This window comes from Acidovorax sp. KPB24-07 (genome assembly GCF_057543315.1).
Genome location: NZ_BAAJYS010000001.1, coordinates 1 through 56,630 on the forward strand (window position 1 = coordinate 1; position 56,630 = coordinate 56,630).

56 protein-coding genes and 1 pseudogene are annotated in these 56,630 nt (G+C 65.2%); 2 read left to right on the forward strand and 55 right to left on the reverse strand.

What is annotated here, in order from left to right:
• Positions 1–86: 86 nt before the first annotated feature.
• Positions 87–341: a hypothetical protein gene (locus tag AC27IQ_RS00005; protein ID WP_487087261.1), complete on the forward strand. Its 255-nt coding sequence runs from the start codon at positions 87–89 to the stop codon at positions 339–341.
• A 167-nt stretch (positions 342–508) separates the two neighbouring features.
• Here AC27IQ_RS00005 and AC27IQ_RS00010 read toward each other — a convergent pair whose 3' ends face one another.
• From AC27IQ_RS00010 to AC27IQ_RS00265, 52 genes and pseudogenes are all read right to left on the reverse strand, one after another.
• A complete protein-coding gene (locus AC27IQ_RS00010) occupies positions 509–811 on the reverse strand; it encodes a hypothetical protein (RefSeq protein WP_487087263.1) in 303 nt (100 codons plus the stop codon).
• Positions 812–1,439: 628 nt separating this feature from the next.
• Positions 1,440–2,768, reverse strand: coding sequence for a hypothetical protein (locus tag AC27IQ_RS00015; RefSeq protein ID WP_487087265.1), 1,329 nt, complete (start codon positions 2,766–2,768; stop codon positions 1,440–1,442).
• Entirely contained in the window at positions 2,725–4,779 is a 2,055-nt protein-coding gene (locus tag AC27IQ_RS00020; RefSeq protein WP_487087267.1) for a hypothetical protein, read from the reverse strand. The genes AC27IQ_RS00015 and AC27IQ_RS00020 overlap by 44 nt, the downstream gene beginning before the upstream one ends.
• A 473-nt stretch (positions 4,780–5,252) precedes the next feature.
• The gene (locus AC27IQ_RS00025; protein ID WP_487087268.1) at positions 5,253–6,002 is read right to left on the reverse strand and encodes a TIGR03747 family integrating conjugative element membrane protein; all 750 of its coding nucleotides are present in this window, start codon (positions 6,000–6,002) and stop codon (positions 5,253–5,255) included.
• Positions 5,999–8,170 (reverse strand): type IV conjugative transfer system coupling protein TraD, encoded by a 2,172-nt coding sequence (traD, locus tag AC27IQ_RS00030; protein WP_487087270.1) that lies wholly within the window; start codon positions 8,168–8,170, stop codon positions 5,999–6,001. The genes AC27IQ_RS00025 and traD overlap by 4 nt, the downstream gene beginning before the upstream one ends.
• Position 8,171: 1 nt before the next feature.
• Positions 8,172–8,750, reverse strand: coding sequence for an integrating conjugative element protein (locus tag AC27IQ_RS00035; protein ID WP_487087395.1), 579 nt, complete (start codon positions 8,748–8,750; stop codon positions 8,172–8,174).
• Positions 8,751–8,752: 2 nt separating this feature from the next.
• On the reverse strand, positions 8,753–9,355 hold the full coding sequence (locus AC27IQ_RS00040; protein ID WP_441004857.1) for a lysozyme family protein: 603 nt from the start codon (positions 9,353–9,355) through the stop codon (positions 8,753–8,755).
• Positions 9,340–10,098 (reverse strand): TIGR03759 family integrating conjugative element protein, encoded by a 759-nt coding sequence (locus tag AC27IQ_RS00045; RefSeq protein ID WP_228316112.1) that lies wholly within the window; start codon positions 10,096–10,098, stop codon positions 9,340–9,342. The genes AC27IQ_RS00040 and AC27IQ_RS00045 overlap by 16 nt, the downstream gene beginning before the upstream one ends.
• A 7-nt stretch (positions 10,099–10,105) precedes the next feature.
• Entirely contained in the window at positions 10,106–10,756 is a 651-nt protein-coding gene (locus AC27IQ_RS00050) for a hypothetical protein (protein ID WP_228316113.1), read from the reverse strand.
• Complete coding sequence (pilL2, locus tag AC27IQ_RS00055) at positions 10,753–11,349, reverse strand: PFGI-1 class ICE element type IV pilus protein PilL2 (protein ID WP_228316214.1); 597 nt, start codon at positions 11,347–11,349, stop codon at positions 10,753–10,755. The genes AC27IQ_RS00050 and pilL2 overlap by 4 nt, the downstream gene beginning before the upstream one ends.
• A gap of 132 nt (positions 11,350–11,481) precedes the next feature.
• Positions 11,482–12,219: a hypothetical protein gene (locus tag AC27IQ_RS00060; protein ID WP_487087272.1), complete on the reverse strand. Its 738-nt coding sequence runs from the start codon at positions 12,217–12,219 to the stop codon at positions 11,482–11,484.
• A complete protein-coding gene (locus AC27IQ_RS00065; protein WP_487087274.1) occupies positions 12,158–16,057 on the reverse strand; it encodes a hypothetical protein in 3,900 nt (1,299 codons plus the stop codon). The genes AC27IQ_RS00060 and AC27IQ_RS00065 overlap by 62 nt, the downstream gene beginning before the upstream one ends.
• Positions 16,058–16,100: 43 nt before the next feature.
• Positions 16,101–16,748 carry a DUF1629 domain-containing protein gene (locus tag AC27IQ_RS00070; RefSeq protein WP_487087276.1) on the reverse strand — a complete coding sequence of 216 codons (648 nt, stop codon included), beginning with the start codon at positions 16,746–16,748 and terminating at the stop codon, positions 16,101–16,103.
• Complete coding sequence (locus AC27IQ_RS00075) at positions 16,745–16,870, reverse strand: hypothetical protein (protein ID WP_487087278.1); 126 nt, start codon at positions 16,868–16,870, stop codon at positions 16,745–16,747. The genes AC27IQ_RS00070 and AC27IQ_RS00075 overlap by 4 nt, the downstream gene beginning before the upstream one ends.
• 260 nt (positions 16,871–17,130) lie before the next feature.
• Positions 17,131–17,454 (reverse strand): hypothetical protein, encoded by a 324-nt coding sequence (locus tag AC27IQ_RS00080; protein WP_228316117.1) that lies wholly within the window; start codon positions 17,452–17,454, stop codon positions 17,131–17,133.
• A 67-nt stretch (positions 17,455–17,521) separates the two neighbouring features.
• Positions 17,522–18,100, reverse strand: a complete 579-nt coding sequence (locus tag AC27IQ_RS00085) for a hypothetical protein (RefSeq protein WP_274342056.1) — start codon at positions 18,098–18,100, stop codon at positions 17,522–17,524.
• Between the two features lie 138 nt (positions 18,101–18,238).
• Positions 18,239–20,509 carry a helicase-related protein gene (locus AC27IQ_RS00090; RefSeq protein ID WP_228316119.1) on the reverse strand — a complete coding sequence of 757 codons (2,271 nt, stop codon included), beginning with the start codon at positions 20,507–20,509 and terminating at the stop codon, positions 18,239–18,241.
• Positions 20,510–20,610: 101 nt separating this feature from the next.
• The gene (locus AC27IQ_RS00095) at positions 20,611–20,919 is read right to left on the reverse strand and encodes a hypothetical protein (RefSeq protein WP_228316120.1); all 309 of its coding nucleotides are present in this window, start codon (positions 20,917–20,919) and stop codon (positions 20,611–20,613) included.
• 85 nt (positions 20,920–21,004) lie between these two features.
• Positions 21,005–21,331 (reverse strand): methyltransferase, encoded by a 327-nt coding sequence (locus tag AC27IQ_RS00100; RefSeq protein WP_228316121.1) that lies wholly within the window; start codon positions 21,329–21,331, stop codon positions 21,005–21,007.
• 54 nt (positions 21,332–21,385) lie between these two features.
• Positions 21,386–22,495: a DUF6094 domain-containing protein gene (locus AC27IQ_RS00105; RefSeq protein WP_441004858.1), complete on the reverse strand. Its 1,110-nt coding sequence runs from the start codon at positions 22,493–22,495 to the stop codon at positions 21,386–21,388.
• Between the two features lie 64 nt (positions 22,496–22,559).
• Entirely contained in the window at positions 22,560–23,213 is a 654-nt protein-coding gene (locus AC27IQ_RS00110) for a hypothetical protein (RefSeq protein WP_228316122.1), read from the reverse strand.
• Between the two features lie 76 nt (positions 23,214–23,289).
• Positions 23,290–23,550: a hypothetical protein gene (locus tag AC27IQ_RS00115; RefSeq protein ID WP_228316123.1), complete on the reverse strand. Its 261-nt coding sequence runs from the start codon at positions 23,548–23,550 to the stop codon at positions 23,290–23,292.
• Positions 23,551–23,564: 14 nt separating this feature from the next.
• Positions 23,565–23,972 (reverse strand): hypothetical protein, encoded by a 408-nt coding sequence (locus AC27IQ_RS00120; protein WP_228316124.1) that lies wholly within the window; start codon positions 23,970–23,972, stop codon positions 23,565–23,567.
• Positions 23,973–24,077: 105 nt separating this feature from the next.
• Positions 24,078–24,422, reverse strand: coding sequence for a hypothetical protein (locus AC27IQ_RS00125; RefSeq protein WP_228316125.1), 345 nt, complete (start codon positions 24,420–24,422; stop codon positions 24,078–24,080).
• 93 nt (positions 24,423–24,515) lie between these two features.
• The gene (locus AC27IQ_RS00130; protein ID WP_487087283.1) at positions 24,516–25,208 is read right to left on the reverse strand and encodes a DUF3275 family protein; all 693 of its coding nucleotides are present in this window, start codon (positions 25,206–25,208) and stop codon (positions 24,516–24,518) included.
• A gap of 97 nt (positions 25,209–25,305) precedes the next feature.
• Positions 25,306–26,133 (reverse strand): DUF932 domain-containing protein, encoded by an 828-nt coding sequence (locus AC27IQ_RS00135; protein ID WP_228316127.1) that lies wholly within the window; start codon positions 26,131–26,133, stop codon positions 25,306–25,308.
• Between the two features lie 156 nt (positions 26,134–26,289).
• Positions 26,290–27,198, reverse strand: a complete 909-nt coding sequence (locus AC27IQ_RS00140; protein ID WP_487087285.1) for a DUF3577 domain-containing protein — start codon at positions 27,196–27,198, stop codon at positions 26,290–26,292.
• A gap of 353 nt (positions 27,199–27,551) precedes the next feature.
• Positions 27,552–27,824: pseudogene (locus AC27IQ_RS00145) on the reverse strand (DUF3085 domain-containing protein); the annotation flags it as partial.
• Between the two features lie 74 nt (positions 27,825–27,898).
• The gene (locus tag AC27IQ_RS00150) at positions 27,899–28,675 is read right to left on the reverse strand and encodes a GTPase (RefSeq protein WP_228316130.1); all 777 of its coding nucleotides are present in this window, start codon (positions 28,673–28,675) and stop codon (positions 27,899–27,901) included.
• 188 nt (positions 28,676–28,863) lie between these two features.
• On the reverse strand, positions 28,864–29,550 hold the full coding sequence (locus tag AC27IQ_RS00155) for a hypothetical protein (protein WP_487087287.1): 687 nt from the start codon (positions 29,548–29,550) through the stop codon (positions 28,864–28,866).
• A 190-nt stretch (positions 29,551–29,740) separates the two neighbouring features.
• Positions 29,741–30,133: a hypothetical protein gene (locus AC27IQ_RS00160; protein ID WP_487087289.1), complete on the reverse strand. Its 393-nt coding sequence runs from the start codon at positions 30,131–30,133 to the stop codon at positions 29,741–29,743.
• Positions 30,134–30,151: 18 nt separating this feature from the next.
• Positions 30,152–30,361, reverse strand: coding sequence for a hypothetical protein (locus AC27IQ_RS00165; protein WP_487087291.1), 210 nt, complete (start codon positions 30,359–30,361; stop codon positions 30,152–30,154).
• 345 nt (positions 30,362–30,706) lie between these two features.
• Complete coding sequence (locus tag AC27IQ_RS00170; protein WP_228316134.1) at positions 30,707–30,991, reverse strand: HigA family addiction module antitoxin; 285 nt, start codon at positions 30,989–30,991, stop codon at positions 30,707–30,709.
• Between the two features lie 13 nt (positions 30,992–31,004).
• Positions 31,005–31,283: a type II toxin-antitoxin system RelE/ParE family toxin gene (locus tag AC27IQ_RS00175; protein ID WP_487087293.1), complete on the reverse strand. Its 279-nt coding sequence runs from the start codon at positions 31,281–31,283 to the stop codon at positions 31,005–31,007.
• Positions 31,284–31,470: 187 nt separating this feature from the next.
• Complete coding sequence (locus tag AC27IQ_RS00180) at positions 31,471–33,036, reverse strand: ATP-binding protein (RefSeq protein WP_487087295.1); 1,566 nt, start codon at positions 33,034–33,036, stop codon at positions 31,471–31,473.
• A 297-nt stretch (positions 33,037–33,333) separates the two neighbouring features.
• The gene (locus AC27IQ_RS00185; protein ID WP_487087297.1) at positions 33,334–34,869 is read right to left on the reverse strand and encodes a DNA cytosine methyltransferase; all 1,536 of its coding nucleotides are present in this window, start codon (positions 34,867–34,869) and stop codon (positions 33,334–33,336) included.
• A gap of 496 nt (positions 34,870–35,365) precedes the next feature.
• Complete coding sequence (locus AC27IQ_RS00190; protein WP_487087299.1) at positions 35,366–37,408, reverse strand: DNA topoisomerase III; 2,043 nt, start codon at positions 37,406–37,408, stop codon at positions 35,366–35,368.
• A gap of 162 nt (positions 37,409–37,570) precedes the next feature.
• Positions 37,571–37,957 (reverse strand): single-stranded DNA-binding protein, encoded by a 387-nt coding sequence (locus tag AC27IQ_RS00195; protein ID WP_274340461.1) that lies wholly within the window; start codon positions 37,955–37,957, stop codon positions 37,571–37,573.
• Between the two features lie 132 nt (positions 37,958–38,089).
• Entirely contained in the window at positions 38,090–38,629 is a 540-nt protein-coding gene (locus tag AC27IQ_RS00200) for a DUF3158 family protein (protein ID WP_274340462.1), read from the reverse strand.
• Positions 38,626–39,480 (reverse strand): PFL_4669 family integrating conjugative element protein, encoded by an 855-nt coding sequence (locus tag AC27IQ_RS00205; RefSeq protein ID WP_487087301.1) that lies wholly within the window; start codon positions 39,478–39,480, stop codon positions 38,626–38,628. Before AC27IQ_RS00205 ends, AC27IQ_RS00200 begins: the two co-directional genes overlap by 4 nt.
• Before the next feature lie 352 nt (positions 39,481–39,832).
• Positions 39,833–41,071, reverse strand: a complete 1,239-nt coding sequence (locus AC27IQ_RS00210) for an STY4528 family pathogenicity island replication protein (RefSeq protein WP_487087303.1) — start codon at positions 41,069–41,071, stop codon at positions 39,833–39,835.
• A gap of 4 nt (positions 41,072–41,075) precedes the next feature.
• Positions 41,076–41,636: a DUF2857 domain-containing protein gene (locus AC27IQ_RS00215; protein ID WP_487087305.1), complete on the reverse strand. Its 561-nt coding sequence runs from the start codon at positions 41,634–41,636 to the stop codon at positions 41,076–41,078.
• A gap of 14 nt (positions 41,637–41,650) precedes the next feature.
• A complete protein-coding gene (locus AC27IQ_RS00220; RefSeq protein ID WP_487087397.1) occupies positions 41,651–43,312 on the reverse strand; it encodes a ParB family protein in 1,662 nt (553 codons plus the stop codon).
• Positions 43,313–43,534: 222 nt separating this feature from the next.
• Entirely contained in the window at positions 43,535–44,386 is an 852-nt protein-coding gene (locus AC27IQ_RS00225; RefSeq protein ID WP_228316143.1) for a ParA family protein, read from the reverse strand.
• Positions 44,387–44,432: 46 nt separating this feature from the next.
• Positions 44,433–44,645: an AlpA family transcriptional regulator gene (locus tag AC27IQ_RS00230; protein ID WP_487087307.1), complete on the reverse strand. Its 213-nt coding sequence runs from the start codon at positions 44,643–44,645 to the stop codon at positions 44,433–44,435.
• A gap of 58 nt (positions 44,646–44,703) precedes the next feature.
• Positions 44,704–45,447: a hypothetical protein gene (locus AC27IQ_RS00235; RefSeq protein WP_487087309.1), complete on the reverse strand. Its 744-nt coding sequence runs from the start codon at positions 45,445–45,447 to the stop codon at positions 44,704–44,706.
• A gap of 482 nt (positions 45,448–45,929) precedes the next feature.
• The gene (locus AC27IQ_RS00240) at positions 45,930–46,331 is read right to left on the reverse strand and encodes a DUF2628 domain-containing protein (protein ID WP_228316145.1); all 402 of its coding nucleotides are present in this window, start codon (positions 46,329–46,331) and stop codon (positions 45,930–45,932) included.
• A gap of 64 nt (positions 46,332–46,395) precedes the next feature.
• Positions 46,396–48,057, reverse strand: coding sequence for a tetratricopeptide repeat protein (locus tag AC27IQ_RS00245; RefSeq protein WP_487087311.1), 1,662 nt, complete (start codon positions 48,055–48,057; stop codon positions 46,396–46,398).
• Between the two features lie 245 nt (positions 48,058–48,302).
• Positions 48,303–48,680, reverse strand: coding sequence for a hypothetical protein (locus AC27IQ_RS00250; protein WP_487087313.1), 378 nt, complete (start codon positions 48,678–48,680; stop codon positions 48,303–48,305).
• 156 nt (positions 48,681–48,836) lie between these two features.
• Positions 48,837–51,899 (reverse strand): TonB-dependent receptor domain-containing protein, encoded by a 3,063-nt coding sequence (locus AC27IQ_RS00255; protein WP_487087315.1) that lies wholly within the window; start codon positions 51,897–51,899, stop codon positions 48,837–48,839.
• 105 nt (positions 51,900–52,004) lie between these two features.
• Positions 52,005–53,054 (reverse strand): FecR family protein, encoded by a 1,050-nt coding sequence (locus AC27IQ_RS00260; protein WP_487087317.1) that lies wholly within the window; start codon positions 53,052–53,054, stop codon positions 52,005–52,007.
• Complete coding sequence (locus AC27IQ_RS00265; protein ID WP_284408676.1) at positions 53,035–53,610, reverse strand: RNA polymerase sigma factor; 576 nt, start codon at positions 53,608–53,610, stop codon at positions 53,035–53,037. Before AC27IQ_RS00265 ends, AC27IQ_RS00260 begins: the two co-directional genes overlap by 20 nt.
• A gap of 187 nt (positions 53,611–53,797) precedes the next feature.
• Between AC27IQ_RS00265 and AC27IQ_RS00270 the strand changes: the two genes are divergently transcribed.
• Positions 53,798–54,460 carry a LuxR C-terminal-related transcriptional regulator gene (locus AC27IQ_RS00270; RefSeq protein ID WP_284408678.1) on the forward strand — a complete coding sequence of 221 codons (663 nt, stop codon included), beginning with the start codon at positions 53,798–53,800 and terminating at the stop codon, positions 54,458–54,460.
• A 146-nt stretch (positions 54,461–54,606) separates the two neighbouring features.
• Here the strand turns inward: AC27IQ_RS00270 and AC27IQ_RS00275 are convergent, their stop codons facing one another.
• The 3 genes from AC27IQ_RS00275 to AC27IQ_RS00285 all read right to left on the reverse strand — a co-directional run bounded on the left by AC27IQ_RS00275 (position 54,607) and on the right by AC27IQ_RS00285 (position 56,270).
• On the reverse strand, positions 54,607–55,191 hold the full coding sequence (locus AC27IQ_RS00275; RefSeq protein ID WP_487087319.1) for a hypothetical protein: 585 nt from the start codon (positions 55,189–55,191) through the stop codon (positions 54,607–54,609).
• Between the two features lie 108 nt (positions 55,192–55,299).
• The gene (locus AC27IQ_RS00280) at positions 55,300–55,728 is read right to left on the reverse strand and encodes a hypothetical protein (protein ID WP_487087321.1); all 429 of its coding nucleotides are present in this window, start codon (positions 55,726–55,728) and stop codon (positions 55,300–55,302) included.
• 191 nt (positions 55,729–55,919) lie between these two features.
• Positions 55,920–56,270, reverse strand: a complete 351-nt coding sequence (locus AC27IQ_RS00285; protein WP_228316154.1) for a hypothetical protein — start codon at positions 56,268–56,270, stop codon at positions 55,920–55,922.
• Positions 56,271–56,630 lie beyond the last annotated feature (360 nt).

Consider the following 56,630-nt stretch of genomic DNA (forward strand, 5'->3'; position numbering starts at 1 on the left):
CCGGGAATGCGCCGGCCAAGGCGCCAAGGTGCGCCTGCTGGCCGTGTTCACCGACGCCCATACCGCGGCCTGCCGCCCGATGCGCCGTGGGAGCGCTTTCCGCTGCCCTGCTGGTGGACGACACCGGCCGCTGCGTCGGCAAATTGACCCACCTCTTTCCCGCGGACCCGCCGAGGAACTGGACGTGGTCCCGGCCGCTGGCGCGACGGCGTGCGCACGAGATCCAGCTCCAGGTGCGCTCGCCCGCCGTGGGCGGCGACTACCGCATGCCCACTCTGAGGCTGGATGCAAAGACCCACCTGTACCGCCCAGTCTATGCACAGCCAGCAATGTCCCCGTAGCAGGACGAGACCCTTGGTCTCTAGGATGCCAAGACCCTAATCTGTGTGTGCCTGGAGGTGCTTGAGTGAATGACCAAGCTGGTTAGTGCAGGCATGCATCGCCTGCACTGAACTGATTCGTGCAGACTTTGCCCAATGCGATGGGTTCGTGCTCGAACGCGGATGAGTCAAGAAGAACAGTCCGGCATTACATCCGTTTCCAGCGGAAGGTAGTAATGCGCCTTCGGCATCCATTGCCCCTTTGCATCGCTCTCAGCGATCTTCAAGTGCATTCCTTCGCTGGACAGGCAATGGTCCACGCGCACACGAACATGGTGGCCCGGCAATTGAAGCACGACTTGGCGAGCACTGGTGCGTAAGACCACTGAGTTCTTTGGCAGCAGCAGGGCCACAAAGCCTTCTTCGGGTGCCTTCTGGAATGTCGCGTCGCGCTCATCCGCAGGCACCATGTCTTCGTCGTGGTATTGCAAGATGGAGGTCTCCTGGGCCGCAGCGCCTGCCCGAACGCAGCACTCGAGCTTTTTACCCATACTGGGAGCTAGCCGAAGATAGTGCCGCGGCTCGCCTTCGGGCTGGGGCTGGCCCATGACCAAGCGTGGGGCGTCTGGCCGGCGTGAGTCGAGAAGGCCCACGCGCGGCGACAGGGGCGATGCTGATGCGAGCACGCGGGGCGAGGTGCCCGCTTGTGCGCCGTCACCGCCGAATAACAGGCCCGCCAGCGCTAGAAACGCCGATGACACAGATTGATAGAAAAAACAGTGGATGGACATGCGGCCTGCCGCGCTGCTGCGGGTGCTGCTGCGCTCAGTAGCCATAGTCGGGCAAATGTGAGAGATCTACCTGAGTTCGTGGACCCTGTAGGGTCTCGCCGACGGTAGGTAATTGCACAGCCCCGCTGGCCGTGGCGCTGGTGCTTGCGGCGTCTCGGAAAGCCTGTCCTAAATTGTTTGTGCTCGTCATATCGATGGCGCGAGTTGGGTGCGGACGCATACACGATGCCATAGCTCGGCACCAGCAACAGTAGTGGTGCGCAAACGCTAGCTGAGCAGCCTTGATATGCCCAGCGCCGATTTGTTGGCTGGCATGCGATCTGCGATCTCATTCATCGCCGGGGCCGGACACCTCCGGCGCGCCTACCGCCCCTCGCAGAGCGCCTTGCCGCATGTCGATGACGAAGAAAATGACCGTGGTATCCACCCCGTTCCTGCGATAGGCGGCCCTGATTGCACCCGGCCTAGCACCATCTGCACATATCGCCGACTGGCCTAGATACTTGGTGCCAAGCGGCGGCCGCTTAGCCACCTCTTCGACTGCAGTACGCATTTCAGCGACGTCCTTGCGATTGCTGTAGATGACATGGAAGAGGATGTCGGCCCAAGAGTAGCCAAAAAGCTTGTGGAGATGTTCCTCAATTCGTTCGTCATTCGGCCGCGACGCTTTCAACGCCTCAAAAACGGTGATATCCACGCCTCGCCGACGGATCGCAAAGTCACGGCGGCCTGCGTTGCCCTTTTCCGTGTAGCCCCCAGGGGACTGCTCGTGTGCCTGCCAGCCCAAATTGCCCTCGAGCCGCGCCTCGACCAACTCAGCGACGATTCCGTTGAAGTCGTCTTCATCAAACTCCGTATGCCTATCGAGCTTGAGGAATGAAAGCGTTCGTTGAAATGCAGCAAGCGCGTCCTGAAAGGCCGTCGTCAGCAGCCTCTCCAACGCCCTGTGAGGACCCAGAAGTATCTCAGCCTGCTCCGAAGAGGGCAGTTCCATGAACTTACGCAGGGCCGCTTGCAACTGGACCGTCGCATCCTGCTTGGAAAGAACGAGAGGGGGCGCGCCGAAACCAGCCGAATGATCGATATGGCTTTCAGCCCCAACGAGCAGGGGTGCGTCGCCGTAGCGCTCCTTGCCTGACCGGATCAGCGCACGGGCGCGATCCGGCTCACCAAGCCTGGCGCTGACTACTGCCTCTAATACCGTGCTCTGGACGGTGCGTTCCATGGAGGCAAGTTCCTTGAGGCGATTCATGGCCTCCCTGGGGAGCCCGATGGCCAGCAACATCGCGGCGCAATTCGGTACATGGATAGCTCGGGACATGTCGTTGAGTGCGTGGACAGAGGGAATGGCCCGATCAGCCTCATCGATTGCGAGACGAGCCATCTTAGCGTCCTCACCAGCCACGATACGAAACAAATTCTCCCCGAGGAGCTTGATCACACGTGCGGCAAGCAGATTGATTGCATACGCAGGCAGCGGCTGCTGCTGATACAAACTGCGAAAAATTACAGCTGCTTTGAAGGCTTCGGGCGGTTCCTTCTTAAGGCATGCCAGTGCGTGAAAGAATCTCAGCGTTCTTTGCGCTTCGGCTTGATGCTCCGAGGGTATCCCCTCAGGAACTTTTGTCGATTCGATCGCATCGAATTCTTCGCTCATGTAGTGAATCTGTAGTTGCTGATTCAGGGTCTGCACCGCCAGCGCGGGAAGATCTCTTCTGAGATGCTTTTTTTTCTGTCTCATGCAGATACGCCCTAGCAAGCTCAGGAAGTCCAGCATCCAAAAGTGCCTGTCCCCGCTCCGACGATTGAGTGACGAATGCGGCACTACTGGCTTCGTTGGGCGTCAAAACCTTCAATCGGGCAACAAGGCGGTCGCGGTACATCGCCGGCACACGAGGCAACAACGATGCCGGCACCAGGGGTTCCTCGACAAGCAGAAGGGCATTGATGATGCACTCTTGCTGTGAGGACACCCCTAGATGGTTCACCGCGTTGCTCAGATCCACTTCCAGGCGCGGTCCCGGTTTGCCTCGAATTTGACCGTCCAGATGGAATGTGAACGCGTCGATCCGCCCTTTGTCCGGGCGATTACTCGATCCCAACTGGATCGCTGAAGCCAAGGCCTCGACGAGTTCGTCCGGCACGCTCTCAGGGTAGCCCACAATCGCTCGACTCAGCATCCGGACATGCTCGCGCATTGACAGGCCCAATCCAACAACATCATTTGAACCTCGTTTCAACTCGGCTTGCACGTCGAGTGGATAGAAGATGCTGGGCTTGAGATGGTCATGATCCATTGCCAGCCGGGCCAAAACTGCAGCCGCCGTCGCATCCAGCGATCGCGTATCAGAGCGCTGCTTCGAGCGAAATGCCTGTTGGTACGTCGAAGCCACAGTCTGCGCTTCTGCTGCAGGCAACGACTCCCCGATCATGGCCGCCGCCTTCAGCATCGCGGAAAAGTCAAGCGAGCTTGCCTTGGTGTTGGTCATCTCCACAAGCGACCGACGAATCTGCCGCTTCATCTCGGCAGGCAATCCATCCAGGTGGGCGAGGCCGATAGGCAGTAAAGGCACGTCATCATGTCCTCCACCATCATGGGCTTGCATCACGATCAGCAATCGCGCTGATTCGATCGGTAAAGCCTCCTCCTGAACAAGATGATGTCGGAGCACCTCCAGGCAGTCCGCCAGCAAGGAGGCTTGCACTAAGTCGGTAGCCTCATTGCGATAGTCGCGGTCAAGCGGGAGTTTCGTACGCCATGTGGCGACCAAGTAGCAGACCAAGCTAGCAGCAGGTGGGCAGAAAATCAGATCAGCCAGCACCTGTGGAGCTTGCAAGCAACAGTCAATCAGGACGTCGCAAAAGTCAGGATGATCTAGCGCAATCGCGACAAGTTCACGCGCTATCTTGGATGGCACTGGTCCAGCTTCTATATGCGCCAGTTCAAGCGTTAGCACTCGCATGAGCGCGCAGAGCGAATGCGCCTCGTAGAGATCAGTTCCGTAGTGGGATGGCTTGCGACCCAGGACACGCCCCAGCAGATCTGGCCTGACCTCAATAGGCGCCAGCTTTCTCATGTCCCCGGAAGTCCGCAAGATTTCGGGAATGAACACATGGTCCCATGCAGGAAGATTGGCATTGCGCAGAGCCTGAAGTGCGGCCACCCTGAACCGCTCTGCATCTTGTTGCGACCAAGCAATAGAAGGAACAAGCCTCACCCAGTCGAGCAGTTCCCAGCGCATCGCCCATGTTGCAATATCGGCTGACGGCGCACTATCCCAAAGGCGTGCCGCAATCCAGGCCGGCGTCTGGATGGGCGGTTTTTGACTCGATGACGCCTGTTCGTCGATGAGATACGTCTCGAAAGAGACCGCGCTGGCATACGTGCCCGGGTGTGCGGTGTGGTATGCCACTTCGCTCAGCCAGTAGGCAAAAGCCCGTAACGCCTCCGCATACGGGACGTCACGCCGAAAGTAGTAGTCGCGTAACACAACAGCGGGAGCTAGCCGTCCTTGAATGCTCCGAAACCATCCCCTCGCCAGCGCTTCGTCGAAGTCCGGCAGTTCACCCCCACCCCCGGACCGGATGCGCTCATATCCCTCGCGTGCCGTCGTTTCATCATCGTTTCTGCTCGAAGTCGTATCCAGCAAAAGCTTGAGCAAGTCCACGTCGCTGGGCGTCTCCTGCTCAGAATCTGCCAAGCCCATGTGAGGACGGTGCCGCGAAGGCAACGCGGCAAATCTTGCGCGTAGTACGGTTCGTGCGTGGAAGTTTGAGTGGCTAAGGCTTGGAATTCGATGCTTCATCTTTTTTGGCTTGCTTTGATGTGCGGGAATTATTTAAAAACGTCATTAAAAAGGGCTATTTCATCTGTTTCCATAAGAGTGAATTGCCCCGAGTTTCGTGGTCACAACAAAGGCTGCTACGCCGTCAAAATTTGTCGCTTAGAAAATGAGGATCAGCCGCTGCATTCTCCGAGAAAGCGCCGCTCGGTTGCTTCGTTACCGTGGCTGCAGCCACTGCAGAGTAGTCTCCCGAGGTCGTCTTGGCGTTCAGAGGATGGTTCGCGTTTATCAATTAGCCCAGCAATCGGACATGTACATCTAAGGCCATTGGGTGTCCATGGAAAGAGCGTTAGCAATCAGAGGTACTTCTTAAAACTCCCGGCAGCAATATCCACAGCTACGCCAAGCAGTACGGCGCTGGGCAGCAGGATCGCGATCGGATGCACGCTGACCGGTAAGGCAAGATAGGTTACCCAAGGAAGCACCGCCAGCGGCATCAGACTGGCTCGCGCCCGGTGGTAGAGGAACCCCGATTCGCGTCCAGCACCGAAGCGCCGGATGTCGCGGCGCACCAGCCCGTCCACCATCCCCACGAATGCGGTCAGGGCAAAGAGAGGCAGGGTCAGGCACAGCACCAGCAGCCGAACCAGGAACACCAACACGGTGTAGGCCGCCGCAATGAGGTAGCCCTCGGCGTGGGTGGACACCGTCCCCAGCACCTGCCGCAGGCTCCACGCGGGGCTGGATGCACCCGCGCGTGCCTGGCGCGACGCATCCTGTATCCACTCCAGTAGCCCGCTGCGAACAAATGCCCATTCGTAGGCGTGCTGGACCCACTCGTGCGCCGTGCGCCCCGGCTCCTGCACCAGCGCGCTGCGCACGAAGTAGTCCGACAACTGGTCCAGCTCGTGGTTCAGCATGGCCTGCGCATGGCGCCAGCCCTGATCCGGCCAGAACACAGCCATGCCGATGCACTCCACCACGATGCACAGGAACAGCGAACCGCACAGCACGCCGAAGCAGCGAAACGGCAGGGTGATGAGACCGAGGATCAGTCCCTGTTGCCGCACCTGCTGGCGCTGCGCGGTGGCGGCGACGTCGCTCATGGCGCGTTTGTTCCGGCGTTGTCACCGCCGTCAGTCTCCGGTGCAAACCCCGCGAGCAGGTCGTCAGGCAGGGCTGCATCCTGCGATGCCGGTGCGCCTGGTCCATGCCACCACGCGCCCGCCTCGACGTAGTGTTGCCGCATGTGGCCCGCCAGTTCCTGCAGATCGCGCGGCATCACCTCGTCGGGATCGGGTGCGGGCAGGGGCATGCGGACCTTCCAGAGGTTGCCGCCCTCCATCAGCGCGAAGGCCTGGCCCTTGGGCAGCGCCACCACGTGCGCAGGCTCGATCAGCGGCACGCTCGTGCTGGCGATGCGGTCCTGCGTATTGGAGGTGAATGCCGTGCTGCCCGTGGGGTCGGAGCTGTCGGTGGCGCCGCTCATGACCGACGTTGCGAACACCTCCACCTTGGGCAACTGCCGGGTCAGCAGTTCGGCCGTGGCGGTCTCGCGCACGCGCAGCATGATGAGGCTGTTGAAATTGCCTACCACTTGGCCGGCCTTCGCGCGGTTGCCGATGCGCGCCTCGATATCCGAGAGCGTCTGCGTGTAGGCTGTCACCTGGATGCCGGCACCGCCGCCCTTGTTCACCATCGGGATGAATTCGTCGCCCATCAGTTCGTTGAACTCGTCCGCGTGCACGTTGATCGGGATCTTCGTGTTCGCGGATGCACCCGGCAGGCCATCGTCCACGCCGAACTTGTACAGGTGCCCGGCGACCGACACGAGGTCCGAGAACATCGAGTTCCCCACGGCGGCGGCCACCTCCGCATCGGACAGCGCGTCCAGGCCCACGTAGACCAGCGCACGTTTGCGGATGATCTGAAGCCAGTCGAAGATCGGCCGCGGATCGGACAGGTCCGAATAGTTCGGCGCCAGCAGTTGCGCGATCTTGCCCGTGGTGAGTTTTTCCAGCAGCGGCAGCAGGCTTGCCACGATCTTGTCGAAATACGTGCGGTCGTAGCGCACGGCGCTGCGCAGGCCGTCGAGTACCGGGTCGTAGGTCCGCACCTGGGACAGGTACTGCTCCAGCGCCACGACACGTTTTTCCCGACCGATCATGTTGCGCGGGATGTTCTTCTCGTTCAACTTCGCTTCGAGCTGGACGATGATTTCCCAGGCCTTCGGCTCGTTCCGGGCGAAGTAGTGCTGGGCATACTCGATGAACAGCGCATCGATGTTCACGACATGCCGCTGGATCAGCAGGTAGTCCGGGCGCTGCCCCAGTTCGACGAGCGCGCGGGCAATGATGTTCACGAACCGCCATGCAAATTCTCTGAAAGCGGCACTGTTGCCTTCGCCCGAGAGCTGTCCCGCGATGCGGGTCGCCACCTCGGAAATTCGCCCAAACCGCCCGATGGCGTTATAGCGTGCCGAGATGTCCGGCCATCCCAAGTGGAACACGTAGAACTCGCCCTCGCGCCCGGCACGGCGCGCCTCCACGTACATGCGCTTGAGCAAATCCGCATCGCCCTTGGGGTCGAACACGATCACCACCTCGTGCTCGCCCGTGCTGCTGCGCCTGCGGATGTCCTGGGTGATGAACAGCTCGGCCAGCCGCGTCTTGCCGACGCGCGTGGTGCCGAGCACCAGCGTGTGGCCGACCCGCTCGCCCAGCGGTAAGGTCACGTCGACCTCCTGCGGCTCGATGCCGTGCAGGCGGGGCATGCCGCCCACCGGCGGCAGCGGCCGGGCCGGATTGAGCGGATGGTCCCAGCCGGTGAAGCGTGCCAGGTGTGGCCATGGCGGCGGTGCGAACTCCAGCCGCGCCTCGCAGCGCCGCGCGAGCTGGTAAATCCGCGTGGGTTCCACGTAACGCCGGAACTCCGGGCGGTACGTCTGCATCAGGCGGTGGGTGTGGCGCTGGTCCCAGCGAAAGCCTCGACCGAGGAACAGGCGCTGCTGGCTGACAGGCACCTCTTTGCTGGCCATCACATACCGGGGCAGGCGTCGGATGTTGCGGCGATAGCACAGGATGGCCCATGCCTGCCGAAGTCGCAGGACGCCGAAAGCCAGGAAGGCGAGCGCGCTGGCCAGGCCGAGGAGGGGATTCAGCGCCAGCGACCACGGGGCCACCACGCACACCAGCGCGGCGCCGGCGCAGACCGCCACGGTGTATAGCTCCACCGCGGGGCGCAGCAGCACCTCCACCGCGTGCGCCTGGGCCATGTCACTGCTCGATGCCGGTGGCCGTGACGAGCACGGGGTAGTGGCGCAGCCCCAGTCGCTGGGCCAAGTCGTCCCCGGACGCAGGCGAGAGCGTCATGCCCGGTGCCAGCCGTCGCAGCGCGTCCAGCGCCTGCGGCGATGCCACATTCACGACCAACCCGCTGGCGTGCAGTTCTCGCAGGCGAACGAGCCGCTGCTGCAGCCATTCGCGCGAGCGCGCATCGTCGCCGATAACGAAGAACGGCGTCAGTCCCGATGCCTGAAGCGGGCGGCGCTCGACCACTCCTGGCGTAAGCCAACCCGAGCGCACCGGCAGCATGGCGGCTTCCCCGCGAGGACCGGTGGTTGCGCCGGGCAATGGCAGACGCTGTGGCGCATCCGCTGTCGCCGAAGAGCGTACCGGCAGGCCCAGGTCATCGTAGTAGGGCTGCGCGGGAACCCCGCCGCGGTCCTCCACCACGATCAGCGCAGGGCGCGGCGTGGGCAGACTGGCCGGCGCCGACGCGGCCCGGATCGCGCAGGGCCGCGTGCTGAGTGTGGCCAGCGCGAGCAGGGCGCCGGCAACTTGGAATCGATGCATGTTCATGGCGAGGAACCTCGATGGCCGTTCAATGCGGCGAGTGCTTGAGGGCTGCCCAGCACCCGGACCAGATGGCGGTGCACGCTGCCGCGGTATCGCATGGCGGGCGGACCGCCGGCCGGTCGGTGGTAGCGGCCGATCGCCAGCAGCCAGTCTTCGCCGGGCGTGTGCTGCTCGCGCAGGATCTCGGCCGCGATCGCGAGATTGCGGTAGGGATCGAGCAGGGCACACGGTTGCGCGACCCGCTGGCCGTGGTAGCCGACATTGACCTGGCCCAGCCCGACGTCGATCCGCTGTGCCGGCGTCCGACGCAACGCCTGGCGCAGCCCAAGGCACGCGTGGGCGCGCGTGGCATAGCGCTGCGAGGCTCCGGCCACGTTGAGCGTCCACGGCCATGGCACCTGACGGCCTCGCAGCCGCGTTCCGCTTTCTTGCAAGGCCACCGCATACAGCACGGGCGAGGGCACGCCTGCCTGGGCCGCGGCGAGCTGATAGGCCGGCGGCGGCAGTTCCTGCGACCGCGCTTGGGTGGTGCTGCACGCACCCAGCGCGAATGCCAGCACCAGCCACCAAGGGTGGCGTCGGTCCATCATTGCCGCTGCCATTGGCCGCCGACCTCACGCACCACCGCTGGCAGATCGCCCGGCAGGCCGAGCGACAGCCAGCGGCCGCCGTCGTGGTTGAGCGTGATGGTGCGTGCGCGCACCCGTGCCGGATCGATGCCTGCCTGGCTGGCCCAGCGGCGGATGCGGTCGTCGTCACTGCGGCTGCCGACCACATAGACATCGAAGGCCATACCGGCCGCCTGCAGTTGCAGCGCCCGCTGGTTGCAGGGCGCGCAACCGTCCTTGACGAAGACCGCGATTCGCCCGGGCTCCGCGGCGCCAGGCATGCCGGACTTGCTGGTGTCCGCCTGCACACCCTGCACGCCTTGCAGGTTCACGCGCTCCTGCCCGGGGTGCAGGCGTTGCCAGGCCGCGTCGTAGGCGCGCTGGTAGCTCAGGGTCTTCTCTACGCGGCGGGCCTCGGCCTGTACCTGCAGCTCGGCATAGCGGCGGCGTTCCTGGTCGGAACGGGCCTCGATGCCCAGCGCGGTGAGCGGATCGAGACCCGGCGAGTAGGTGCCCAGCGGCCCCTGCATCAGCGCCCGGTAGCGCGACCACTCTTCGGCGCGCAGGTTCCACTCGTGCGCCTGGCCTTCGTCGTCGCGCGCCTTGTCCAGCGGGCGGGACTCGCTCTGGCGGATGCGGGACTCGGCGCTGCCCGGTGCCTGGGCCAGCGCCTGGGCGTTCGCCGCCAGGGCCAAGGCCAAGCCCGCGATCACGAGGGCAGGGCGAGGATCGTCCATCTTGCGCCTACCGTGCGTGCACCGGCACGCGGCGCGCCTGGTCGCGCACCGTGAACAGCGCGGCGCCCGGCTCGATCCCGTCCAGCCGCCAGTCTCCTTCCTGGTCGCCCGCCCGCAGCAGCCGGATCTGCGCGGGCGAGGAAGCACCCGGCGGGGCGATGGCGAGGAAGGGCACCCCGGCCCGCAGTTCCGTGCCGAGCACCGCGAAGGGTGGCGGCGCCGGCGTGGCATGTCGTGCTGCACCGCTTGCGGATGCACGTGTCGGTCGGGTGGCGGCCTGGCGTTCGGCCAGTTGCTTTTGCAGTGCGTCGATGCGCGCCGTCTGTGCGGTCACGTCGTCCGCGCGGGCCATGCTGCCCTGCGCCTGCTCGATGCGGGCGATGCGTTCGCCGATGGCCTGCTTCTCCGCTGAGAATGCCGATTCGGTGACTGTTGCGGGCTGGCGCCGGGCTTCATCGAGCGCCCCGCGCAGTTGCGCCACGCTGCTTGCCAGGCTCTGCATCTCCGCATCCCGATGGGCGTTGTGCGTCTCCTGTGCCAGACGAGACAGCCGCACGGTGTTGGTCACCGTGGCGACGCCCAAAAGGAGCACGGCGGCACCGACTGCCACCCAGGGCCAGCGCATGCGGGCGCGCCCGCTCGGCGGATGGGAAATCATGGGCGCTCCATGCGGTTTTCGGGGGCGAGGTCCGCCAGCGGCGGCAACGTGCAGGTGCTGCCAGTGCCCTCGGCGGACGCTTCGGAGGCAAGGTGGAAGCACACCTGCCGGGATACGTCATCGACGTGGAGTCCCCAAGCGCTGCCAGCCATGGTCAGCAGTGCATCGCGCAACGTAAGTGGTCCTAGGTGCATGTGCGCGGCGGGCAGCGGCTGGGCATACAGCTCCGATCTCGCTGCGCCGTCTGCGCACAAACGGTATCCCGAGTGCCGCAGCAGATACTGCAAGCCTTCGCCGACGGTGGTCTGGGGCGATGGCGGGAGCGTGATGTCGACGACCTGCAGGAGCAGGTCGCGTTGGGCTGCCTGTGGCACCAGTTCCACCAGCGTATAGCGGCTCTGGCGAACGACTGGGATAGCGCGGGGGAGCGTCGTATCGGTCGCAGGCATCGGGGCCAATGGAGGCGCCGCTTTATCCTCCGTTGCGGTGACGGTGGCGCAACCGCCCAGCATGGCCAGAGTGAGTGCGCCAGCAACGGCCATGGCATGACTGCGGTCGAATTCGGACAGAGAGATCGCCTGCATTTGGAACATCTCGAACAACTGGGTTGTCGTGACGATCCATCTGATCGGCGCTCGCGTCAGTCATCAATCCGAAGTCCGCACTTGCGCTTTGATTGTGCTGCCTTCTCCAAGCCTGCGAGTTTCAAAAGCTGCGCGAGCAGCTCAGCGTGGAGTAGATCTGCGCAAGGCGATCACGCGAAACTGGCTCTGATTGCCATAGCGCGCGCCTCTCTTCTCTAGCTCGGCGCATAACCTATCGTCGCCGCAGGGCACGAGATTGGCGCGCGCAACACGATCCAGATAGTCGATTTCTGCCCGGCGCTGCGCCGCTTCCGCGATGACCGCCTTCGTGCTGTACGCAGCGTAGCCTGCGACGATCACACTCAGGACACCCGACAGCAGCAGTGCGATCGATGCGATCCACATTCGTCGCATGATTGTGGTTTCCAAGGCGTGCTGCGCTTTCGCATAGCGCTGCGTGGCCTGCTGAAGCGTCTGTTCCGCGGTGCTCATCTTCTTGTTGAAGCGCTCCGCCGCCGGTTCCAGCGTCTGCGTCAACGCCTGCTGACTCAGTTGCGTCAGGCGGGGCAGCGCGGTCTCAACCACCCGAGCGACCCGCTGATCAGCGTTGTGGACGGCGGACTGCAGCAACTGTAGCTGCTGCCGCACCAGATCTTCCAGCGCATGCTCTCGCCGCTGCAGCTGCCCGATCAGGGCCGCCATGGCCTGAATCGATTCTTTCATCGCGCGTTCCGATCCATTGTCTTCGGGCAGCGCTGGTGAGTTCTGCATGTCCATAGCGTTCTCTCGATGATTCAACTTGCTGCACGCGTGCCGGCTATCCACCACCACCGCCTCCACCTCCACCACCGCCATCTCCGCCACCACCACCACCGTCACCCTGCGGACCTTGCATCGCCGGTCCGTTGGCGAACTGCGGCAGTGTCATCACCATCACCGGGCCGCGGCTGGTCTGCACCTCTGTCGAGACGTCCATGTTCAGTGCCTGGCGCGTACTCGCCTGCTCCTGGGCTTCCTGCATCGCCTGGGCATCCAGAAATTCATGCCCTTGTTTGGCAAGGGCCTGGCTGTAGGGACTGTTGGCGACACGTTTCAAGGCCTGTTCGATCGCCAGTTCGTTCTTGCAGTCGATGGCGTACAGCAACTCGTCCACATCCGGATCGCCGGTGATGTTTTTACGTTGGGGCTGCGGCCGATCTTCCTGCTCGCCAGCAGCAAGAGACTGTGGCGCGGCGTCTGCCGGCGGGGCGCGTGGTGGTCTCAGTCCCGAGGGGCCATCCGGATCGTACCCATCACGCAATTCCAACTCGGTAAACGGCCGTTCGCCACGGTCCACGCGCGCCTGCCGCGCTTCTGCGACGCGGCTTTCTGTTTCGAGATCCTGTTCGAGTTGGATGCGCAGTTCACGCATGGAGCGCTCTATTTCCTCCCAGGAGTCCGGATCGACGGGCACAGCGGCAGGACGGTCGTGCTCATCTGCCAAGGACGCGGAAAGCGGCTCGCGCGCATCAGCCGCGCCCTCGGGGGCGTCGGTGGAGCGACCAGCGGTCGGCATTTCCAGCGATGTCCCTCTCGCTTGCGCGAGCTGTGCGGACACTGGCAACGCTGCCGGGGGATCTGGTGCTTCCAGTGCTTGTGGCGTGCGCTTCTGTTGATCGTCGCGCTGTTCTGCGGCGACCGGCATGGCGAGCGATGAAGCGGAAGGCGCAGTCGCAGGCTGGGCCAGATACGCGTCTGCCGGCTGCTCGGGCTGCTGCGCCGGTGCATCTTGCTGCGCACCCGAGGCTTGCGCCGTCATCGGCTGTTGGCCGCTGTGCAGGTCCGCAACCTGCTGCTGGACTTCCTGCGTGTGCTCTTCTTGCGTTTGTCGGCTTTGCGTCCGCTGCTGCGCTACGTCGGATGCATGTGCTTGCGCAGGCTCTGCCAGCTGCTCCTGGCGCCGTTGGGCGACGTCATCCGGGGTATACCGCTGTTCGGGCTGGCGCGGCGATGTGTCTTGCGCCTGGAGCGACGACGGCTCGCGCGAGACGGGCTCCTGTGCCGGCTCCTGCTCGCGTAGTGGAGCCGCTTGGGCGTGCAGCAGCTGTTGCTCGGCATGTTGCACCGTCTGCGCCTGCAGGCGTTCCTGCTGGCTCTGCTGGTCGTCTTGGGCCTGGCGTGTTTCCTGCTCGCGCTGGCGCGTCTCCTGGGCCTGTTGCTGCGCTTGTTCGCGCTGTTGGGTGTCGTGCGCCTGCTGCTGGACTTGCTCGCGTTGCTGGGAAGCTTGTGCCTGCCGTTCTTGCTGCTCCAGCTGTTGCGACTCTTGCCGGCGAAGCTCCTGCAATGCATGCGCCTGCAACGCCTGAGCGTCCTGCGCTCGGTCTTCGTGCGAGGTCTGCTCCTGCAGCGTGTGCGCGCGTGCCTGCGCCAGCTGCTGGTCTTGCGCTTGCCGGTCTTCCTGCTGCCGTTCCTGACGCTCCTGCGCGGCGCTGGCCGCCTGGCCCCGCGCCTGCACGTCGAGGGCATGCTGGTTGGAGGGGGCGGAAGACGACGTGTCCGCATCTGCGGATCCGTCCGATGAGCGAGGCGCAGAGGCCAGCTGCTGTATCGGCAGGGCCGGGTTCTGCCGTGCCTGTACCTCCTGCAGTGCTTGGCGGATGTCCTCGGTGCTGGTGACTGCTGCAATGCGCTCTACGCCATCGGGGCCGCGTTGCAGATGCGCAATCGGACTATCGGCGCCGAAGGTGCCACCGGGCCCGCGTTGCAACTGCATCGCGCCATCGCCCGCAAGTCCCTCTGCCTCGCGCGTGCGTTGCGTCGCCAGTTCGATCGCTTCACGCCATTGCGGCTGCAACTCGGTGCCGACAATGCGATAGCGGTAGAGCGTCTGCTCGCCTTGTACGTCCTGCGGGGATTGCTGGATGGCGGCAATGGCCTGCGCCTGCTCGGCCAGTGCCGGTTGCAGCATCGCGCGCGTGGTCTCCAGTTCCAGCACGCGGTTGCCATCGGGTGGGGCGCCGTTGCTGGTCCACTGGCCTTCGATGTCACGGTAGTAGCGCTGGCCGTTCGAGGCGGTCAAGGCATCCAGATCGGGCAGCGCCTGCTGCACCGCTGGCGACATCGGCAGGCCATCGGCCGCCCAGCCGCTGCGGTGGTGCGCCAGTGCGTAGCGCGCAGCGATCGCGCCGGGACTGTTGGCGATGTTGCGGGCGATGACCTCCTGCGCCTGCGCGTCCAGTTCGGCTTTGCGGTGCGGCAAAGCGGTTTCCTGCACGTAGCTGCCGCGATCATTGGCGCCAGAGATCTCGGCCTTGACCAGCCGATGCCACTGACCGTCCGTTGCATCGCGTCGCCAGTCGGCGCTGCTCAGGCTGGGGCGGTCAGTGGCATTGGCCGGCTGGCGATACGGATCCTGCGGAGCGGGCGCATCCTTCAAGGCCAACGCGGCAGCGGCGCTGGTGGCCTGGTAATTGAGCTCGCGTGCCTTCCCGTAGCTGGCGATGATGGGAGTGGAGGTGGGGTTGTCTACCCCGTCGTTGGTGGTGTCGGCCTTGCCCTCGCGCGCCCAGGCGGTGCCGTTGAACGACCACTGCGTGCCCTCGCGATCGGTCTGGGTGTAGATGGCGCGGTTGTCGAGCAACGCGGCGGCCTTCTCGCCAGCGGTACTCAAGAAATATGCATCGGCTGCGATCAGTACCATCGGCCCGGCGCCCGAGCTACCCAGCGCGTAGGCAGCTGCGGTACCGCCGGCCCAGCCACCGACGTTGCGGCCGGCAAAGTGCGCAAGCTCCGATTGCGCGGCGAGCGGATTGTCCTGGCCGAGGAACTGCGTGGCGCGTTGGCCGGTCATCACCGTGTCGGCGGCGGTGGCGAGCAGGCCGGCGGTGCGCAGTGCCTGGCCTGCAGACAGCTCGCCGGCCAGTAGCTCTGCGGTGGCGAAGCCGCGTTGCGAGCGCGGAGCAACTGTGGAATGCGGATCCAACGCGGTGGAGCTGGATGCCATTGGCACCGTGCGTAGGGGCTGCGCTACGGCCGCGTTGCTGGCAAACGCTTGACTGACCTGATCGGTGCCCTGCGCTGAAAGCGTCAGGCGTCCACCTGCCTGCGCCTGCTCGACCGATTCCCCCAACAACTGTCGACCGATTGCCGCATCGCCTTTGACTGTCTTGAAGCCCGGTTGATCGATCGCGTGAAGACTGTGGATGAGATTGGATTCGGACTTGAGTACCGCAGGCCAACGTGCTTCCGGACCCGTCAGCTTGATGGCTTCATCGATCTGCAGGCTGTGGGTTTGCTGGTAGGCGGGCAGCTTCTTGAAGAAATCTCGGTTGAACTGGTTGGCCTGCTCTACCGTCATTCCGATGGGCGTGTTGGTCAGCAGATCGTTGTTCACCATGGCCACTTTCAAAGTGGCGCAAAGCCTGTCCACGTCCTTGGCGACTCTCGTGGCCGCCCCACGATCGCCAGCCATTGCCGCTTGGCCATCAGAGCTCTTTTGGAGGAAATTCAGTTCTTGTCTCAGGCCCTGGGAATACTGTCCGAGAGGGCCGCCATTGTGAGGAGAGACGTCAAGCTGCAGCGCCAGTTGCTTGTCCCCCGGGAGGTTCAGCAGATTGGCGTCGCCATCCAGACTGAAAAGCCCCACATTGGAGAGCTTCTTGAGCAGAGCGCTGTCTCGGAATGCTTGCTGCTCAACAAGGTGGTGTCCCTGAAAAACCGGCTTGTCATTCTTGGCCACGGTCCGAAATTCCGAGTCGGCATATCACAGTGAGTGCAAGCCACTAGAAATCGGCGGCGTCCTTCCACCACAGGCCATCGGAGCTAGGTTTCACTCCAATTCCCGCGCTTCGTATCGCTTCATACATCGTGCGATCACAGATCACGCTGGATGGATCCTCTCCCATCCTGAAGACATGGGCATCCCCAATCAATTCCTGCTTGAAGAATAGCTTCGCTCCTCCCGAAAACGTAATCATCTCCACGTCTTGATTGGCAGCGTGATCCCGGGCGATTCGCGTTTGAAATTCAGAGCTGGATTTGTCCAGCGCAAAAATGGTCCGAACCACGTCGCACAGGTAATGCTGCGGGCCCTTCGAGCCGTCCGGCAATGTGTAATCGCAGGGGACGAATGCAAAGCCCTCGGCGTCCACTGACTCGAAAGCGCGCTTGAGCCGCTCCGAAACCAGCCAGTAACCACTGAATCCTCCTTCGAGATCTCGAGGGCGCCTTTTTGAATTGCGCTCGTGAGCCAGAACCGGCGTTTCCGCGAGCGTCGGAAATCCGCCTTCCACGGGCCGGATGATGAGGCGTGGAGGTGTCAGAAGGGCTTCTTCGTTGGAGATTTCAACATCGGTTCCAGGACCTCCGCCGCGTATGTCCGGATCGAGGAGGTAGAAGCGTCCCTTTTGAGAAATCTGATTGCTATTCATTGGGTCACTTCAACTGATTTTTGTGCCATTCGATGATTGGTGAAGACTTGTTGGAAGTGAAACATCAAAGCTGCAGTGTTAACCCATTCGACCAGCTTGCCACCAGCCAAGAGGAGCTTCACCACAATCAGGGTGGATCAGCAATTACTGTATCTTCAAGCCAGACACCCCAGCAATCTCGTAGTTTTCCGAAACTACGTTCGGACAGAGCATCGCGCTACACGCGATCACAACGCACGAGTCGACTGTTGTATGGCGTTCTCACGCCCGGAGAGCCCGGGGCATGCCGGACACCTGGACTTCGATAGGATGCCAGTTCGGTTGATGGCGCGCAGTAGGGGAAGTCTGACCGGCTCTCCCTCAGAGCCCCGCCTGCGGCGACTCACTTGCAGTACGCCAGGGCCGTCACCCGGTACTTTTCGGTAAAGCTGCGGGGGCTGGGGTTTTCCGTGGCACCGACGCTGGCAAGGTTGAACCCGTTCGGGCAGTGCCTTCGGAGAGCGCTCTCGCAAGGAGGCGCGGTCGTCGCGTCGAACGTGTTGCCAGGCTCGTTGCAGGTGGCGAGGTAGCCGCCATCATCGCGGCTCTTGAACGAGCCCAGCCAACTGTCGAAGCGATGCATGCTCCTGTCCATCGAAGCGCAACCAGCCAAGGCCAGGATCAGTGCGATCAGGATTGCCCGAGCGACGAAGGATTGCGGCAGCATCTGCGTCCACCGTAAGGTTCCGAAAACTAGTGCGCGGCACGCAGCGCACGCGATCAATGCTATGCCGTCACTCGACCTTGAGCGTGAAGTTGGCGTTAATCGACCAACTGCCGCCGCTGTTCTCGAAATTCAGTGCCGTCTGGAAGCTGCCCGCAGCCGGGGAGCTCCAGCTCGCGTTCCATGCCCCGTCCGTACTCCTGCTAATCGCGGCGCTGGCGCCGTTGGCGAACTTGAACTCGGTGCCGATGGAGTCATTGGAAAACGAGAACGACGCATCGCCCACGGTAACCTTGCCCGATCCGCTGAGCTCTCCGCCCGGGGCGAACGAGGCGCTCAACTCGAAGTTCTCCAGGCCAGTTCTGAACCCCACGCGGCCATCCATGGACGTGCCGTTGGTGGAGGCGGAGCCAAAGGCATTGCCTCGCTCGACATTGACCTCGGCGCCGCCGGTCTTCACCCGTCCGTTGAATCTGGTGGTCGAAATCTGCCCCTTGAAAGTCGCTCCGACGATGCGCCCGTTGTCCCTCCACACATCCGCCTTGAACGGGATTTCATCATCGGGAAGGGGTTGGCCGGGTGTCGGGGGACGTGCGTTCGGTGCTGCGTCCTGGTTGGACGTGGCTGCAAGAGTGCGGGAAGAGATCATCCTGTTCTCCGGGTCGTTCTACACGGTGGAAAGTGTCGGACGTAGTGTTTCCGCCGTCGTAACGGCTGGTAAGCGCGCTTGGCTGGTGCGCGGGCAAAAAAACGGCTCCCGAAGGAGCCGCCAAGTGTCGTCACAGGATCAATGCACCAGCTGCCGTGCCAGTGCCACCTCCACCGAATCGCCATCCTGGTTCAGCATGTCGAGCCCCGATTCCGGGATGTCGCCCGACGTGCTCTGCGCCACCATGATCTTCTTGGCCATCAGTTCCAGGCAGGTCATCTGCGAGGTGGCGCCGTAGCCCAGGTAGATCACGCGCACCGGCTGCTTCTGGCCGATGCGCCAGGAGCGGCGTGCGGCCTGTTGCAGCGAATACACGTTGTAGCCCGATTGCAGGAAGACGATCGTCGGAAACTCCAGCAGATCCAGCCCGGTCTTCACCAGTTCCGGATTGGTGATGAGCACGTCGATGCCGCGGTCCAGCTGCTCGGCGATCCAGTCCTCGCGGCGGGAGGCTTCCACGCTCGCGCGCAGTACCGCCACCTTCAGGCCTTCCATCTCCAGCAGCCGCTTGAGCCGCGCCGTCGTGTCGCGCGTGCCGGTGTACACCGTGTAGACCAGGGTCTTGCGGCCCAGTGCCTTCTCCTGCCGGCAGATCTCGACCAGTTCCCGTTCCTTGGGCATGGCGTCCAGTTCGTGGAACTGGGCCGGCACGAACGCCAAGGTGTCGCGCGTGCGGGGATGCACCACCGTCTCCGACCGGAAACACGTGTCCGGCCAGGCCAGCAGCACGTTGAGGACCACACCCAGCAGCGTCGTGTCGCGGCGTGCCAATGCCTGCCGCAATTCCGTAGTGAGCCGGCCTGCCAGGTTCTGGTAGGCCGATGCCTGCGCCGGGTTCATCGCCACTTCTCGGAACTCTTCGTCGTAGGGCGGCAGCACGTCGCCGCCGATGTCCTTCAACTTGAGGAACACCGTGAACGGCAGCACGCAGCGCAGCACGCCCTTCGGCCCGAAGCCCGGTGCCTTGACCGTGCGCACCGACACCTTGGAGCCCTTGGCCGTCTTGTGCGAAGTGCCGGTGCTCTCGGAATAGATGTCCTTGAGCACACCGTGGTCGCGCATGAATGCCATCGCGGCCGAGGTCATCGAGCCGCTTTTCGAGGGCCGGTAGCCGTCTTCGATCATCCGCCCGGGAAGGGCACGGAACAGCAGATAGAACAGGTCGTCGCCATAGCCACCCATCAGCGTGCCGGTCAAATTCAGCGTCTTTCGCGCCTTCGCCGCGAGCACGCCCATCGCCTGTCCCTGGGCCGAGCCGCCGTTCTTGTACTCGTGCGCCTCGTCGGCGATGAGCAGGTCGAACGTGCCTTGCGGCAGATAGCGTTTGATGAACTCGGATGGCTGGTAGCCGCCCTCGCCGAAGCCGAACTCCATGTTCGCCATCGCGCGCTCCATGCGATGTGCCTGGCGGTCCGAGAAGACCAGCTCGCCGCGGTCATCCATCAGGTTGATGAACTCGTGGATGTTGTCGCCGAGCATGGAGGCGAGAAAGCCGTCGCCGAACGTGCGCATCAGCCGCTGCGCGGTGACCTGTCCGATGGTGGGAATGCGCTGCAGCGCCTTGAGCACCGCGCTGGACTGATCGGTGGCCGACAGGCTGCGCGGGCGCATCAGCGTCCACAGCGGCAAACGGCAGCCACCGCAGGTGCGGCGGGTTTCCTCCGCATCGAGTTCAGCGGTGCCGATGGGCTCGCCGTCCTCGTCGGTGATGACGGTGCCGCAATGCGGGCAGGTGCCGACGTCGCCGTGGCGGGTGCGCCGCACTGCGAAGGCGGGCTTCCAGTGAAAGCCCATCCGCATGCGCACGCGCCCGAGCACGAAGAACTCCTGCGCGTGCGCGGGGACCTGCAGCTGCTCGCGCAGCTTGAGCAACTTGACCAGTGTGTCCGGGCCGTTGAGCACCCAGACCTTGGCGCCAGCGACGGTTTGCTGGATTTCGCGGCGCCACTTGTAGACGAGGTGGGGCGGGGAGAGCACCAGCGTGCGGCGGTAGCCTTCGGCGTGCAGCACGGCGGCGGTGGCGATGCCGACGGTGGTCTTGCCGCAGCCCATCTCTCCGTTGACGAACGCAGCGCGTTCGCCGCGGTCGACGAGCAGCTCGGTAACCGCGTGCACCACGTCGGCCTGCGCGGGGAAGAGCCGGCGCTTGAGGCCGGAGAGCACCGATTGCCGGTGCATGCGCACCTGCCCGGTGTACACCGGCGGGTTCGCACCGTTGAGGGCCTGCAGCAATTCGTCGCCGAACTCCGAGACGAAGTCGGTGAGGGCGATGGTGAGCGGGGACGATGCGTCGTCCAGCAGTTCGCCCTGCATGGGCGCCGCATCGTTGGAATCGAGATCGAGGGACATGGTGATGCTCCAAAGAAAAAAAGGGCATGCACCCGCCCCGAGGGGCAGGTGGCATGCCCCGGGGATGGGAAGAGCGACGGCAAGCCGTCGGAGAAGCGAGATCAGTTCTCGGACGGCAGCACGACGTGGGTCGCACTGCGGTCCGCCAGCGTGAAAACGTGGAGATTCAATTCGCGGGTGACGACATAGAACGAGCCCAGGCGTCCGCCTGCTGGTAGCGCGGCGTTGTTCGCATGCCAGGCCTCGTCGGAGACATCGCCCCAGTCACCGCGCATGTGGCGTTGGACACAGGGCAGGGGGTCCAGCCGGCCCTCGCGGACCAGCCGGTAGACCCCTTCGCTGTAGACCAGCGCGCCGATGGGAAACAGCGGGTTGTGGCGCTGCGGGATGCGATGAGAAGAAGACGACATGGAAGGCTCCTTTCAAAAGCGGAGCACGCCCGGCCCCGGGGCCGCGACGTGCCCCAGGGGGTGAATGAAAAAAAAGCGGAACCGCTCAGCGGGGATCCGGTTCCTCCGGCAGCCGCACGACGGTGCGGTGGCGCGCCTCGTCGGTGAGGACGAGCAACGCCAGCCGGGGCGTGATGCGGTACTGCGATTGCAGGACGCCGCCTGCCTGCAGCGCGCCTTCATTGGCGCGGCGCCGGGCTTCATCGACCTCGCCCCAGTCGCCGCGCATGTGGCGCTGCACATAGGGCAGGGGATCAAGGAGGCCCTTGCTGTCCAGCCAATGCACCTGCTCGCTCAACTGGAGCTGGCACACGGAGAACAGCGGGGACGGCACGGATGCACGCCGCTGGCGTGCGAAGAGACCTTGCAGCATGGAATGACTCCTTGGGTTGGAAAGAGGCGGCGAGGCCGCCGATGGGATCGAACGTCAGCGAATGGTCAACACCTCGCCCCGGGTCGGGGAGGACGGCGTCAAGTCCCACGCGCGGATGACCGGCACGAACTTGTCGGTGAGGATGCGGGTCTCTGCGACGGAGCCGTCGTCCCGCTCGGTGTACTGCCTGGCGAGCGTTTTCTCCTTGTGCGTGTCGCCCTTGACGGCCAATACGCGGCCGGTCTTGGAGGTGACCACGCCAGAGACCGCACCGGCTGCGAGCGCCAAGGCGAGATGCCAGGAGGACAAGGCCCGCGCCGGTGGGCGCAAGGCCTGCTGGGCGGCGCCCAGGTGCGTCTGTACCGAAGGCCACAGCCCTTGCAGCCGGCCGACTTCCTCGGCGAACTGCGCCGGCTCCATCGTCACGCGGTAGAAATGCTCCGGCGGCGCCGGGCTGGCAGGCACGGTGTACGGCAGGAACGGCCATTCGGTCGGCAATGCGTCGGCTTCCACGTCGCCATGCCCGACCTGCAGCAGCAGGCCGCGCGCGGCTTTCGCTTCGTCCGACGCCTGGTCGCGCTGGCGGACCCGGCGACCGAAGACCACCACCTGGCGGAACTGCGTCTCCACCGCTCGGTAGACCCGCAGGCCATCGAAGTGGCGCGTGAGCCATCCGACCAGTTCGGCATCGAGCACGTAGCTGGGCACGATGAAGACGAGCACGCCGCCGTACGGCAGCAGCGGCAGGCAGCGCTGGTAGAAAAGCTTTTCCAGCCGCGCACGGCCTTGGCCCTGGTAGCCGATGTTGCCGTTGGCGTCCCGGGACAGGTCGCCGTAGGGCGGATTGAGCCAGAGCAGGCCGAAGGCCTGGCGGGAGATCATCGTGTCCATGAGGTCGCCGTGCAGGCAGTGGTCCACCAGCGAACGCGCGTGGGCCGCGCGCTCGCCGTCGTATTCGACGGCATACGCGGTGACCTGCTCGCGCCCGAGGGCGTGGGCCGCCTCGGCGATCGCCACGCCTTCGCCGGCGCAGGGATCGAGGATGCACATCGGACCGCTGGCGGGTGCGAGGGCGGACAGCACCCGCTCCAGGGTCGGTTCGTCGGTCGGGAAGTAGCCCGCCTTGATGAAATTGCGCGCGAGGCGCGGAAACATGAGTGCCATGGAATGCTCCTGTTGCGGGGAGAAAAAAGGAGGAAGGGCCAGCGTTGCAGGCCCATCGAGGGCGTCAGGCGCGCCGCCGAAGCGGCTCCGCCGGGAGGGCGTCTTGCGCGCAGGCGCGGAGAACATCGCGGCGGATCAACTCACCCAATGCTCGGGCGAGCACGGGCACATCCAGGGCCAGCCGATGGCCTTCGAGCGGCCCGAGCGCCATCGGAAGGCGGCTCAGCATCGCCTGGGTGGACAGCAGTTCCAGCACGGTGTCGCGCCAGTGGTCGAGCAGGGGCAGCGGACAGGTCTGCTGCACCAGCGTCCACAACCGTTCGGTGGACGCGGCGTCGGCCTTGGGAATCAGGGCGAGCGCGCTGGCGTTCGCTTTATCGGGCTGCACGCAGCGGCGATCGAACAGCCACAGGTGGACCATGGAGCCGAACAGGGTGCGGCGGAAGGCGCGCGTCGTGCGCTTTTCCAATTGCTCGACGTTGCCGACGAACACGGGAAGCGCAGCGCCTTCGCCGGTGACCAAGTGGAACTGGTCCAGGCCCTGTGCGTCGCCTGGCAATGTCAGGCGCGCCAGAAACTCCTGGATGGCGGTGTCGCGTGCCCAGACGGACAGGAAGACGAGTTCGCCCTGTGCGCCGCAGACGCAGGCATCGACCATCAGGTCGGCGCATTCGTCGATGCGGTAGAGGGGCGGAGTGGAGGGTCGGTTTGCGGGCATGGTGGTGTCCTCGGATGAAGGGGGCAGCACCGCCCGCCGGGGCAAGTACTGCCCCAGGGGGTGGAAAAAAAGCCGCTCAGCCCGGCGTGAACTGCCGGGTGTGCGGGTTGAAGTGAAGCGCCTGGTCTGCCGAGGTGATCGGCGTGAAACCCTCCAGGTAGATGTAGTGGAGGTACTGGTCGCGGTAGGTCAGTGCCTGCCGTGCCTGTTCCTCGGTCAGGCCGTTGCCGATGAAGTGCGCCCGCATTTCTGCATCGCAGGACACTTCGTCGTTGGACAAACTCCCTTCAACGAGTGACAACAGCGAGGGCGAAAGCGCCGCCAGGATCGGGTCCATGTCGGCTCCTTCGCTCAAGCCGTCAGCACCGTGGTGGATGCCGCGGCCATCGTGGGTGTGCGACGCCGCGCGTGGTAGGCGCGAACGCCTGCACGCCAGTCGGCGGACTGCTCTGGCGCGAGGTCGAGGTAGGAGAGCGGGCACGAGTAGTAGTACGGGTGCATGGACTCGTCCAAGGGCTTGTAGCCCCATTGGTCGCCGCTGCGCTCCATCAAATCGCAACGGATGGTGCGCAGGGACTGGCCCGGTGCGAGGTCCCGATGTACGCCTTCGGTCTTGGCGGTCACTTCCGCGACGGACCAGAGGACATTGCCGCGCAGCGCGTGGGCGATGACCTTCACGCTGGCGCGCTCGGTCTCCTGCGGAGCGATCAGTTGCGCGATCAGTTCTGACCGCGATTGGGGAGAGAAATGCCAGCCCATGGGAGGCCTCCTGAGATAGAAGAGCCGGAGGTCTCCCCCGCGGGGAAGAACCCCGGCGGGTGCTGAAAGCGCCGCGTGTGCGGCGATGGAGCGAAGTGCCAGTCCTCAGTACGAACCGCAACCGGCGGGACAGCAACCCAGTTCGATGCCGTGCGAGCAATAGCCGTTATCCGCATTCCAGTCCTGGGATTCCTGCCGTTCGGCCGGTGTTGCGTAGTCCCATTCCCGTGCGATTTTCAGAGCCTGTGCGCGCTGGTCTTCGGGCAATCGACCGGCTTGCGCATCGATCGCCGAACTGAAGCGTTCGACGTAGTAGTCGTGAGACAGGCCGCAACCCTTGTTGGCTTGCGCGGCGAGTGCCTCGCAGACCGTGCGCCACGCGGGTTCATCGAACGCGTCGGGCGTGTGACCAATGGGATGTGATTGAGTACTGCAGTCGATCGTTGACATGGTGAAGAACTCCAGAAAGAGGCCAGAGCCTCCCTTCCGCGCGGGAAGGCGCTCCAGCGGGTGGATGAATCACCGCGGATGCGGTGCAGAGACTTACGCCGCCTGGGGGTCCGGCTGGCGTTTCCATTCCTGTGACCTGAAATCCAGCGCATAGCCCAGCGAGCCCAGGCGTGCGATCTGCATGCGCAGCGTGCGACGGTCGATGGTCGAGTCCAGCTTGACGAACTCGCCCAGGGGCCACAGCACACCGAACAACGCAGCGTCCTCACTGTCGGCACTACCGGCGGTAGTGGTGTCAGCCGCGGCAGTGGATGGCGCGTCCATGCCGAACGGCGTGGTATCGATCAGCGGATCTTTCGATGTCCGCACGGGTGCGGGCTTGGACGCGGGACTTGGCTCGGGGACCGGTGCCGGTGTGGCAGTGGCCGGTGCACCCAGGTCCTCGTCCAGCGGATCGACGTCCTGCGGCGCAAAGCTGCGGACTTCGTCGCGGCTCAACTGGTCCAGGCCCGAGAGGGTCATCCCGTCGAGGTTGGCCCGGATTTCGAAGCGCATGCCGCCGGCGGTGGGATACGCCTTGGGATAGATGTAGCGGATGGCGAAGCTCCCTTCGTACTTGCCTTCGGGGTACTGCTCCAGTTCCGCGTCCTTCACGGCGAACTCGCCAATCGGCGTGACGAGCCGACCGACGTTGAACGGGCCGTTGCGGCCACGGATGGTGCGCAGCGTCAGCTGGCCGGTAACGATGTGGGGTGTCGTGGACAACGGCGGTTGGTTGGTGGCCACATGGGATGTCTCCTCGGAAAAAGTGATGGGAGCCGGATGGCGCCCGTTCAAAGCGGAAGAAGCGGACCCGCCCGCGAGGGGCGAGGTCCGTGCGGCGCTAGGCCTTGAGTTGGCGCAGGCCATCGGCCAGCATCCACAGCGCGCGGTTCAGGCGCAGGTTCTGATCGATTCCTCGTACCTCTCGCGTGCGCTGGCGACGGCCATTGGCCGTTCGCGCGGACAGACCACCTTTGACCAGGTTTTCCTGGACCCGGTTGAAGACGGACCACAGGTCTGGCCGCCGATCGTCGAAGCGGCGCGGCGAGAGCAACTGACTTTCCGCGACCGGTGCAGGCTTGTCCGGATCGTCGTACTTGAGCGCCAGTGCGGAGCGCGCGAACACCTGCGCCTCGCCCTCGTTGAGGGTGAGGGCGCGCATGGCGTCGCGGGATTCCCGCACGGTGTCGAAGCCGTCGAGCACCTTGAAGGCGCCTTCGATCACCTGGCCCGACACGTCGCCCTTGTGAGGCACGCGGATGTCTGCGGCGGTGTCGCCGCAGACCAGGCCGTTGTGGCAGACGAACCGGTACATGCCGGCGAGCATCTGGTAGCTGCTGGTGCCGTCGTGGCTGTTGACGAGGATGATCTCCTGGGCCTCGGCGCCGTTGATCTGGCTCGCGTGGCGCATGCGGATCAGGTGCTTGGTGAATTCGCGCCGATCCTCCTTGCGGACCCGCGTCTGGCACACCATGAAAGGCTCGAAGCCTTCAGCACGGAGTTTGGAGAGCACGGTCGCGGTCGGAATGTAGGCGTATCGGTGGGACCGGCTGCCGTGGGGTTCATCGGCGAAGATGGAGGGCGCAACGGTGCGGATCTGGTCGTCCGACAGCGGACGGTCCGCGCGCAGCACGGGGGAGTGGTGCGAAAAGCGGGTGGCAAGAGACATGTCCGTTCTCCTTGAACAATGCAGCAGCCCGCCAGCCGCGGGATGGCCGTGCGGGATGCGTGGGATGGAACGTGCGAACGCATGCACCTCCGGGGAAGGAGCTGCATGGGCTGCTGGGGAGGAAAGACAGGGCCCCGGTGACGGGGCCCTGTCGGTTCAGCACGAGGCGGCCAGGGCCGGCTCGTGTTCTTCGGTCTCGCGCTCGGCGGACTCGGACGGCGGGACGCCGGCGTCGTCGTCGGCAGGGCCGGCGGCGTCGCAGGCGCTGTCGTCCTGCGCCACTGGCGCCTCGGTGGTCGCGGGGACCTCGGGATAGACCTTCTGGCCGTCGATCTTGATCATGCCGACGTGGATCAGCTTGGACTCCAGGCTCGCAGCCGCTTCGCCCGCATGCTCGCCCCGGGTGCGGATGTAAGGATCGATCTTCATGTCGTTCAGACGGAAGGCGATCAGTACCTTGCGCTCGGCCTCGATGGCCTGCACGCAACGCCGCACCAGGTGCTGGGCATCGACGGTTTCGACGATCGCGTCGATGTAGCGGTATTCCGGTTCATCGACGGGACCCGCCAACGCGGCAATGGAGCACGAGAGGAACGCATCGCGATCCTTCGGAGTGACTTCCTTCGGACGGTTGAGGTAACCGATGCCCCGGGTGATCAGTTCGTGCACATCGACCGTTGCCAGTTCGGTGCGCTCGATCGGTTCGGCTTTCAGCAGCCGGCCCTTGATGCTCGCGGCGGCTTCGCCCTTGCGTTCACCGCTCGGACGGATGTACGGATCGCCCCACAGGTCGCCGATCCGGAAACGGACCAGAGGACGCTGCCGGGGATCGTCGACACCGATGTAGCGCTCGACCAGCTTCTTGGCCTCGGCACCGGAGACCTTGACATCGAAATACCGGTAGCTCGGATCCTTCGCAGGACCGACCAGCGCGGCGATCGTGCACGCCAAGAAGGGCTGTGCACGCCGGCCCCCCTTGACGGGAACTTCGCGGGCCCGCTGCACATAGCCGATGCCCGAGGTGTGGAGGTCGAAGTACGACTTCGTGTGGGATGGGGTGTTCATGGTGAATCTCCAGGGGAAGAAAGCGGAGACACACCGACCCCACGCTGCGGGGAGAGTGCGTAACCCCGCGGTGGGTTGATGAGGCGATCTGCATCCACCACCGGGCAAGCCGGTGGTCGTTCGCACGAGGGATGCGGTGCGAACTGGTCCGGTCACGCAGCGGATGGGCTGCGCGCAACCTCGAAGACCGGAGGTTGCCTGGCATGTCACCGACATCGGTCGGCAGGCATGCGCGAAGCGTCGTTTGTCCTGGGCCGGTGCGCTACCGACAAGGGGGCCTGTCATCCGACCGCATTGCCGGAAAAGAAAAGCCCCCGCGTGGCGGGGGCTGGTGAAGGGGAGAAGGGGGCCGGTCAATGGTCGATCGCTGCGGGCGGCACGGCCTGCAGAGACAGGTGGGTCGATGTGGCCGACAGCTCCAGATCGTCTTCGCTGACCAGAATGCGCGCCAGCACGCCTTCGGACGGATCGAGGTATTCCCCGAAGTCGTCGCCGCCCAGTTCGGCGCGCGCCCGTTCCCACCAGTGATCGAAGGGATCGACATCGGGGTTGCAGCCGACCGCATAGGCGATCCGCTTCTGGTGGCCATCGGGCCGTCGCTCGCCGCGCTCGGCGAGCCAGTACATCCTGAAAAAATGAAGGAAGGCTCCTCGCCGGGTGGGCGAGGAGCGAGGCAGGTGTTATCGCCAGACGGGTGCGATCACGGCACGCGCTGCACGCGGATGCGGCGCCAGCTGCCGTCGTCGATCAGCCCCTCCAAAACCCGGCCAAGGTCGTCGAAGAACACGTCCTCGATGCGGTCAATGCACTCGCCACCGCGGTGCAGTTCGATCACGTACTGATCCGCGCCGCGGTCGTACAGCACGCGGACGTCGCCGGCGAACTTGCCCGTGGAGACAGTGAAGCCGATGGCCGGCGGCGTTTGGATGATGTTGGCGGGCGTCGGATCCACCCAGGTGAAATCCCGCGCGCCCGCATCGACCAGCATGTGCGTGATGCGACGAAAACCGTCGGGTGCCGGCAACTGCTCCAGCTGTTCGATCAGCGCGGCCAGTTCGGGACAGCGGGGCTTCGGGATGGGCAGCTTGGCAGGCGCGGAGCCCAACACCGTGGTGTGTACCGAATAGGTGAGACCGTCGACCGTCCGTTCGACCTGCTTTTCGGGCGTGTCCGCCCGAAGGCCATCGAAGCGGCGCCTGGCATAGGGCTCCACGTGCACCTTGGCGCCTTCATCTGGCACTTCGGTCACCAGCGCCCGGTCGAGCACCGCGAACTCGGCTCGGCCCGTCTTGATGACGATCGCTTCGTCGGTCCTGGCAATGACCTTGCCGTCGAAGGGCTTCGGATCGACGGGAATGCCCAGGATCGAGACCTTGGGTTCGCCGTCGAAGACCTGGAACTTGAAGCGGTGGACGTTGGAGGGCACGTGGCCGCAGACCAGTGTCGGCATCTGTGCGCGGAGGGCTTGGGTATCCATGGAAGACTCCTTGAGAAATCCAAGGGACTTCCGCCCGCAAGGGAGGAAGATCCCTTGTGGGTTGGTGTGAAAGGACGCACGACGCGTCCGAAGAGGAATGACCTGTGCGGCGAACCGCACCGCAGCCTGGATAGGTCATGGCTGCTGGGGAAATGCCGCTGGCGAATCGGAGGCGCGGCCTTTCGGGATCACGGCTCCCCGTCAGTGCAAAGGCCTTCGATCAGGTGCCAGACGACACGGCGTTGCAGTTGCCTGCGATGGGCGGCATTGCGGATGCCGGCCAGCAGTCGGTCCGTTTCGCGCGCGATGACGGTGGCGCCCTGGTCGAAGTCGCCGCTGGATAAAGCCTCCCGGATCAGGGGGCCCAGTTGCAGGGCATGGCCGGAGGCGCTGTGGGCCTCGAATTCGCGGCTCAGGTAGTGGCCTGCGCCCCAGAACTCGAACAGAAGCGGCTTGTCGCAGTGCCAGCAGCCCTCGAAGCGGATCTCGCGCAGGTGGTGCCCGTCATCGAAGCATGTGGCGAGCAGGAACAGCACATGGAGATCGGCGGCATCCTCGAACCGGTCCCGCCCGATCAGGGACATCAACGCCACGTTACCGTCTGCGCCGAAGTGCTGGGCAAGCACCTGCAGCACTTCGCCGACCGGCGGGGTGGCCGCGACGGAGGGTGTGAAGCCCAAGGGCTTGGCCAGTTCGACCAGTTCCTCGCGGAGGTCGTCCCAGCTCGGAGGGGCGTTGCCAACGAGGGCGATGTAGGCCTCGCCATTGCCGGGGTAGTCGGCATCCAGTTGGAATCCGCCGAACAGTGCGCGGATGACCGGGGTCACCCGCTCGAGAACGAGGACGCCAGTGGCCTCGTAGTGGTTGTCTGCCATGGGTTGGCTCCTGGTGTGGGACGCGGAGCCGGCCCTTGCGGACATGGCATCCGCAGGGAAACGACCGGCGCTGTCAGGCGTCGGTCAGGAGGTGAAGGGGGCACTCGAAAAAAGAGGGCCATGGCCCCAGGCGGGACCCATGGCGCTCGTGGGGACAGCGGAAAACAGTGCGGCAGCAGCCCGGGCAGGCCTACCAGCCGCTGTAGTGCAGCACCAGATCGGCGATGACCTGGCGCCGCTGCAGATCGAGGCCGCCCAGGTCGGCGAGGCCCTCGAAGCCGCAGCGGCGCAGCATCGCTGCGCCTTCGCTGGCGTTGTAGAAGCTGACCATCGCCGACAGGAACATGCGCTGGCCGCTGCTCAGCACGCCGAGGGCGTCGCCAAGCCGCAGCAGGTTCGGGCGCAGGTCCCACTTGCTGCGGGCGCGCTGCAGGCCTTGGGGCGTGCCGTCGCCGAACCACTCGGGTCCAGCGATTTCCACGCCGCGCTTCCAGGCTTGGAAAAACGCATCGGGTGCCGCGGCGAAATGCCGTTCCTCACGTTCGATCTGTTCGACGACTTCCGGTGGGAGAAGCGGGTGCATGAAAGCTCCTTCGATGGATCACGGGGTGGGCAACTGGGACCAGCCACCGCGCGCCAGCGCCTGCTGGGCGGCGGCTTCGCTGCGGAAGTACTCGTTGGACTCGCGCGAGACGGGACCTTCTGCGTCGCGCGTGCCGATGTACTTGCCGGCGTAAGCGAGGGCGAGGCAGCCGAAACGCGTTGGCTGGGACGGGGTATCGGCGCGGGTTGGCTGGGACAGGTGGGACATGGGCGAGCTCCTGGAAGAAGCGGGATCGAGCAATCCCTGACGGGATGGCAGCTCCCGCAGGCGGTGGATGAATCGGCATCGGCGTCATCAGGACGCGTGTCCGCGGACTCGATGCGATGGCGGACGGGCGGATCGCGCGGGAGAAACTCCCGCGGCAGCCTCGGGGACCCTGGCTGCTGGCATGGTGCTGACGACGTCAGCGACACATGCAGCCAGCTTCGCGCGCGCGCCTGGCCGCGTCGGCCGGAAATCGGAATCCCGCGCCGTCCGGATTGCCGAGGCAAAAAAAAGCCCCGCATCGGAATGCGGGGCCATGGGGAAGGGGATGGAACGGAGGTTGAGAAATCAGGCCAGTTGCAGGCGTGCAATGCGGGGATGCTCGCGGTGTTCTGCCTGCCACAGGTCGTAGGCCGCCTGTTCGGCCAGGTATTGCCGGGCACTGCCCAGGCCCGCCAGTTCGAGCCGGTGGGCGAGGTCGGCGCTGATGGCCGCCCGGCCGTTCAGCACCGTGGACAGTTGCCCGCGGGAGTAGCCGATGTGCCGCGCCAGGCCCGACACCGACAGCTGGGCCGCGGGGAGCACGTCCTCGCGCAACGCTTCACCCGGGTGGGGAGGATTGTGCATAGCCATGGAGGCCTCCTGCTCAGTGATAGTCGAGGTAATCGACCAGCTCCACGTCGGAGCCGTCGAAGCGGAAAGTGACGCGCCAGTTGCCGGACACGCTGACCGACCAGTGGCCGGCCAGCTTCCCCTTCAAGGGATGCAGCCGGTTGCCGGGACGGTCCATGTCGGCCGGGACCTGGGCCACGTCCAGGGAAGCCAGCAGGCGCCGCAGGCGGGCGACATGGTCGGCGCAAACGCCAGCCGTGTCGCCACGCTGGTGCAGTGCCCGCAGTCCCTTGTGCCGGATGGACCGGATCACGGTTGTTGAAGTGTAAGGTGATGCCTTACACCCTGCAAGGGTTGCTGGTGGAGGGGCATGGGAGGTTCTCGTGTGAAGTGGACGTGCGCGCGACCGCTTTCGGGTTCGCGCCGATCGCTTTGGAGCGCGGGATGCTTTGGTGGGGATGGCGGCGCGGGGCGAGGGGCCGGCACCGCGGCGGACGGGGTCATGCGGTGACCGCTTGGAGCTTTCCGGCCGCATCGAAGACCAGGCGGACCGTGGCGCCCGCCAGCTTCGGCTGCGCGCTGTAACGCAGCACGTCGGGGAGCAGGGCATCGACGACGCGATCCGGCGCAGACGAGCAACCCACGGCGATGAAGGTCTGCAGGGTCTTTGCGTCTTCATCCTCGCGGTCCTCCTCGTAGCGATCCTCGAAGACGTAATCGCTGACCAGCCGGGTCGCATCCGATGCCTGTGCAGTGAGGTAGAGCGTGCCGTCCTTGCGGATGGCTGGCACTGCGTAGCCCGATTCGCCTTCCAGGTGGACCTGCAGCGTGTCGACGAGCGCCAGCTCGACTTCGCAGTCGGCCAACCAGGGATCAGCGTCTCGATGCAGGATCGCACCCGTGCCGACGTGGATATCCTCCGGGTGAATGGGGCGGACTAGCGTGTGGACCCAGTGCCCGTCGTCCAGGCCGGACGCTTCCAGCAGGAACGCCTGGGCCGCTTCCAGATAGACCTCGGCCGTGAGCGCGTCGCATCGGTCGGCATCGATCTGCCAGATGCCCAGTTCCTGCAGCACCGTGCGAGAGACGACGCCCTCGGCTTCGCGGCGCTCCCAGTAGTGACGAAACCCTGCGGGCTCTTGTTGCCAGTCCCGGAACCACCCGCGGGGCACGAACGACAGGTCGTTGAGCAGGTCGGCATTGGACGACTGCAGGCAGACATGAGCGTAGTGCTCGACGAACTCGCTTTGCGCCAGCGCGGCCTTCTTGTCCATCAGTGCCTGGCGATAGGCCTGGTCGACCGCCGCCTGGATGCGTCGGCCATCCTGGGTCTCGTTCAGCAGATGCTGCCGGTCCGGCAGCTTGGCGAGCGTGTCGTCGGGTAGCAGCACGACCTGATGACGGCTGTGGTTCGCGCCCGTCTCGATGGGCAGGCCTTGGAGGAAGCATCGCCACTGCGTGCGGGCGCCAGTGAGATCGATCAAGATTTTTCCCATGGACGTCTGCCGCCAATCCAGGGACGCAGACGCGAGTGGGCGGGGGATTTCGGTGCCGTTGAGCCACACCGGCACAGGGAAGGCTTCGCACAGGCGTTTGAGCTCCCATGCCACCCAGTTGGGAAGTTGGTCGCTGGGGTGTGGCGGGTGGACTCCGTCGAGACGAATCATGGTGCCGACCAGGTCGGTGTCGGCTCGCACGACATCAATCGGCTCGCCAGCGATGATGTCCGCCGTTCGCGCATTGAACATGGCACCGCGCGAATGCACGCTCAGGTGCTCGGCGAAGTACAGCGTGGAGAGCGCGCCCATTCCGAACGCGTTCTCGTTGGATTTGAGCGGCTCGTCCCAGCCGGATTCGGCGATGAAGATCAGCGATTGCAGGTCGGCAATGCCGCTGCCGTTGTCGTGGATGGCCAGGCTGCTCTGATCGACGGTGATCCGGATCTCGCTGGCCTGCGCGCGGCGGGCGTTCTGCAGGAGCTCGCCGAGCATCGAGCGTTGATTGAAGGCGTGGCGAAGGTTGGCGATCAACCGGTGCTGGTTGGTTTGAAGGCGGATGGTGTGCATGGAAAACTCCTTGGAATCAGGGGCGCGGATCGCGCACGAAGGCGCACGCCAAGGCGTCGGCGCGAGGCCGCGTCGGTGGGGCGTTTGCCGTTGGAGAGAAGGGCGGAAGTGCCCGATGGAGGGAGAGCATCGACACCCGGTAGGGGTGCGCGTCCGCGGCACGATGCGAAGCGGACGAGGGTGGTCGTCGCGGAAGGTTCCGCGTCGCAGCCTGGACGACCGGAGCTGCTGGCAGTGGCTGATGGCTTCAGCGCATGCGGCAACCAGCATCGCCTGGCCGGCACCCGCCGGCATGCGTCAATCCGCAGCGTCCGGTGTCCCGTTGTCCAGGCACTGTTTCAGGCGCGAGCCCAGCCACGCCACGCAGGGCACGGCCATCGAATTGCCGATGGCCTTGTAGCGCGGCGCGTCGGCCGCCGGCTTGCCCCGGTAGGGCACCTGCGTGTAGTCGTCGGGCATGCCTTGAAGGCGCTCGCATTCCCTGGGCATCAGCCGGCGCACCCGCCAGCGCAGGCCATGCAAGCCGGCGGTTGGTGCCTCGCAGAGGAAGTGCGCTTCATAGCCGGGCGCTGGCGCGCGGCCAGCGCCATCGCCCTCGCTGGTGTGCAGCGACAGCGGTGCTGGATCGCCTGCGGCGCCGTCCCGGCCGCGCACGGCCATGCTCAACACCATGGGCCGGCCCTGGCCGGGCTTGCCGCCGCCGGTGGACAGCGTGCCGGCAATCTGGCCGTGGCCGGACTCCCAGCGCAACTCGCCGCGGGAGTTTTGCGCGAAGGCGATCGCTGGCATCACTTTCGTGCGCAGCGTGGGCGCGGTGTTCGCCGCCGCGTCGGCTCCGAAGTCCTGCGCGGTGAAGGCAATGATGGGAATGCCCTTGCCGGTGCCATCCTCGCCGCACCCCTTGCCGCCGTTGGCCGTGTCCAGCGTGTGGCTGATGCGTCCGGCCACCGACTGCACGAGAACCGTCTCGGTGCACAGGTCGTGCCGGGGGCCGGCGGCCATGAGGCAGGCCGCGACATCGGCGGGCCCCTGGCCGTTGCCGAAGCCGAGCGACACGGTGACTCGGCCGTAGGGCGACTTCAGCCCTGTCGGGCCACCTGCGCTCGCAGGGCGTGGTCCAGCAGCGCCGGCAGCGTCTTGCCACGGTGCGCAGCCCGGCGAAGGATCCCCGCGCAGGCCTTCGCGCTCAAATAGTATTTCGGCGGGATCGATGTGGTCTCCACCACTTGCCACAAGAAACACGCGGCGGCGGCGTTGGGCGACGCCGAAATATTGGGCGTCGAGCACGCGCCAGGCGATGCGCCGGCGCGGTCCAGACACACAACCTGCGTTCGTCCATCGGGGCCCTGGCGGTTCGAGCGCACGGTCTTCGCCGGCCAGTGCGCCCAGCAGGCAGCCAAAGGCATTGCCGCGGTCGCTGAGGACGCCCGGGACGTTTTCCCAGACAAGCGTGGCCGGCGGGCGGCGGGAACGGGTGCGGACTTGGTCGATGGCATTGGCGATCTCCACGTAGGCCAGGGTGAGGGCGCCGCGGGGGTCGGCGAGCCCCTGGCGGACGCCGGCGACGCTGAAAGACTGGCAGGGCGTGCCGCCCACCAGGATGTCGGGCGCGGCAATGGCGCGGGCGCGGATGCGATGCGCCAGTTGTGTCATGTCGCCGAGGTTCGGCACGCGGGGGTGGCGGTGGGCGAGCACAGCGCTGGCAAACGGATCGGTCTCGGCAAACCATGCCGGCACCAGACCGAGCGGTTCCCAGGCGAGGCTGATCGCCTCGATGCCGCTGCACACGCTGGCGTACGCCAATGCGGTGGTGGTTGGGGGGTGGGGGTTCATGGGAGTCTCCTGTTCGTGTTGGGGGGAAGTCAGGAGAAAGACGCCGGAGACCGTAGGTCTCCGGCTCGCGAGGAAGCGACCACCCGTTGAGCTGGCGCAGCACGCGGTCGTCGGTGGAACCGTCCGCTGTCGCAGCCTCTACCCGGCCCGTGTCGTGGCTGGGGCCGACAATCCCTGGCACGCATCCGCGCACAAAGGGCACCTGTTGTTTCGCCGGTAGGCGCCGGCATGGACTGCCGTCGACCCAGCGGGTCTCCGGGCGGCTCGCATTGCAAGGCGCCGGGGGACCCGCCGGAACAACGGGAACACGCGATGAGGTCGTCCCGCTGGCGCGGGCTGGGCAGGAAGGCGCCTTCACGCCGGCCGGTGCGCGAACGCCGGTGCCGACGGGCACACGTTGCAGAAGGCTTAAAGCGTGCTGGGTGCCTCGCGGGGCGCGAGGACAACGCATCGGCGCGGAGGGCGATGCGATCGGGTGGAAGGGCCTGTGGGGAGGCTAGTGGGAGCGCCGGCGCGGGGTGCGTTCTGTGCCGGCTTTGCCGCTGCTGGCGCGGCGGGTCTTGGCAGGGCTGATGGGGAGTGTGCCCTTGCAATCGGGATAGCGCGAGCAAGACCAGAAAGCGCCGGTCTTGCCGCTGCGCTGGCGCGTGGCCGCGCCACACAGCGGGCAGTGGGGACCCTGGGGAATGCGGATGTCCAGCGTTGTGCCGCGGTATTGCTGCACCAACTGCGCGACCCAGGCGGACTGCTTTTCGACGAACGTGTCCAGGCCCATCTGGCCTGCTTCAATCATGTCCAGCGCCTGCTCCCAGATCGCGGTCGTGCCCGGGTCGGCGATCGCCGCCGGCACCGCATCGATGAGCGTCATGGCGGTGTCGGAGGCGCGGACCGCGCGTCCTTTCTTGAGCAGGTAGCCGCGGCCGAGCAGGCCGCTGATGATGTTGGCGCGCGTCGCTTCGGTGCCGATGCCGGTCGTTTCCTTGAGCTTTTGCTTCAGTCGCGGGTCCGTGACCAGCTTGGCGACGGTCTTCATCGCCTTGACCAGTTCGCCTTGCGTGTAGGGCCTGGGGGGCAGGGTCTTGAGCGATTTCAGATCGAGGGCCTCGACCCGGCACGCCGAGCCTTCGCGCAGCACCGGCAAGACCTGCTCGCGCGGCCCCGCGCCATCGGTCTCGGCGTCGGCATCCTCCGGCAGGGAGGGCGGTGCCGCGAAAGCGAGATGCCAGCCCGGCACGACGATCTGTTTGCCGATCGCCTGCAGTGCCTGGCCGCCGCTGGTGAACTGCGCAGTGGTGCGTTCGAATTCGTGATGGGGAAGGAACTGGGCGAGATAGTGCGCGCGGATCAGTCGGTAAACGGCGAGCTCCTTCTCGCCCATGGCGGACAGGTCGGCCGGCTCCAGTGTGGGAATGATGCCGGGATGCGCCGTGATCTTGGAGTCGTTCCATGCGCGCGAGCGCTGGGTGGGGTCGAGCTGGGCGATGAGCGGGCGCAGGCTGGGATCGGTTTTGACCAGGCTGTCGAGAACCAGGGGCACCTCGGCGAGCATGCTGTCGGGTAGGTAGCCCGAGTCGGTGCGCGGGTACGTCGTCGCCTTGTGCGTTTCGTAGAGCGCTTGCGCGATGTCGAGGGTTTCCTGCACGTCCAGTCCGAGCGCCGGGAGCAAACTTCCTGCAGCGTGCTCAAGTCGAATGGCAGCGGCGGTCCCTCCTGCACGCGCTCGGTGTCGATGCCGACCACCTGGGCCGCGCCCGCGGCGCGGATGCGATCGGCCGCCTGCCGCGCCACCGCGGGCTGCAGGCACCGGCCGGCGTCGTCGGTGCACCCCCGCCGGCGGCGTCCATCGCGCCATGAACGTCTTTCCGCTGACGGAGAGCGAGACCTCGATGGACCAGAACGGCACGGGCACGAACGCGGCAATCGCTCGGTCGCGGTCGACCACCAGCTTGAGCGTGGGGGTCTGCACGCGCCCGACGGACAGCACGCCGTCGTAGCCGGCCTGCCGGCCGAGCAGGGTGAACAGGCGACTGAGGTTCATGCCGATCAACCAATCGGCACGGGAGCGCGCGAGCGCGCAGTGGTAGAGCGGCAGCGTCTCGTGCGAGGCCTTCAGCGCACCCAGCGCCTTGCGGATCGATGCATCGTTGAGCGCCGACAGCCACAGCCGCTGGATCGGGCCGCGGTAGCCGCAGTAGTCGATCAGCTCGCGGGCGATCATCTCGCCCTCGCGGTCCGCATCGGTGGCGATCACCAGTTCGGTGGCCTGTGCCAACAGTTGCCGGACGACTTTGAATTGCACGGCGGTCTGGGTCTTGACGACCCACTGCCAGTGCTGGGGAAGGATGGGCAGCGTCTCCAGCGCCCAGCGCCGGTACTGCTCGCCGTAGACCTCCGGGGGCGCCGCCTCGATCAGGTGGCCGATGCCCCAGGTGACCTTGATGCCCGGGCCGCCGTAGCAGCCCGCCTCGCGCTGGTGTGCGCCCAGGACCTTGGCGATGTCTTTGCCTTGGGACGGCTTCTCGCACAGAACCACGCGCATGGTGCCTCCCGAAGGTACGTGACGGTCATCGAATGGCCATCAGCATTCCGGGCTTGCGTGCGCGGCACAGCCAAAAAACGCGCACGCCGCGGCCACCGCGTTGCGCTGCCTTCGAGGCAGCGCATTCGCAGGTGTCGACCGCGGTGTGGCGTTGCGCATGGCTCAATCGCCGGCGCTGCCCGGCTTCGGGCTGAGTGCCACCGACTCCAGGCGGTAGGGCAGGATGCCGACGCTGCGCGCGTTGATCCGGTACGTGGTCCGCGGCTGGTTGTCGCTGTCGGTCCAATCGTCGCGCTCCTGGCGGCCGCGGACCATCACGCGCATGCCTTTGGCGAAGAGCGTGGCCCAGTGCTCGGCATCGCGGTGCCACCACTCCACCGGCGCCCAGTACCCGCCGCGGTCATCGAACGAGCCGTCCTTGTTGGGAACAGGATTGTCGAAATACACATTCAGGCGCAGGACGCGGCGCGGCTCGTCGTTGCCGTTGGCATACTCGTCGAACTCGGGGGGCGAGCCGATGTTGCCTTCGCCGCTGAAATACGTGCTCATGGGATCAGTCTCCAGGTGGGTTGAAAGGCCTGCACGGCAGGCGCCGATGCAGGTGTCGCGAATCGATCCAGCGTCCGGTCTGGCGCAGGTTCCCGCCGCGGCGGTGTGTCCTCGTGCAGGCCGCCGCTGCGTTCATGGCGCGAGATCTGCGGTGTGCGAGGGCAGGCCCTTGCGGCGCAGATGGCAGGCATGGGCTTGCTCCAGCTTGGTGGCGCAGTCCAGGGCCTGGCGGCCCAGCGTGTGCAACAGGCTCACCTGCATGTTCAGCACCACGCGCTCGACCTCCATCGCGTAGAGGTCGTCAACCAGGCTGTCCGGCGTTGCGGGGTTTTCCATCAGGCCTTGCCACAGCGCCACGCCCATCGCCGAGCGATCGTGGCTGCGCCAGCGCAAAAAACGCGTGCCTGCGCCAGTGGTCTGCTGGGCCAGCTGGACCGGCAGCAGCAGGAAGGGATACCGGCTCGCTTGCGCCAGCACGCGCTGCTGCGCCAAGGCGGTGAGATCGTCCCGCAGCGCGTGGCACTCGCTGGCCCAGAGCGTCAAAGGTCCCTTACCTTTAAAAGGCTGTAAAAGGCCTTTTAGAGAGCCGGCCTGTCGCAGATTGCGGAAGTCCGCCTGTTCCAGGGGCACGAAGCGGCGGCTTGGTGCGCTGGTGGGTGATGCGTGGGTCATGCCGGTGTGCCTCGGCCATCTTCGCCGTCCGGTGCGGCCAATGGGCTGCCTTCGGCGGCGCCTTGAATAGCGCGGCCATCGCCCTCGATGGCGATCGCGCCGTCGTCGTTACCGCCGGCACCAGCGACATCGATGACGTTGCTGTTGCGCGCTGTCGCCGCCAGCGCCGAGCGCCGCACGATGGGTGGCGCATAGCGGGAGCGGCGCGTGCCTTCGAGCACCTCTTGCGGCAGTTCGCCGAATTTCTCCAGCGCCGCGCGGGCAGCGGCGTTCTTCGCGGCGAAGTCGTCGCGCGTACAGCCGGAGTAGCGGTATTGCTGCGCCAAGGAAAAAAGGCTGCGCAGGGCATGGGCGCCCTCGTTGAGCCAGCGCTCCAGGGTCGACCGGTCGATGAGCGCCGTGTGGTGCGCCAGGATCAGCTTGCGCGCCAGCTCGTCGTAGTCGGCCAGCAGGTACACCGCCATGAAGCCGAGTTGCGCGTTGACGAACAGGGGCAGCCGGATGGGCTGCACGTTGAGGTTGTCGCCCAGCGACAGGGCGGGCGGCACGTCGGCCAGGGCGCTGTCCACCTGTTCGCGCAATTGCCGCAGGGCAGTGTCGGTCTGCGCGAGCTTCTCCTCGATGCGCAGCATCCACCAGTCCGAATACGGATCGTCCTGCTCCGCGCCGCGCTTCATCTTGTTCATGACGGCGATGTAGCCGTTGAGGCCGACGATGCCGGGCCGTCCCTCGGTGGCGGCGCGGCCATGCCAGATGCGGGAGGCGTGGTGGGTGTGCAGCGTCAGCGACATCGCGCTGCGCAGCGATCCGAGATTGAGCTGCAGAGCAGGGGACTGGGAGGATTCGGCCATGGGACGACTCGCTGGGGGATGTACGAGCCGCCAGCGTCGTCGCTGCAAGGGAAGGCTGTCCGTGAACAAAACGCAGTCCATGGCCGCCTGTTTTGCACGGCTGCCGGCGATGCTTGGCGCGTACGAATTCGCGCATGCCTGCGTGTGGACGTCAGCGCGTTGGTGGCAGGGAAGGCTTCCTGTTGCGCCTATACCCTGGGTCTAGCGCCATGGACGGCCAGGGATGTCTGCGGACCCCGCGCGGGTCGTGCGCGACCCCCCGTATCGCTTGCGCGTCGCCCTGCGCCGCAGGAAGGCGGTGTGTTCCGTTGATACCCGGGGTCTAATTCCGCCAAGCACCATGGCGTTCTGCTCATGGGCTGCGCAGAATGGCCCGCAGCCGGTCCAGATGGGCCTGTACCACCTCGCGGCTCGCAGGCCTGGGAGCCGCAGGGGGCGGTGGTGGTGGCGCGGTCGCAGGGGCGCCGCCGTCGGTGCCGCCCCCGGCACCGGCCCAGGCGTTGAATTCGCCGCGAAGCGCTTTCTGGATGATGCCGAACAGGTAGCCCGCCGGGTTGCGCACCGCACTGTCCCGGCAGCGCGCCGCCCATTCGTCGACCACCGCCTGGCGCTGTGCCGCCGGCACTTGCTCCAACGCGACCAAAGCACCGGCTTGCTGCTCGTCCTTCAAGCGGAGAAACAACGCGGGCAGGCGCAGGTCCGTGCGCGCCTGCACCCGCGGTACCGTACGTATTTCTGATAGAGAACTACTACGTACGGTACGGTCCTGCTTCGGATTCCGAAGGGGGGCCTGCGACGCGGTTTGGCGACCGGCTTCGGAATCCGAAGCAGGGGCATCGGCCATCCGAAGGCGGTCGTCGACACCGCCTTCGGATTCGTGGGAGGGCGCCTCCTGTGGACAAGTTTCTGTGCCGTGCAAGGCGTCCATCCCGCCACACGCCAGCCGATCGGCAAGCACTTGCAGCCGCGTGGGCAGCACGCGTCCGTTGAGCAACGGGTCCTCGGCGATTTCCTGCAGCGTGTGCAGGCCGACCTGCTGCACGGCCTTGCTGGCGTGCGTCAGGCACTGGCTGACCAGGCCGAGGTAGCCGGCGTCCAGTTGCATCGCCTCGAACGGCGTGAGTGGTTCGTCGTGGAGCACGTAAAGGTTGCCCAGGATGCGCCCGCTGCGCGGGTCGCGTCGACGGCGCACCAGGCTCAGCCAGCGCGTGAGCCGCAGCAGCGTGAGTGCGCGCGCGACGGTTTCGGTCGAGGCCTTGGGTCCGCAGGGCATGGCAGACAGGTAGGGGCGCAGCTGCTCGTAGGTGGGCAATGCGGTGAGTCCATCGCCCTGCAACTGCAGCCGGAACACCTGCCACGCATTGCGCTCCAGCGGCGTGAGCCGCCGGTCCAGGAAGAGCGCGCGGGGGGCGCTCTCCTGGCGGTTGCCGCTGTAGAGGAATCCGTCCTGAAACGCGGGTGCGGACGGCGCGGCGGGAGGGGGTGGTAGGGCTGCATTGGGTGCGCCAGCCTCGACCTGCCGCCAGGCGTCATCGAGCACGGCCGAGAGCGGGCGCGGACCGGCCGGCCGGGGTGTCCCCGACGTCGCCATGGCCCTACACCAGTCCTTGCGCGATCCAGCCCTGTATCGCGGCCCACACGACCGACAGCGGGAGGTCCATGTCCTGGGCCAGGTCCATCGCCAGGTCGAGCATCGCCATGTCGTCTTCGAGCGCGACGCCTTGCTCGCGCGCGGCGGCGCGCCAGCGGGCCCACAGGTCGGCATCCTGCGCCTCGCTCAGCACGGGGTGGCGTCCCTTGCGTTTGGGCAATTCGAGGATCTCGCGGCGCAGCGCCACTTCCTGGTGCGACAGGCCGTAGAAGGTGCTGACCATCTCCGTGCTCGCGCCCAGGCGCAGCATGCGGTCCACCGTGGTGATCTCGCGCTCCACGTCCTGCACCTGGCCGAGCAGCCGCCGCACGACCTCGCGGTTGACCGTGACCGAGCACCACGACACCGACGCGTTGAGCAGCACGCTCACCAGGTCGGGCCGCTTGAGCGCGGCCAGTTCGGCATCGCCGAAGCCCATGGACCGGGCGCGGCGCAGCTGGCCGTTGCGCAGGTCGTGCAATGCTTGGGCGATCACTGCCTGGTTGAGCGGGTGGGGTGCGGTCATGGGCAGCAGGCCGGTCAGGTAGAGATCGCGTCGGCACCGGCCTCGACTTCGGCCAGCCGGCGTGCCAGCCGCAGCAGGCGAAACAGCTTCACCAGACCGCTGTCGCTGAGGCGCGGCGTGGCGCCTTGGGCACGCAGCAAAGGCGCTATCGCTTCGGCCAGGTTGCAAGGCGCGGCAGGCATCGCCGCTCCCGTGTAACCCGCCTCCAGCGCATGCAGAAGCGCGAGCATGGCGTGGGCCAGGGGCGCCACCCCAGCAGGGTGTTCGTCGCATGCGAATCCCAGTGCGTACTCGGTGGTGGCGATGTGATCGGCCGCACCGCCTTCGGCAGCGATCTCGCGCGCGAACTGTGCCAGGTGCACGCGCAGGCGATCGGGGGTGTCCAGTCCGGAATCGATGTGCCAGACGTCCGAGATCGGGTACAGGCCACCGGCCTGCACGGGAATCGCCTGCACGACGTTGTCGGCGAAGGAGGGCGATGCTTCGCCATGGTGCTCGGCGACCAGCTTTTGCAGGGATTGCAGGCGCTCGGTGCTCGCGGCAGGGGAGACGACGTGCTCCTGCACGCGCGTCGCCATCAGATCCGGCGTGGTGCGGGGCGAGGCGGATGCGGAATTCTCCGCATCCGGTGCACCGGATGCGCGGGGCGTGGAGGCGGACGGCGCACGGGGCGTTGCAGGGGGCATTTCACCGCGTGTCTCGTTGCGTGTGGTGGCCACTGCCTGCGGTGCAGGCACTGCGCCGCCGTCCGGGCTCGGTAACGGGGCCGGCACACTCAGCAGGGCCCGCTGGCGGCTTTCCGCACCGGCGATGTCCAGGGCCAGCGTGTCGTAGTCCGCCTCCAGCCACTGCGCCATCTGTCCGATCAACTCGTCCTGCACGCGCTCGTAGGAGAATCCATCGGGCATTGCATCGAATCCCGAAAGCACCTCCTGGAACAGATCCGCGAAGTCCATCGTGGGTGCCTGCGCTGCCCCGCGCTTCGCCCAGGCGTGCTCGCCGGCTTTGCGCAGCAGCGACAGCCGCTCGACCTGGTGGCGCCCCAGGCCCGCGTAGAGGACCGAAGGAATCGCGGGCAGCAAGTACTGCACGGCATCGCGCATCCGGCTGATGTGGGGCTGCGGCACGGGATAGCCATCGGCCGCCAGGCGCCGTGCCAGTTCCGCTTGCGTCATCGCCTTGCCGCCATTTTCCTGTTCATAGAGTTCGCGGGCCTTCTCCACGCCGAGCGCCCGCTCGATGAAGGTCAGGCTCCCATGCAGCTCGTTTTCGGCCAGGTGGCCGGTGAGGGCGATGATTTCGCCCCGGGCCGGCCACGGCCGGAACAGGCAGGGGATGCGGAAGAACCGTTCGTCCTTGGTCTCGGCCCACAGCTCGCGCAGGATCGCCAGGCGCGTGTTGCCGCCGTTGCGGATGGTGTAGTGGGCCTCGCCGGGCCGGCGCGTGATCGCGGGCGCCGCATCCAGTCCGCGCTCGCGGATGGAGGACTTGATCTCGGCGTAGAGAGGATTGACCGTGACGCGCGGGTTCAGGTCGTAGGGGCGCAATTGGTCCAGCGTCACCACCATCGGCGTGTCGGCGATGGGGTCGGTCAGCTCCGAAGTGGCCGGTCCCGTGCGATGAAACGCCTGTGCCAGCAAATGGTCGGCAAGGCCTGAGTCCTGGCGGGTGGCCATCACGGCCCCGTCTTGCGCGGGTGCGCGGCGCGACACCGGCAGCTTGCGGTGCCTTGCCGCACTCGCGGCAGTGTGCCGAAGCTGGAGGGCGCGCCCAGATGGATGCAAGGCATGCCGCGTTTGCACAGGCATCGGGATGCGTCCGAGCGAATCACGAGCTCCCAGCCCTCGGCTTGGGCGAAAGCAATCAAGCGGCGCAGGGCGTGCCGCATGGAGCGCAGATCAGGCAGGGAGGACATATGGAAATTTCCCGGAAACCCGTAGGAAGCGCTCGCGCCACTGCGGAAACAACTCGCTGGCCAGCGCGCACTGGCTTTCCAGGGCAGCCGGTGCGGCGCGGCCGTTCGGGCGCCGGTACTCCATGCGGTGGACAGGAAGGCCGCGCAATGCCGCCCGTGGATAGGCCTCGATCGCCGGGATCGGCGTTTCCAGGATCTGGATGCCGGAGCGTTGCTGGAAGACTTCGCGCAACGCTTGCTGGATCTGACGCGCATTCGCGGAGACGGGGTGTATGCGATTGATGAGCAGGCGTAGGGGCGGCGGCTCGATGCCCAGACGCTGGTATGGAGCGAGCTCCTGCATCAGTTGCAGGGTGCCGCGCTGCAGTTCGCGCGCCGCCAGGATCTCAGGGGTGACCGGGGAGAGGGACAGGTCTGATGCCAGCACCGCCATCTCCAGCAGCACGCTGCGTGCGCCCTGCGTGTCGATCAGCAGCAGGTCGTATTGCTCCTGGAACGCGGGCAGCAGGTTGCGCAGTCGAAGCCGCCCGTCTGCGGCATGCAGCAGCAAGGTGTTCAACTGGCCTTGGCCATCGTTGGACACGATGATGTCCAACCGCTCGATCGACGAGCGTGAGGCCAGCTGCCCGAGGTTGCGCTCGTTCCAGGCCAGCAGCTCGTAAATGCCGCCCGGAGCGCGATGGGTGAGCGTGAAGTAGCTCGACAACGTGGGTTGGATATCCAGGTCGAGCAGCAGCACTCGCAGGCCGGCATCGGCGGCGAAGCCACCCAGATTCGCGGCGGTCGTGGTCTTGCCGACACCACCTTTGGTCGAGATGATCGACACCACCTTCATGCCCGGGACCTCCGTTCGGCATGCAAAAGCGCGGGGGCAAGGCGCGTCATGCGCGCTCCCGGTCGGCGAGCCATTGGTCGATCTCCGCTTCGTACCAACCGACCGCGCGCACGCCCAGGCGCACCCGCTGAGGAAACTTATTGGCCTTCATCAGGCCGTAGATGTGCGCCCGTTTGATTCCGGTCCGGGCTTCGACCTGTGACCGGCGCAGGATGCGGCGGTTGGTGGGCGTGTCGGGGGATTGGTTTTGCAAAGACATGGTGGCCATTCCTGACGCTCGCTGGCGTTGTTCGGACAGGTGACCAGTGGAATCCGATTCAGTCCCTTTGGACACCGTAAATGCGGTTTTCCCGACCGCACATACGGTCTTGCGCTGGTGGTGGCTGACGTGTGTTGACCTGGCGCTTGGCGCGCGCGAATTTGCCTTGCAGCGTGCGTTCGGTCAGTCCCATCAACCCGCCGTTGTGGGCCAGCAGAGCGCTGATCACGGCCTCCTGGGTGCGGAAGTTGGAGTACGGTTTTCCCGAGGGCGATTTGCCCAGCAACAAGTCCATGAGCGCGCCAATGATGTTCAGGTAGGTCGTTTCCGCGCGATCACTGAGCGGTGACGCTGGTGACTGGGGCGCGGGGGCCGCAGCTTGCCGCGACAGTAGCGCCTCATAGCGCGCTTGCAGGGACCGGGTCTGCTGTTGGCACTGGCGCAAAAGTGCATGCGTTGCGGCCTGTTCCGCCAGCATCGCCTGGCCGGCCTCCACGGTGATGATCGGATGGGCGGCACGCTCCGCTGCGGAGAAGAGAAAGCGCGGCCGTTGGCCGGGATAGCAGCGCTGCATCCATTGGCGAAGATCAGTGTGCCGCACGGTCAGTCCTTCCGGATCGAAGTGCAAGGGCACCCCGGTTGGGGGCGTCGCTCGGCGGGCGGTCAGGCCGTTGTATCCGTACGCCAGTTCCTCGTTGAGGATACCGTCGTAGATGCGTTCGGCATTCAAACTCAGCGCGGGCCAGCGGGGGAAATCATGGAGGGTGGGAGTCTGTCGATGCCCAAGGACATCCAGGATCATGGCTTCGTGGCGGTGCAGGCCACTCCATCGGATGGCCGCTTCGATCGGGCGGTAATACACTTTGCATAATGGGCTTGATCGGGCTTCGTTTCTCGAGAGCATCTGTCGCAACTCCATTGCGAACTCCTGCTTCCCCCTGTCGCGCGTGATCTGTCCTGCAGCTTTCCATGGCTAGGTGGTCCCTGGCGGATGCGCGCTCGAGTGCTGGATCAGGACCTGTGCCCGTTCCATCCATCCGCATTGTTGGTAGGAGTCCGAACTACGGGAAAAACGCTGTATTGCAGCGTGCGTGGTACCGGGAACGCGTGTTGTTATTGCCGGCACGCGATGCCTCCCGCATCGCATGTGCTGTTTTGTTCCGCCAGATAGAATCTATGTTGGTCATCGCCGGGTAAATCCCCCCGCAGTAGGTGTCATGTAACGCGCTGTGCGGCTTCTTGATCGCCGCTATCAGCGGCGATCAAGTGGGGCCGCGCATGTGCTTACCAACGCACGCCCTCCAGGGGATTCCAGCTGGTACTGCCCTTGATCTTATGAAGGTAGTAGCCGTAGTTGGCGGTCATGCCCACCAATAGGGCATATGCAAAGCTGAAGGCACGCAGCACGTATTCCGGCAGGAAAGCGCAGATGAAGCCCACCACGAACGACACGCCGATCAGGACCAGCGCCTTGCGCCACATGCCCAGAACGAAGTAGTAGATGAATCCGAAGAAGAACGCATAGAAATTCATGTTGAGCTTGATCTTCTGGCCCAACGACAACGTGCTAGACCGCATCGCTGCTTTGAAGGTGGAGGATTTCGGCTCGCCGTAGCGGTCATAGAAATCGAATCGAAACTGCCATTTGGGGCTGTATTGCGAATAGTCCTGGGCCATATCGTTCATCGGTGCGTGTCCTGCGGATGGAATGGGTTGGGTGGTGTCGTGCAAGGCGGCGCCGGCCCGCGCGCTAGCGCATCAGCCTTGCAAGCCATCCTTTCTTGGGCTGTGCCAGTTGTTGGGCCAGCACGTAGTTCTCGCGTACATCCGGCCTGTCGTCATGGGCGAGCGATGCCTCATAGGCGCAGACTGCAGCAGGAAAGTCGCCCGCATCGAAATGGCTGTTGGCCAGCATCATGTGCAGCTGCGCCACCGACTGCGGGTCGTCGCGTGTGATCGCATCGGTGATCCGTTCCGAGGCGCGTCGGCCTGCTGCCAGCGTGGCCTGCACATCCTTCAGCACGTAGTGGCAATTGGCCTGGTAGTAGCAGGTGTAGAAGTCCAGATGGCCACTGTGCTCGATGGCGTTGTAGTCCTGCAGCGCCTGCAGCGGCTCGTTCAAGTGATACAGCAGCAGGTAGCCGCGCGCACCCAGTGCATTGCGAAACACCCGGGCATTCTGGGCCGCGGCGGCATCGTGCACCAAGCTGCGGTAGGAAGCGAGCGCCTGCGCATAGGCCTGCCTGTTCACCAGCAGGCTGCAATGTGCCAAGCGCAGTTCAAGATCCTGCGGACTGTCCTGCAATGCCTTCTCGATCAACTCCTCGTCCATCGCCGATGGGGACGTGTCGCCGAGTTGCGATGCAGCCGGTGCCCGATGCACCGACAGCTTGGCGTACATGGCCAAGCACTCTTGCTGCATGTCCTGCGGCAACGACTGGTAGGTCTCATCGGCCGCGTCGATGATCTGCAACACGTCCTCGCTCTGGCCGATGCGGTTGAGGTAGCTGCAGGCCGTCTGCGCACAATCGAAGAACAGGGCTGGTTCCAGCTCGTACTGCTGCAGCAGCGTCAGCGAACTGTCGGCCGCTTCCTTGGCCATGCCGAGGTAGCGATAGGTGTCGCGCAGGTTCTGGCGCAGATACTGAAACTCGCTGTGCTCCAGGCCCTGTTGAATCAATTTCAATGCGTCTTCGTGCCGGCCCTGGGCGTTATACAGCTGACCCAGGTTGTTGCAGCACATCGCAAACGTATGGCCGTCCGCATTGAAGGGATTGCCTTCGTGGTGGACCAGGCAGAGGGCATACAGGGCGCTGCAGCGCTCGTACAGCGCGACTTGAATGGCTGCGATGTACGCTGCATCGGCCGCGTCATCGATGTCGGCCAGCCATTTGCCCAAGGTCACGCCAGCGCGGTAGTAATTGCTCGCCTCGTCGTCGCGCAGGTCCAGTGGCAGCTCCCGAAAGCTGCGGCCGTCGGGACGCCCTGCCATCTCGAACAGGCGTACCTGCAGGTCGACCTGCGGCTGCAATGCATTCGATTGCCGATAGGTCGCAATGGCGCGCGGGTGGTCGCCCATCCAGTAGCACGCACTGCCCGCCAGGCGATGCGCCAACGCATTGCCTGGTGCGAGATCGATCGCTTTCTGTGCCCACTCGCATGTGCTGTGCAGGGCAGTTGCCCGGTTGGCGATGAACTGGTCGCTGCAATCGAGATAGATCGAGCATTGCATCAGCCAGGGCCACTCGGCGCCTTCGCCGCGCTCGGCGGCAGCGCGGCACTGCTGAAAGACCGCCGCAATCGTCTCGTCCTCCAGGTGGCTGAACACCGTGCTGCCAGACCACAGCCGGCACAGGTGCGCGTAATCGCCGCGGGCAAGCGCTTCCTGGCCAGCTTGGATCAATGCGTCCATCGGGCAAACCTCTGCTGGAAGGCCGACGGTTGGACACGTGTGAATGAGAGGGGACGGTGCTCGGCGCGAATTTCACTGTTCATGCGATGGTCTGGAGGAAGTCTTGAACGTGTTTCGTCAATCGACAGGTCCCCATGCCGTGGCATCGGCCGTGTATCCAGATCGGCATGGGGTGTGGGCAGCGGGTAGGCGCATCACATGAGGACCGGCACCCGCTGCGTGGGCGCCGGTCTCCGGTGCCTGACTCAGGCGCGGCCGAGGCTGACGGCATGGCGGCCGTTGGCGAAAAACGCGTTGGCCGCCGGGCGCAGCAGGAAGAACACCACCACCGCAAACAGGATCGCCCCGGGAATCAGCGCCAGCTTCATGGGCGATGTCGCGAATCCGATCACCAACCCGATGACGCCCCAGCCGATGTAGAGCGTTCGTCCCCAGGCCTTGCCCTTGAGAAAGGCGAGGGCGCAGACCAGCTGCACGGCCATGCCCAAATAGCCGATCGCATACTGAAGCCACAGGGGCAGAACGCCCTGGCGCATGATGTTTTCTGCTGCGGGGTTTCCGTGGGCCATCACGAAAGAGGCGACCGACAGCACGCAAGAGACGATCAACAGCCAGGCAATCACGGTGAGGGAGGTGGGACGGGGTGCTTTCATTTCCTTTCCTTGGGGTGGTGTGAACGAACGCCCATTGGGGCGGGTGGTGCGGGAGGCGTTGCATCGGGTTGCACTCGGCCGGTGCGGAGCGATCGTCCCGGGCAACGTCACTGCTCGGGTGGCGGCCTAGTAGAGCGGCGTGCCACCGAACTTCTGGGTGTACTGGAGAGTCAATCGCCGTCCGGTCGTGTCGAACCAGGACGTGTCGTAATACGGGTAGACCGTCGCGCTGCGGTCCACCGGCGGCATCGCATCGAAGAGGTTCGTCGCGGCGATCGACACTTGCGCACGCGCGTTGAAGCGGTACTGCAGCGTGCCGTTGAAGCGGTAGGTCGCAGCGATCCAGGGGCTGGCTCCGCTGCCTGCTTGGTAAATCTCCAGGGACGAGTCTTCACTGGGGAGGCGTCCCAGGCGCTGGCCCTGCAGGCTGGCGGCCCACGCATTGCGGGACCAGAGCAGGGTGGCGTTGGCTTTCGTGCGTGGTGCGTCGTAGCCACTGTTGACCGCGAATGCGTCCTCTATGGCGCCACCGCCTTGGAGCTGGATCCGGTGCTGGTGCACCCAGGTGTAGCTGCCGATGAAATCGAACGCTCCTGCAGGCGTCTGGATCCGGTAATGCAGGCTGGCATCCACGCCGCTGGTGGTTTCCCGCGCCACATTGATCGGCGCTACCGAGACCGCATAGAGGGCGCCCTCTGCAGTCCGCTCCACGCGCTCGACCGCCTGGCGGCATGCGCTGGAGGCCGGGTCCCGTTGTCCGAGCCTGCAGTCGGCCTCATCGCGCAAGACGCGGTCTACGCGAAGGTCCTGCACCTGGTCGCGCATGTCGATCGAGAAATAGTCCATCGACAGGTCCAGGCCCTGTTGAGGGGACCACACCACGCCTGCGGTCCAGGCCGTGCTCGTTTCCGCCTTGAGATCCCGGTTGCCGCGGCGGCGACGCACCAGCGACTCGTCGTTGAAGCGGCACGCGGCGGTGCTGGCCTGGGCGTCCTGGGTGGCACAGCGGTAGTAGTCCACGCTTGTGGCTTCGTCGTTGCCTTCGCCTGCATACAGGTAATGCAGGTCGGGGGCACGAAAGCCTGGTCCATAGGACCCCCGCAACAGCAGGCTGTCGCGAGGGCGCCATTCCAGTCCTGCGTTCCAGGTGAAGCGACCGGGATGCCGTCCCGTGTAGCGGTACTGGTCGTAGCGGCCGGCCAGGCTGACGTTCAAGCGCTCGGTCGCCGGCAGGCGCAACTCGCTGGCCAGCGCCCAGCGATTACGGCTTCCGCTGCCATCGGCATCGCGCCAGCTGTAGTAGTAATACTGCGTCGCCAGGGGATCGGGGTGCAGGTCGTAGGACTGCCCGCCGACTTCGGCCGTCACCGACAGTGCGGCATTTCCGCCTGGAAAGGCTCCCAGCTGGGTATTCGTCAGTGTGGCCGAGAGGGTGTCCGTGCGCGAGCGCGGCGTGTACTGCGTGCGCGCCGCAATGGTCTCGTATTCGTCGCGGCGCAACGGGGCATACAGGCGAGCGGGATCGGCATCGAACATTGCGGTAGTCGAGCCGGGATCCGTGCCGGTCGGTTGCCCGAGGAACAGCCCGTTCGCACGTGCAGCCACGATGCGTGGCCAACTGATGCGTGCCCGGTACTGCGAATGGCTCAGGGTCGTTTCGTAGGACCACGCTTGGCCAAGCTGCCCCTTGATGCCGGTGGCGATGCTCAAGGTCTTTTGCCGCGTATCGATCATGTTGCGCGCCAGCCCTCCCATTTCCTCGGGAGTGAACTGGCGGCTCCAGTACTCGACCTGGCCCGTCGCACGGTTGTAGAAGTCGCCTTGCTCGTTGCCCTCGGCGTCCATGTAGGCCCAGCTGGGCACATCGCGCAGCAGCGAGACTGCGTGCGAGCCGAACTGAAGGTCGGCGAACCAGTGCGATGACGCGTCCAGCGCGTAGCGCAGCGAGGCGTGCGCATTGAATCCCTGGCGCCGATTCAGCACGGTGCCGTAGCCGATGGATGCGGGGCTGCCGCAGTAATAGCCTGGGCCACGCTGGCCGGTCGCTGGATCGACGGCAGCTTGCCCGGGGCGCGCACTGTAGCCGGTGCTGTTGTCGTTGAGTTCCTCCAGCGGCGCGCAGACCGATTCGCCCGGATCCAGGTAGGCACCGGAGGCATCGGTGCGCAAGAAGGTGCGGCGTGGCGCAGCCGCGCGCTCGGTCGGTGCGTCGCGGGTGGAATCCTGGCGGCTGCGCTGGTAGGCCCAAAGCGGTTGTCGGGAGGTGAGCTGTAAGCCAAAAATGCCGTCGAAGGCAGCGTGCGAAAAACCACTGGAAATCCCTAGTTCCAACGACTGCGCATCGCCGCGAGCCGTGTGGCCCACGTGCGCATCTACCGTGGTGCCGTCGGCGCGCTGCTTGAGGATGAAGTTGATGACGCCGGCGATGGCATCGGAGCCGTAGACGGCCGATCCACTGCCGGTCAGGACCTCGATGCGTTCGATCAGGCCCAGCGGCAGGCCGGAGACATCGGCGAAATTGCTGCGCCCCATGAAAGGCATCGGGAAGTCGGCGATGCGTTGCCCGTTGACCAACACCAGCGTGTGGTTCGGCCCCAGGCCCCGCAGATCCACCTGCTGCGATCCCGGACTGTAGTCGGCGTTGCCGAGTGACTGCTCGCTCTGTGTCTGGCCGATGTTCTGGGTCATGGCGCGCAGCACCTGCGGCACGGTAGTGAAGCCACCGGCCTGGATCTGCTCGGCGGTGATGACCGCAAGCGGTGCCGGTCCTTCGACCTGTGAGCGGGCAATGCGCGAGCCGGTGACCTTGATCGCCTGCAGCGCGATCGGCGCCGGTGTGCGAGGGCGCGCTGCCTGCGGCCCTGGCGTCGCATCGGGTGTGCTCGCCGGTGCCGGTTGCAGCAATACCGCGCCGGAAGCATCGCGGTGCGCCATGAGGCCAGTGCCGCGGAGCAACTGTTCCAGCGCTTGGTCAGCGCCCGCTGCGCCATGGGCGCCGGGGCTGGAGACACCTTCAACCTGCTGCGGCTGGTACAGCACTTGCGTCCCGGCACGGCGCGACAGGGTGTCCAGCGCCACGCTCAGCGGGCCGGCGGGGATGTCGATCGTGGTGGGCGTGGCGATTGCCTGCAGCGCGGGCACTGCACAGCAGATCAAGCCGAGCCATTGCGGGCACGCACGAAGCGACATCCGGTCCTTCTTTCCTGTTCACGGCGCACCGTTGCGCCCGCTAATAAAGACGAACGAATGCGCTGTATCCCCACCGACAAACGCGTGGCACCACGCAGGCGGCGCTCAGCGGGCGTGAAGGATGACCTGTTCGGCGCGCGATTCGGCGCGTATCGGATAGCTGCGCTCGAGCAGCCGCGCGAACCCGTCGGTATTGCGCCAACTGAAGCGCCCGCCGATGCGCAGCTCTCCCAACTGGGGATCTGCCAGGACCAATGGACGTGTGCTGAAGCGATTGAACTCGGCCACCGCCTCGCGCAGCGGCGCATTGACGAAGCTGAGATAGCCCGATCGCCAGTCCACTTGCTGCTCTGCTTCGGCGATGGTGCTGGCGCGAACGAGCACGCCATGGGGACCGGCCATGGCGATCCCGCCTGCAGCGACGAGTACCGGCGATTGCGGTTTGCCATCCTTTGGATCGGTCTCCAGGCGTACCGTTCCCTCGGTGACGATTACCCGCAGTTCGTCACCATCGCGGCGCACGGAAAACTGGGTACCGACTGCCACGACGCGGCGTGTGCCGACCTGCACGACGAATGGGCGGCTCCTGTCCTTGGCGACCTCGAAAAACGCTTCGCCTCGCTGCAGCGCAATCTGCCGTTCACTGCCCCCGAGATCGACGCTGATCCGCGTATCGCTGCCAAGCGTGGACCGTGAGCCATCGGCCAGGGTCAACGACCGCAGTGTGCCGGCCATGCTCTGGTAGGCAAGCCCCGCTCGTGGCGGCGCAGGTGGGGCGCGGTCCAGGAACAGGGCGCCGGCAATGGCCATGCCACCGACCAGTGCGACAGCGAGCGGTGCCTTCCAGCGGCGCCTGGGCCGAGCGGGGCGGGACCATGGCTCTGTGCGCGCGAGCGTGCCATCGGCAGCCCCGGCGGCTGTATTCCCGGCAAAACGGCCGCGTGGCGGCGGGCCGCCCTTCGGGAGGCCGGCGGCGATCGCCTTCAGGCGCCCAGCTTCCCGCCAGGCTGCATCCAGGCGCAGGAACGCAACGCGATGCGCAGTGGACTGTGCCAGCCAAGCGTCGAGTTGCACCTGGTCGGTCGCATCCCACGGGCCGCTCTCGCGCCGCGCCAGCCATTGCGCGGCGACCTGTTCAATCTGCCTGCTGTCCATCGCGCGTTGACTTGAGTGCCTTGACGGGCGTCGGAAGCGGGGACGTCGTGGAGCCGTGGAAATAGTCCGCCAGCAGGCGCACGCCCTTGGCCATGTGTTTTTCGACGGTCTTCTCGCTGATACCCAACTGCACGGCGACCTCCCTTTGCGACAGTTCCTGCACACGGCGCAGCCACACCACTTCGCGGCAGCGATCTGGCAACCGGTCGAAGGCGTGGACAAGGCGTGCGAGCAACTGGCGCCCACCCATCCAGCGCTCCGGGGTGCACTCATCTACTAAGACGAGCAGGGAGTCTGGATCACCCACTGCCTCGATCGATACCACCCGGCTGCGCCTGATGCGATCGGTGACGAGGTGATTGGCGGTGCTGAAGAGAAAAGCCCGCGGGATGTCGGGAAGTTTGCGGCTCGCCGACTCGTACACGCGGGCATAGATCTCCTGGCGAAGATCGTGGACGTCATCAGGATTGGGCCAGCAACGCCTCAGATAAGCGATCAAGGCCGTTTCGTGGATGAGGATGTGCTGGACGAACCATTCGTCGACGGCGCTAGACATCCGTCCAGATTAGCCCAAATCAGTGCTGTTCGCACCAGCGCTCCCGTCTCGATCGGGAGGTAGGGAAATCTGCCTCTCGCTCGACTACGTTAAGTGAAGCGCTGCGAATTGAAGTCCGGCCCAGCGGCTCTTGGTGCAACAACCGCAGTGATGCAATCGCAGGAGCAGGCGCAAGCACGGCAGCAGCATGGCTATCGCGGTCTACGTCATTGGAAGACATACTTTGGTGCGCGAAAGCATCGAGATGGTCCTTTCCCACGAGCCCGGAATCGATGTGCGCCGTGGTGCTGGCTCGGGCAAGGAGGCACTGCAAAAGATTCGCATGACATGCCCGGACGTGGTGCTATGCGATATGACGTTACCGGACGCCCGCGCCATCGATGTCATCCCGCATCTGATTGGGGATGACGGTATGCCGCGCGTCGTCGTCCTGTCAGAGATGGATGATGGACCCTGGCCTGCGCGCGTGATGCGTGCGGGAGCATCGGGTTGCATCAGCCTGAGGAGTGAAGTGCGCGAGCTGATAAAAGCCGTGCGTAAGGCCGCTGCCGGTCACTCCTATCTCGGAAGCGCTATTGCGCAGAACCTGGCTTTCGATTCACGCCCATCCAGTGGTGATCCATTCGACATGCTATCCCCTCGTGAGCTGGCGGTGGCATCCTTGCTCATCCAGGGCCAGCGGCCAAAAGAGGTCGCCAGGCGGTTAGGCGTGAACTCCAAAACGGTGGGAACCTACAAGGCGAGATTGCAAAAGAAACTAGGGGTCTCCCACACCATCGCGCTGCTGCAGCTAGCCAAACGCTATGACCGATTGAGCTCATTCGACTTGGCTTGGCTACAACCACGATGAAAGGTGCAATCTCGAAATAGTGCTTGTTCATGCTGATCGCGCGAATGGAACGCCATGCATGCGTGCATGAATCGCCTGTCTTGAGTCCCGCCTGTCGGACCGGCATTTGAATCATTGCAGCGCGTTCAAGTCATGCAGATCGGGAACTATGGCGTTGTCGTGGGTGGCTTGAACGCCGCAATCCTCACTTGGACGCCCACGCGCCGACACTGAGAGAGCTCACGATCAACCCAGGAACGGCTCACCAGAAAGGTGCTGGTGCCGACATCCTCGTCGGTGGGAACCACATCGGTGGTGAGATCCACGGCGTCTGTGCTGGAAGCCAGTAACCGCCCCTCGGTCAACGGATCCATTGCGCTATCACGCTCGTAGCGCTCTCCCGATCTAACGAGGTTGACAAGGTAGATCGCCTTGCCTTCATGCCAGATCATGGACAACACACTCATGCCCGGATCGGCCGTCTCCGGCCGGTCCAGTCGCCGCTGTACGAAACAGAACGTGTTCGCGCGAGCGTAGCGTTTCGTTTCAGTCAAGAACGCACGCAGCGTAGCGCGGCTCGGCATGCGCTGTGCGTCGGGCCGGGAGAACGACGGGTCGGTCGCGGGATAGGGAACGGTTTGCGGGGCAGATGCTGCCTGCGCAGGAGGTAGCGCTGCGCTCGCAGGAGATGCAGCAGCCACGGCGAGTGCCAGCCCAAGGCTGGGAGAACTGAAGCCTGCAATGATGGTCATGGTCCTGCGCTTCGTTGATGGCCGCGGGATGGGGAAGGCTGACCCAAAGGTGCCAGCAGGCCGGCATTTCCGTTTGGGGATATCGAATGTCGACAGGGGCATGCTGCCTCAAAGCCTGTCAGGCTCGAATGCGTGTGCGGGCAGCCTCTGCGCGCACCACGGACAGAAATTCGCAAACGCGTAGTGCTCATTGATCAGCCAGCACGGGTCGAGACGGAACAGCTCGAACGAGAATCGAATCTCGGCCGCAGGATCTGTCACTGCCTCGAACATGTGGAGACAGCAATATCTTGCTTGCCTTTCCCGGTGTTGGATACGTTCCGGGGACTGCGCATCCAGCCAACTGCTGAGCCAACTCTGGCATGCCGGGCAGCCCTCCACATGGACTGCCGCCTCATAGGCCTGTCTGTTGGGGAAATTTTCCTCTTCCACCAAAATCGCACCTTCGAAGGTCAGTTTCAGGGCTGGATCTGTCTCGATCTGGCGGTGCATCGTCGACACGATGTGCCTGGCGGCAGTGCAGATATTGGGGTTCATTGGCCGTGTGCAGTCAGGCTCGTGGTGGAAAGGGGAAGACCTCGTGCAGCGCTGAGGTCGAGGTGCCACAGGTTTCGACGATGTAGTCGGGAGACAGCCAGTTGCCGGACCAAAAGCGCGATCACAGTCGCTCGGCATCACAAGCCTTGGTACAGCGTCGCATATGACATCGGTGGCCATATGGCGATTGCTCAATCGCGCTTTCGCGCGCGGGCTGATGGCGCGATTGTCCTACGCCGTCGCAGGCCCATGCGCAGCCCGAACACCAGCGCGGTAACGAACACCCCCGCACCCAGGTACGCCTGAAGGTAGTAGATCCAGCCTCGCTCTGCAGACAGGTAGGGGCCGATGTCGGGCGAGTGCATTTCCAACAGCAGTCCAGTCAGCCAAAACGCAGGCAGAACGGTGGCCAAGGCCCCCACCCAAGGCCGCCAGGCGATGAGCGCGCCACACACACCCGACGCGGCAAGCGCGATGATCCAGACATCCGTCGGGGAGGGCATCTTGTCGCTGACTTCGGCGACAGCCAGGGCCGGCGTCAACGAAAGAGCCAGCCCAGCCAGTCGATGAAATGAAGTCGAGTGAACAATGCGTAGCATTTGTGCAGGCCTGGCTCTCGTTTGCGCCTTTCCAGCGGACCGATCAGGATCGGGCCGCCCACGCTAGCCGCAGGAACTGGACCAGGCAAGCGGTCAGGGACGCTGGCGCACTGGCCGAAGGAGCCAGCGCTGCAAAGCGCGACACCCCGAAGCGGTTGCTTGAATCCTGCGGGTGGGGAAATCGACCTCTCGTTCGTCTTGATACAGGCAGGGCGGTTGAGTTCGTGAAGCCAGCACGTGGTGTGTGATCCAGCTGCTGAGCCTTGAGTCCTGAACCTCTCCGTACGTTCCCTGACCTATCCA

Coding starts and splice junctions, on each gene's coding strand:
- AC27IQ_RS00080 (WP_228316117.1), bottom strand. CDS start 17,454: ATGCTGCCGCAATCCTTCGTCGCTCGGGCAATCCTGATCGCACTGATC.
- AC27IQ_RS00200 (WP_274340462.1), bottom strand. CDS start 38,629: ATGACCCACGCATCACCCACCAGCGCACCAAGCCGCCGCTTCGTGCCC.
- AC27IQ_RS00035 (WP_487087395.1), bottom strand. CDS start 8,750: ATGCATCGATTCCAAGTTGCCGGCGCCCTGCTCGCGCTGGCCACACTC.
- AC27IQ_RS00255 (WP_487087315.1), bottom strand. CDS start 51,899: ATGTCGCTTCGTGCGTGCCCGCAATGGCTCGGCTTGATCTGCTGTGCA.
- AC27IQ_RS00045 (WP_228316112.1), bottom strand. CDS start 10,098: ATGGACGATCCTCGCCCTGCCCTCGTGATCGCGGGCTTGGCCTTGGCC.
- AC27IQ_RS00190 (WP_487087299.1), bottom strand. CDS start 37,408: ATGCGCGTGGTTCTGTGCGAGAAGCCGTCCCAAGGCAAAGACATCGCC.
- AC27IQ_RS00165 (WP_487087291.1), bottom strand. CDS start 30,361: ATGTCCCACCTGTCCCAGCCAACCCGCGCCGATACCCCGTCCCAGCCA.
- AC27IQ_RS00235 (WP_487087309.1), bottom strand. CDS start 45,447: ATGATCCTGGATGTCCTTGGGCATCGACAGACTCCCACCCTCCATGAT.
- AC27IQ_RS00265 (WP_284408676.1), bottom strand. CDS start 53,610: ATGTCTAGCGCCGTCGACGAATGGTTCGTCCAGCACATCCTCATCCAC.
- AC27IQ_RS00245 (WP_487087311.1), bottom strand. CDS start 48,057: ATGGACGCATTGATCCAAGCTGGCCAGGAAGCGCTTGCCCGCGGCGAT.
- AC27IQ_RS00215 (WP_487087305.1), bottom strand. CDS start 41,636: ATGACCGCACCCCACCCGCTCAACCAGGCAGTGATCGCCCAAGCATTG.
- AC27IQ_RS00185 (WP_487087297.1), bottom strand. CDS start 34,869: ATGAACCCCCACCCCCCAACCACCACCGCATTGGCGTACGCCAGCGTG.
- AC27IQ_RS00195 (WP_274340461.1), bottom strand. CDS start 37,957: ATGAGCACGTATTTCAGCGGCGAAGGCAACATCGGCTCGCCCCCCGAG.
- traD (WP_487087270.1), bottom strand. CDS start 8,170: ATGGCCCAGGCGCACGCGGTGGAGGTGCTGCTGCGCCCCGCGGTGGAG.
- AC27IQ_RS00135 (WP_228316127.1), bottom strand. CDS start 26,133: ATGTCTCTTGCCACCCGCTTTTCGCACCACTCCCCCGTGCTGCGCGCG.
- AC27IQ_RS00220 (WP_487087397.1), bottom strand. CDS start 43,312: ATGGCCACCCGCCAGGACTCAGGCCTTGCCGACCATTTGCTGGCACAG.
- AC27IQ_RS00100 (WP_228316121.1), bottom strand. CDS start 21,331: ATGCTGCAAGGTCTCTTCGCACGCCAGCGGCGTGCATCCGTGCCGTCC.
- AC27IQ_RS00050 (WP_228316113.1), bottom strand. CDS start 10,756: ATGATTTCCCATCCGCCGAGCGGGCGCGCCCGCATGCGCTGGCCCTGG.
- AC27IQ_RS00115 (WP_228316123.1), bottom strand. CDS start 23,550: ATGGACCCGATCCTGGCGGCGCTTTCGCCCTCGCTGTTGTCACTCGTT.
- AC27IQ_RS00210 (WP_487087303.1), bottom strand. CDS start 41,071: ATGGCGACGTCGGGGACACCCCGGCCGGCCGGTCCGCGCCCGCTCTCG.
- AC27IQ_RS00150 (WP_228316130.1), bottom strand. CDS start 28,675: ATGGATACCCAAGCCCTCCGCGCACAGATGCCGACACTGGTCTGCGGC.
- AC27IQ_RS00040 (WP_441004857.1), bottom strand. CDS start 9,355: ATGGCAGCGGCAATGATGGACCGACGCCACCCTTGGTGGCTGGTGCTG.
- AC27IQ_RS00260 (WP_487087317.1), bottom strand. CDS start 53,054: ATGGACAGCAGGCAGATTGAACAGGTCGCCGCGCAATGGCTGGCGCGG.
- AC27IQ_RS00230 (WP_487087307.1), bottom strand. CDS start 44,645: ATGTCTTTGCAAAACCAATCCCCCGACACGCCCACCAACCGCCGCATC.
- AC27IQ_RS00095 (WP_228316120.1), bottom strand. CDS start 20,919: ATGTCGTCTTCTTCTCATCGCATCCCGCAGCGCCACAACCCGCTGTTT.
- AC27IQ_RS00155 (WP_487087287.1), bottom strand. CDS start 29,550: ATGGCAGACAACCACTACGAGGCCACTGGCGTCCTCGTTCTCGAGCGG.
- AC27IQ_RS00270 (WP_284408678.1), top strand. CDS start 53,798: ATGGCTATCGCGGTCTACGTCATTGGAAGACATACTTTGGTGCGCGAA.
- AC27IQ_RS00170 (WP_228316134.1), bottom strand. CDS start 30,991: ATGGCTATGCACAATCCTCCCCACCCGGGTGAAGCGTTGCGCGAGGAC.
- AC27IQ_RS00070 (WP_487087276.1), bottom strand. CDS start 16,748: ATGAATAGCAATCAGATTTCTCAAAAGGGACGCTTCTACCTCCTCGAT.
- AC27IQ_RS00205 (WP_487087301.1), bottom strand. CDS start 39,480: ATGGCCGAATCCTCCCAGTCCCCTGCTCTGCAGCTCAATCTCGGATCG.
- AC27IQ_RS00025 (WP_487087268.1), bottom strand. CDS start 6,002: ATGAGCGACGTCGCCGCCACCGCGCAGCGCCAGCAGGTGCGGCAACAG.
- AC27IQ_RS00140 (WP_487087285.1), bottom strand. CDS start 27,198: ATGAACACCCCATCCCACACGAAGTCGTACTTCGACCTCCACACCTCG.
- AC27IQ_RS00120 (WP_228316124.1), bottom strand. CDS start 23,972: ATGGGCTGGCATTTCTCTCCCCAATCGCGGTCAGAACTGATCGCGCAA.
- AC27IQ_RS00015 (WP_487087265.1), bottom strand. CDS start 2,768: ATGAGCGAAGAATTCGATGCGATCGAATCGACAAAAGTTCCTGAGGGG.
- AC27IQ_RS00240 (WP_228316145.1), bottom strand. CDS start 46,331: ATGAACGATATGGCCCAGGACTATTCGCAATACAGCCCCAAATGGCAG.
- AC27IQ_RS00160 (WP_487087289.1), bottom strand. CDS start 30,133: ATGCACCCGCTTCTCCCACCGGAAGTCGTCGAACAGATCGAACGTGAG.
- AC27IQ_RS00225 (WP_228316143.1), bottom strand. CDS start 44,386: ATGAAGGTGGTGTCGATCATCTCGACCAAAGGTGGTGTCGGCAAGACC.
- AC27IQ_RS00125 (WP_228316125.1), bottom strand. CDS start 24,422: ATGTCAACGATCGACTGCAGTACTCAATCACATCCCATTGGTCACACG.
- AC27IQ_RS00090 (WP_228316119.1), bottom strand. CDS start 20,509: ATGTCCCTCGATCTCGATTCCAACGATGCGGCGCCCATGCAGGGCGAA.
- AC27IQ_RS00085 (WP_274342056.1), bottom strand. CDS start 18,100: ATGATCTCTTCCCGCACTCTTGCAGCCACGTCCAACCAGGACGCAGCA.
- AC27IQ_RS00275 (WP_487087319.1), bottom strand. CDS start 55,191: ATGACCATCATTGCAGGCTTCAGTTCTCCCAGCCTTGGGCTGGCACTC.
- AC27IQ_RS00110 (WP_228316122.1), bottom strand. CDS start 23,213: ATGCCCGCAAACCGACCCTCCACTCCGCCCCTCTACCGCATCGACGAA.
- AC27IQ_RS00280 (WP_487087321.1), bottom strand. CDS start 55,728: ATGAACCCCAATATCTGCACTGCCGCCAGGCACATCGTGTCGACGATG.
- pilL2 (WP_228316214.1), bottom strand. CDS start 11,349: ATGTTCCAAATGCAGGCGATCTCTCTGTCCGAATTCGACCGCAGTCAT.
- AC27IQ_RS00180 (WP_487087295.1), bottom strand. CDS start 33,036: ATGCACACCATCCGCCTTCAAACCAACCAGCACCGGTTGATCGCCAAC.
- AC27IQ_RS00105 (WP_441004858.1), bottom strand. CDS start 22,495: ATGGCACTCATGTTTCCGCGCCTCGCGCGCAATTTCATCAAGGCGGGC.